Consider the following 57,671-nt stretch of genomic DNA (forward strand, 5'->3'; position numbering starts at 1 on the left):
CCGGCCCCCCGCGCGCCCGCCCTCACGGGCGCCGGCCCCCCCACCCCCCCCTCGGCCGGCGCCCCCCCCCTCCCCGCTTCGACCCGGGGGCCCCCCCCCCCACGGCGGAAGCCGCATCGGCGGGGGCCCGCTCCGGTTGGGGCCCGCGAGGCCCGGCCGGTGCTCGGCCCGGCCCTCACGCCGACGGCGATCTACCATGGCTGGGAAGGCTTCGTCTCCAAGCCCGCGCCACAGCGGCGGGGAGGTCGGCATGGCGTTCGACACGACGGGGTTCGAGCAGGCGGACAGCGGCCGGTACCTGCCGATCTCCGAGCACGGCCTGATCGGCGACCTCCGGACGACCGCCCTGGTCGGCACGAACGGCACCATCGACTGGTACTGCTGTCCGCGCTTCGATGCGCCCAGCGTGTTCGGGGCCATCCTCGACGCGGAGCGGGGCGGATCGTTCGAGCTGGCCGCGGACGTCCCGACCCGCACCCGGCAGTTCTACTTCCCCGACACGAACGTGCTGATCACACGCTTCTTCGCCGCGGACGGCGTGGCGGAGATCCAGGACTTCATGCCCGTGGCCGAGGGGTCGCCCGAGGTCGCCCGGCACCGGCTGATCCGGCGGCTCATCTGCGTCCGGGGAATCCTCCCGTTCCGGGCGCGGATCGCCCCGCGTTTCGGCTACGGCGCCGAGGCGCACACCGTGTCCCTCGAAGGCCACGTCGCGGTGTTCCGCTCCCCGTCGCTGACGCTCGCGCTGACCGCCACCGCGCCGCTGGAGACCGACGGCCTGGACGTGTGGTCGCACTTCAAGCTCCTGGAGGGCGACTCCGTCGTGTTCGCCCTCGACCAGATCGGCGACGACGTCCCGGCCCGGTCGTGTCCGCGCGCCGAGGCGGAGGAACAGTTCGAGGCGACCGTCCGGTTCTGGCGCCACTGGCTGGCCGGGTCGCGCTACCAGGGGCGGTGGCGGGAGATGGTGCACCGCTCCGCCCTGCTGCTCAAGCTGCTCACCTACGCGCCGACCGGCGCGATCGTCGCCGCACCCACCACCAGCCTGCCCGAGCAGGTCGGCGGCGAGCGCAACTGGGACTACCGGTACATGTGGGTCCGCGACGCCGCCTTCTGCGTCTACGCCATGCTGCGCCTCGGGTTCACCTCGGAGGCCGAGGCGTTCATGGGCTTCCTCTTCGAGCGCATGCGCGACACCGCCGCGAACGGCCCGTTGCAGATCATGTACGGCATCGACGGTCGCACCGAGCTGCCCGAGTACGCGCTGCCGCACCTGGAGGGCCACCTGGGCTCCGCACCCGTCCGGGTCGGCAACGCCGCCACCGGCCAGCTCCAGCTGGACATCTACGGAGCCATGATCGACTCCATCTACCTGTACGACAAGTGGGGGCAGCCGATCAGCAGCGCCGGCTGGGAGGACGTCGGCATGGTGGCGGACTGGCTCTGCGAGAACTGGGACCAGCCCGACGAGGGCATCTGGGAGACCCGCGGCGGCCGCAGGAACTACGTGTACTCGCGGCTGATGTGCTGGGTGGCGCTGGAACGCGCGATCCGGATGGCGAACCGCCGCGGCCTGCCGGCCGACCTGCCCCGCTGGCGGCAGACCCGGGACGCGATCTACCACCAGATCATGCGGCGCGGCTGGTCGAGCGAGCTGGGCGCGTTCGTCCAGTCCCTGGACGACGGCGAACTGGACGCCTCGCTGCTGATGATGCCGATGGCCAAGTTCATCTCGCCCACCGACCCCAAGTGGCTCTCCACCCTGGACGCACTCACCAAGGGCCTGGTCTCCGACTCCCTGGTCTACCGCTACAACCCGGCCACCAGCCCGGACGGCCTGAGCGGCTCCGAGGGCACCTTCTCGATCTGCTCCTTCTGGTACGTCGAGGCACTGGCCCGCGCCGGCCGCCTGGAGGAGGCCCGGCTCGCCTTCGAGAAGATGCTCACCTACGCCAACCACCTCGGGCTGTTCGCCGAGGAGATCGGCCCGACCGGCGAGCAACTCGGCAACTTCCCACAGGCCTTCACCCACCTCTCGCTGATCAGCGCGGCCTTCAACCTCGACCGCGCGCTGGGCTGAGATCGCGTCAATTCGGCTGAATCCAGCCCCTGTTCGGCTCCCGTCCGACTCCTTTCAGACTCCCGTCCGGCGGGAACGAGCAGGTCGCGGATGAGCTGAGGTGAATGGCGACATCTTGTCGGCCCACATCCGTTGACGGCCCCAGGCGGCACTGCAATGCTCATGACCAAACCTGCGCAACATCTGAGCAGTGCCATCACCCTGTCATCACGGAAAGGGCCCAACCCTTATGCGCCGTACCGCTGTTGTCATGATGACCACGCTGCTGGCCTCCGCCGCGGCACTCACCGTCCCCGCCGCCGCCGCCCAGGCCGCATCCGCCGCCGCGCGCCAGGCCGCGCCCGCCACCGCCCAGGCCGCATCCGCCGCCGCGCGCCAGGCCGCGCCCGCCACCGCCCAGGCGGAGCAGGCGAGTTCGAGTGCGGCGCTGGCCGGCGGGTGTAACGCCATCGCCGCCGGCGGCGGCCAGGTCATCGGAACCTGTTCGGGCATCAGCCCCCTGCAGATCTGGCGCGTGCAGGCGCAGTGCCAGTACTACGTCAACAACACCGGCCCGTACATGCGCATGGCGATCGGCGGAGCCGTCGTCGGGAGCGGGATGAGCACCGCCATGTGCAACTTCGGCGACACCATCATGTTCCCGCAGGTCGTCTTCCTCGGGACGGTGCCGCCGCCGGTCGCCGGGCCGCAGGGCCAGATCAGCGGCTACGCGAGCAAGTGCATCGACGTCCAGGGCGGCGAGAACAAGAACGGCACCGCGGTCCAGATCTACGACTGCAACGGCACGAACGCCCAGAAGTGGACCGTCGGCGTGGACGGGACGCTGCGCGCCCTCGGCAAGTGCATGGACGTACAGGGCGGCAACACCGCCAACCACACCATGGTCCAGCTCTACGACTGCAACGGCAGCGGCGCCCAGCAGTGGAAGGCCCAGTCCGACGGCTCGCTGCTCAACCCGCAGTCCGGCCGCTGCCTGGACGACCTGGGCTTCGCCACCAACAACGGCAACCAGCTCGGCATCTGGGACTGCAACGGCGCCGACAACCAGAAGTGGAACCTCCCGCACTGATCCCCCCGGTCCCTCGGCCCGGCCGTGATCGCCCCCCACGGCCGGCCCGACGGGCCCCTCGAATCCCACCTCCGGAGCGACGGGGTCCGGAGGCGGGATTCCCGCCGGCAGCCCGGCTACTGCCGGCCGGTGGTCCAAATAGTTTCGCCTATAGGGCAGTTGCCTATGCCGGCGACGGCGGTGGTCGAACCCCGACCTGGAGGTCGACACCTTTTCGAAGGAGAAAGAAGCACGCGTTCGATTGAGCCCGTGCGGGCACCATGACGGTTTCCGAAGACCCGGATGTCTCCCCAGAGATCACGCCATGAGCCCGGATCCGGGCCCGTGACTGACCGAGCACCAGAACCAGCGGGATAGACGGCATGCCCCAAGGTCAACCGGGCGTTCCCGTCAACCAAGGACCACGCGAACGTGGCACACGGGACGAAGGAGCAGCACCACAAAGTCCTGGCCTCCACCGACGACGGCATCCCCCTCGACTACTGGGAGGACTGGGAGCTGTCGCCCAGGCAGCAAGCCGACCAAGATCCCCCTGATGCCGGCAACCCCCGCCCGGAGGCACGAGGCCGAAAGGCCTGATTCTCCTCCTGGGCCGTCGCCCCGGAACAATCCCCACGACCGCGGGCCGATATCAGCGTCATCCGGTCAAAAGGCAAGGACCGGGAGCAATCCCCGCGAGCGCGGGGCCGACCCTCGGCTACAACTACCAGGTCACCTCGGTCAGGAGCGATCCCCGCGAGCGCGGGGCCGACACTTCCTGACCTGCGGCGATTCGTGTCAGGGACCGTCAGTAGATTCAGTTCGATTGGGCAGGCGGCGTGTGAAGGAGTTCATGGGCCCGGATCCTCTCGCTCAGGCGACAGGCGGACCTCACGCAGGAGCGGCTTGGGCAGCGCGCCGGACTTGGCCGGCGCACGATCGGGTGGATCGAGAACGGCCTCGCACCTGCGACGCTCGACCAACTCGGCGCCATCGCGCGGGCAATCGGCGTGCCACTCTGGCGTCTGGTCCGCGACGAGTAGCCCTGGCCGGCCATCGGGCCGGCCAGGGCCTTGACCTGCTGCTACTCGCCTCGAAGCGGCTCCATGACGAACCCGAGCCGCGGGGGCACAGGCTCGCCGTCGGGACGTTCGAGCAATGGCCCGAAAGCTTCGAAGTCCTGCTGCCGGTAGCACGCGACCAGGTCTGCGTACCGCGGATCGATCCACTCCATCGGATGCCTCCTACTCGTGTGCCGGCAGCGTACGCGTTCCGAGTCCGCTATTCAGCGGGCTTGGTGCAGGGCTTCTCCGGTTTCTTCATCGGCCTGATTGAACAGCTGGGCGAGTGCTGACAGCTCGCCGCTACGGTCACCAGGCTGTCGTCCGTCGGCGGCCGCCACAGTTCCTGGTCGACCTCGAAGCCCGCCTCCCGGATGGCAGCCTGGGTCTGCTCCATGATGTCCTGGTCGAAGTTGCCCGGGTCGAATCCCGGGCTGTGGTGCACGAACCGGCCCTCGCGCTCGCACAACTCGGCGTACGCCTCGGTGTGGACGAGGAACGCGTGCCAGCCCTCGTCCACGATCCTGGACGGCGCCATGGCCAGGTGGGGGCGGCGGGCGCCCACGACCACGAACGCGATGGCTTCCCGGGTGATCCGGGTGGCCATCGCGACGTTCATGCCCTCGTTGTTGGAGAGCACGGTGGAGATGACGGAGTCGAACGTTGCCGCGCTCACGAACTGGTCCGGAGCGGTCGGGGGCGGCGCCTGTGCCGGGGTGGGTTCGGGAGTGATCATGGTAGTGCTCCTCTCGGTGTGTCGAGTGGTGCAACCTCCTGGGCCGACGTCGTCGTCAGGCCCGCGAGGAGGCGGAGGGTTGATCAGGGCGTTTCGACCTGATCGCGAGGGGGATGGTTCGGGCCACCGGTGGGAGATCCGCTCGGCAGGTTGCGAACGCAGGGGCACCCCGACTGGCCGCAGAGGCATACCAGCACCCGAGCACCGCACTCGTCCCACAGGCCGCCGGGACACCCGTGGTGGGCGTTGAGTTGGCACTCGGCGCTGACGTAGCGCCCGGCCTGGGCTGTGTCCAGAGTGATGACGATGCCGGACGGGACGTCCGGTCTGGAGATCATTGCGGCTCCTCCAGTTCGGCCCAAACGACCACCGCGCCAGTTGCGTCCGTGGATCCCCATGAGGTGCAGGACTGCACGATGGCCAGGACATCAGCCCAGCGTTCGACTGATTCGTCGACAGGCGCGGGGACGCTCAGGCGCACTACTCCAGCGGTGGGGCGCGTAACGCGTACGTGGGCGCCTGTGGCCTGACCGAGCGCAGCCTTCACGGCTCCTGCGCACATGCCGATCTGCACCGATCCCCCAGTACATGTAAGGATTAGCTCTACACATACAGTAGGGCCTGGCCGCATACTCTGTCACCCACCGAGCACGGAACGTAGGAGGACATGCATGGCAGGCGACGCCGAATCCCCCTACCTCCGCATCGCAGACCACATCCGCGAACGGATCCTCACCGGCCAGCTCGCAGCCGGAGCCCAGTTGCCATCTCTCGCTGCACTGCGTGAGGAATTCGGCTACTCCCACGGCGTCGGCCAGAACGCCTACCGGCTACTCGAATCCGAGGGCCTGGTCGTCGCCCGCCATGGCCGCGGCTACTACGTCCGCAGCCAGGAACCGCCCACCGTCCTGGTACGCCGTCAACGCGTACCCTGCGGCGACGGCAGCCCGACGGAGGCCACCCTCGCCAGACAGGGTGTCGCCGGTACTTGGCGGCACGAATCTCAGCCTCGTGCCGCCGAGGCCCGCATCGCGGCCCGGCTGGAAATCCAGTCCGGCGATCCGGTGATGCACACGACCTACGTGTACCTGGCCGACGGAGACCCGGTGCAGCTCGCAGAGAGCTGGGAACCGATGGCCACCACTGGCGGCAGCTTGATCGTCCTGCCCGAGGCCGGTCCACACGCTGGTATCGGCGTCGCCGACCGCATGGCGATCATCGGTATCGACGTGGGCGTGCCCGTTGAGCGCGTGAGTGCCAGGGCTGCCACGCGACCTGAGGCTCAGACCCTCGGTGTTGCACCCGCTGTCCCGGTGATGGCAATCGAACGGACCTACTACGACCAGGCCACCGGGCGCCCAGTTGAGACCGCAGACATCGTGCTCACCTCGCGCTGGGTTGCTGAGTACGGGCGCGCCCCACGTTCCTGACCTGCATGGTCCGATGCCGGTCGCACGATGGCGGCATGGCCGGTACGCCGACGGACGGTCCTGGTGCGAGCCGGACGCGGACAGCGTGTGGCGGTGGACGCACGACACCCCGTAACGACGAAGCGCCCCCGCCCGGCCGAAGCCGAGCGGGGGCGGAGCGATCCCCGCGGGCGCGGGGCCGATAGGAGACCGGGATCGACGTCGAGGTGGCCACGGGAGCGATCCCCACGAGCGCGAGACCGATCAGGCGTCGACGGAGCTGCACCGGGCTGCCCGGGAGCGATCCCTGTGGGCGCGGGGCCGATGGCAGCGACCACGGCCGGAACGCGGAAGCCTGAGAGCGATCCCCGCGAGCGCGAGACCGATCAAGTGTCGACGGAGCTGCACCGGGCTGCCCGGGAGCGATCCCTGTGGGCGCGGGGCCGATGCTCCAGAGCTCAACTGCGCTTCACTGAACAAGGAACGATCCCCGCGAGCGCGGGGCCGACCCCTGGAAGGTGCCGGTCGACTTCCGCAGCTCGGAGCAATCCCCGCGAGCGCGGGGCCGACATGCCCGCGATCTGCTGGAAGGCGGTGCCGGCGGAGCAATCCCCGCGAGCGCGGGCCCGATCAGGCACGTCCGGATTCGTCTTCCGGTCTGGAGGAGTAATCCCCGCGTGTGCGGGGCCGACACCGCGGCCTTCGCCTTGATGGTGCCGAAGGTGGAGCAATCCCTGCGGGCGCGGGGCCGACTGGGCCGCACTGTTCCCTGGAGAGCCGGTGCTGGAGCAATCCCCGCGAGCGCGAGGCCGGTTCCTTCTCGCTCGTGCAGCTCGGGTCGGGCCCGGAGCAATCCCCCGCGAGCGCGGGGCCGATATGTAGATGACGTACGCCCTCTTCCTCTACGGGGAGCAATCCCGCGAGCGCGGGGCCGATCCCCGCCTCCCCATGGGTCGGGGTGGCGGGGGTGGGGGAGCAATCCCCGCGAGTGCGGGGTCGACACTGCGTCAAGGACGCACCCGGGGACGTACCCCGAGTAATCCCCGCGCGTGCGGGGCCGACTCCTTGTGAAGCCGCTCACCGAACCCGCTGAAGGAGCAATCCCCGCGAGTGCGGGGCCGACCGCGTCACCGACCGGACGGGCGGCCCTGTGGAAGGAGCAATCCCCGCGCGTGCGGGGCCGACGTGATTCTCGGTGGTGACGCGGACGTGGACAAGGAGCAATCCCCGCGCGTGCGGGGCCGACGTGATTCTCGGTGGTGACGCGGACGTGGACAAGGAGCAATCCCCGCGCGTGCGGGGCCGATCGCCACCAGGGCGGTGCCGGGTTCAGGGGTGCTGTCCGCTGTCCTGGAGGCCGTTCCGGTCGGTGGTGCAGGTGACGATTGCGGGGCGTTGGTAGACGGTTCGGCGAACTCGACGGTGTCGCGGCGGGCGTCGGGCAGCACCGTGGTGTGTTGCCAGTGGCGCGGGCCCGTGTGCCGGTCGAAGGCGGTTGGACACCGTCTTCGACCAGCCCTGGCAGGCTCGTGTCCACCTTGCTCGCACCCTCGACGAGACCAACTCCCGGTGGTCACCGGTGCGATGGGCTGGTCTCCTGAACCATCCCCGCGAGCGCGGGGCCGGTGATCGAGTGGGCATGTGGATCGGGCGGCCCGGGGAGCAACCCCTGCGGGCGCGGGGCCGATTTGTTGCTGCTCGTGGTGCTCGCGCTCGATCAGGAGCGATCCCCGCGAGCGCGGGGCCGATACTTCCTGACCTGCGGTGATTAGCGGCTGAGGGGCTTGATTGATTCAGTTCGATCGGTAGAAGTCCCGTCGAACAGTCGATGCGTTATTGTCATCTCTCCTTGCCCCAGGGCTGGTTGTCAGTGTCGTGGCCTGACTCCCCGAAGCGTACCCGCACGTGGAGATTGAGACGATGATTGAGGACCGCTGCCATCGGTACCTGTTCGAGGCCAGGGGCTGGCTGGGTGCGCTGTGGGGAAAGTCCGCCGGGCGGGCCTGGGGATCTGCCACGGATCAATCCCCACAAGTGTTTGGCCAACAGCGTGAGTTCGGCGATGGTGATGTGCTCCGCGGATCAATCCCCGCGAGCGCTGGGCCGACGAGACTGCGAGCAGCTGGGGCTGGGTCAGGTCGGAGCGATCCCCGCGACGCGGGGCCGACCACGCTGACGGCCACGAAGCAGAGTTCCGCCGGGAGCAATCCCCGCGTGGGCGGGGCCGACAGCGTCGCACAACTGGCCCCGGGGGACCTGCTTGAGCAATCCCCGCGAGCGCGGGGCCGATCTTCTCGGACGGGAACTCGGCGCCGACGCCGAGGAGCAATCCCCGCGGGCGCGGGGCCGGTGTGGGCGCGACCGGAACCAGGTGGTCGCCGACGGAGCAATCCCTGCGGGCGCGGGGCCGATCCGTACGGGGCGTCCGGATCGGTAAGAACCGGGGAGCAATCCCTGCGGGCGCGGGGCCGATGCTTTTTGACCTGGGGTGATTAGCCGCTGAGGGGCTTGATTGAATTAGTTTGATTGGTAGAGGCCCCGTCGAACGGCCGATTTGTTGTTGCTATCTCTCCTTGACCCAGGGCTGGTTGTCGGCGTCGTGGCCTGAGTTCTCGAAGCGTACCCGCGTGTGGAGGTTGAGGACCGTCGGCAGTGGTAGCCGTCCGAGGTTAGGGGCAGCCTGTTGCTGTCGTACAGGCTGGACACTGGGGCAGTGGCTGAGATTGTCCGGGGCCGCTGCCTGACGCTGGTGACGTGGCGGCGTCTGAATGGTCTTGCGGGGCCAGGTCTGTTCGGCTGGTTGTGCGGGATGCGCGGCTGAGGAGGTTGTCCGCTGGGCGGTGTTCTTGTGGGACAGGTGCGCGGTGGGCGCTGCCGGGCGAAGTGAAGTGGGGCGGGGCAGGTCGCCGGCTGCTACGGAGTGTTCCATGGGGAAGGTCGTAGAGCCTCAGCGCCGCCGCAGTGAGTCCTGGAAGTCGGCGCGTGGGAGCACGGTTATCAGGGGAGTTGCCACTTGCCGCGGTGGAGACCGTTCTGGTGTGTGGAGTTGGTCCTCGACGGGGTGCGGAGGATGGGCGGCCCCCACCGGCTTTGGGCGGGTGGGGGCCTGGCGGCGTCAGTGCAGCAGCACTCGCAGGCTGAGCAGCCCGCGGTGCCTCGGGTTCTCCTGCCACTGTGCGGGCTCGGCCGGGTCGGCCAGGCGTAGGGCGGGGAAGCGGCGCAGCAGTTCGGTGAACGCTACTTCGGCCTGGAGGCGGCCCAGTTGGGCGCCGAGGCAGTGGTGGATGCCGTGGCCGAATGCGAGGTGTCGGGTGGCGTCCGGGCGGGTGATGTCGAAGCGGTCGGGGTCGGTGAAGACGGCCGGGTCGCGGTTGGCGGCGAGCAGGGCGATCTGGACGAACTCGCCGGCCGGGATCGCGGTGCCCGCGATGGTCACCGGCTCGGTCGTGCGGCGCAGCGAGGCGATGCTGAACGGGCTCTCGTAGCGCAGGACTTCCTCGATCGTGCCGGAAAGCAGCGCCGGATCCGCGCGCAGCGCCGCGAGTTGCTCGGGGTGGCGGAGCAGCGCGTGGATGCCGTTGGTGATCAGGTTGACGGTGCTCTGGTGGCCGGCGATCGCGAGCAGGAACGCCATCGAGGTGATCTCGGCCTCGGTCAGCCGGTCGCCGTCCGCCTGGGCGGCGAGGAGTTCGGAGATCAGGTCGTCGCCCGGGTGGGTGCGCTTGTGGTCGACCAGGGCGCGCAGGTAGTCCGCCATGCCTTCGGCGGTCTCCACCGAGACTTCGCCGTCTGCTCCGCCGTCCGCTCCGCCGTCCGCCTCGCCGTCGTCCTCCGGGTCGGCATCGACGGCGTTGCCGCGGACTTGGAGGTTCTCCCGTTCGGCCTGCGGCGCGCCGAACAGTTCGAAGACGACCGCGAGTGGCAGCGGCAGTGCGAACTCGCTGATCAGCTCGACCGGGTCGGGCCCGTCGAGCTGGTCGAGCAGTGCGCCGACGTGGCGCTCGACCATCGGTCGTAGGGTCGCCACCTGCCGTGCGGTGTAGGCCTGTTGGACCAGCTTGCGCAGCCGGGTGTGCTCCGGGGGGTCGGAGTTGAGCATGTGCGACATCAGGTCGCGGCCCGGGCCGCCTTCGGAGTTCCCGACGTGTCGGGCGAACGCCTCGGTGACGGCCTTCTTGCTCAGCCGGGGGTCGGCGAGGGCGGCCCGGCACTCGGCGTGGCCGGTGACGACCCAGCCTTCGAGTCCGGCCGCGCCGCCGAACCGGACCTTGCGGGCGCCGCCCTCGGTGCGCCAGCGGCGGTATGCGGCGTGCGGGTCGGCGTAGAACTGGCCGTCGGCGAACTCCGGTTCGGCGGCGCTGTGTTCGGTAGCCCCGGGCTCGGAATCCCCGCGCTCGGTTTGTATGTGATCATCGTGCATGTGATCAGTGTGCACCGCGTGGCTTCAGGACGCGGATCTCGCTGACGCCGAGCAGGCCGAGCAGTGGCACCTTGGCGGTCCGCTGTTCGGGGTCGACGACCAGGCCGGCCGTACGGATCTGGTCCAGCAGCAGCTCGGCGAGCGGCATCACCATGTGCCGGCCCCAGCAGCGTTCGGAGGTGTGCCCGAACGGCAGGTAGCCGGGAGTGTTGTCCGGGTCGAGGTGGTCCCAGCGCTCCGGGCGGAACTCGTGCGGGTCCTCCCACAGGGCCGGGTCGCGGTGCGAGAGCAGCGGCAGGACGAGGACGTCGTCGCCGGCGCCGATCCGCGGGTCGATCGCGGGGTACTCGGGCGAGGCGCGGCGCAGGATGTTCCAGGACGGCGGCAGCAGGCGCAGCGACTCGAAGATGATGTTCCGGTTCGGCGTGCTGTCGTCGAACGGCGCGCCGAGCCAGAGCGCGTTCGCGACCAGGGTGGAGATGGTGAAGCAGACCGGTGCGGCGGCTCGGCGGTACATGCCGAGCGCGTACCGTCGGTCCTGGTAGTTGGCCGCCTTCGCGGTGAGCTTGCCGAGTTCGGTGAGGTCGTCGCCGGGCTTGGGCCTGCCGGGCAGTGCGGCGCCGGCGGAGATCACCAACCAGGTGAGCAGGGGCGTCAGTTCGAGGTTGCGGCTCATCAGGATCCGCAGCCGGCGCGGGTCCCGGCCGAGGATGAGGTCGCGCAGGAAGAGGTGTCCGGTGAGCGGCCACGGACCGGACAGGTCGATGTTCGGCGGCAGCGGGGCCTTCAGTGCCTCGCGCACGTCGCTGCCGATCGTCCGGGTCACCGAGGATGCCTCGGTGCGGGTGATCGAACGTCCGTGCAGCGGTTTGAAGGTGGGCCGTTCGATCTCGGTGGCGCGCCGGGCGGCGAGGATCCGGTCGGTGAGCTCGGGCCCGGCGACCCCGATTGTGTCGGGTTCGAGCCGGACGGCGTCCTTGCCCAGATGGTCCCTGAGCAGGGCCTCAAGTCGGGGGGAGAGCACGGTGGTTCGCGAACGGGCGGAGGCGGGGGAGAGTGCCATGTGATGTCTCCGAGACTTTGCCGGGACCGGTCTCCGCCCCCGCCCCGGGCCCGATCTCCCGGCGGAGGCCGCGAGGGGGGGCAGGGGCGGGGGCGGATCAGCTGTTCAGGTACCGGAGGTACCGATCAGCCGGCTTAGTACCAGATGTACCAAGCGCTGGCCTTCAGGCTCTTCTTGGCGAAGGACGCGTCACGGATGGCGAACAGGATCTTCATCTTTGGGTCTCCCTTTCGTTACCAGGTGGCTGAGCGAATGTAAGGCCACTCTGCAGTCGCCCTACAGACGTAGACACGCGGCCGGGTCTCCATCGGGTTCACCTTTGGGGGGAGTTCTTGTCGAGGGAGTTGGGGAGGTGGGGGGTTTGCTGGCGGATTTCCTGATTCGCCCCCCGGCGGGCGATGGACGGTGTCAGTCGCGGGAGCAGTCCGCGCACCGCCGCGGGCGCAGCCCGTCGAGGATGATGCCCAGGTAGCGGCGCCAGTCGGTGACCCCGGCCTGTACGACGTGGCAGAGGCCGATGTAGAGCGGTGACACGTCCGAGACGGTCAGGTCCTCTCGCACCGAGCCCTCGGCCTGGGCGCGTTTGAGCACCTTGTCGGTGAGCTCGTTGAGTTCGGCGATCGCCGCCGCGTCGAACGTGCTGCCGCCGATCATCGCGGTGACCGTCTCCGCGTAGCCCCGGTCCTGTTCCTGCATGATTCCGCAGAACTCCAGGGAGCGGGCGAGGCCGTGCCAGGGGTTGGGGTCGGGGAGCACCTCGTTCCTGAGGAAGTCCAGGGTCTGCTGGAACCGGTGTTCCACGATCGCTTCCGCCAGCGATTCCTTGGTGGGGAAGTGGCGGTACACCGTCCCGACGCCCACCCCGGCCCTGCGGGCGATGTCGCCCATCTGGGCGTCCCGGCCGGACTCGGAGAAGGCGGCTCGGGCGGCGTCGAGCACCTTGAGCCGGTTGCGGGCGGCGTCGGAGCGCAGCTTGCCGCCGGTGGGTGTGCTGGAGCGGGAAGGGGGAGGGGAAGGGGTGTTTGACAAGGGGAACCGCGCCTCCGTATCGTCACCATCCGGAACCGTGAGTCCGATTCCGGTTACCACTTTAACCCACAGGAGCGTATCCCTCCCATGGCCATGCCTCCCACTTCCTCCTTATCGACCTCGACCTCGACCCCCTCCCCGGATCCGCTCCGCTGGAAGGCGCTCGTCGTCCTGGCCGTCGCCCAGTTGACGGTGGTGCTCGACGCCTCGATCGTGAACGTCGCGCTGCCCTCGATCCAGCGGGACCTGCACTTCGCCGACTCCGACGTCCAGTGGATCGTCAACGCCTACGCACTCGCCTTCGGCGGCTTCCTGCTGCTCGGCGGCCGGACCGCCGATCTGCTCGGACGGCGGCGGGTGTTCATGACCGGGCTCGGCCTGTTCGCCGCCACGTCACTGCTCGGCGGTCTCGCCCCGACCGCGGGCCTGCTGATCGCCGCGCGGGTCGGGCAGGGCCTCGGCGCCGCGATCATCGCGCCGGCCGCCCTGTCCATCGTCACCACGACCTTCACCGAAGGCGCCGAACGCAACAAGGCCCTCGGCATCTGGGGCGCGCTCGCCGGAGCGGGCGGGGCCATCGGCGTGCTGCTCGGCGGTGTGCTCACCCAGTGGGCGGGCTGGGAGTGGGTGATGTTCGTCAACGTGCCGATCTGCGTCGTCGCCGCCGTCCTCACACCGAGGTTCGTCCGGGAGAGCCGCGGCCACGAACGCACGGGCATCGACTTCGCCGGCGCCGCACTGGTCACCGGCGGTCTCAGCGTGCTGGTCTACGCGCTCGTGGACGCCGAGCGGGCGGGCTGGGGCTCGGCCAGGACCATCGGGCTGCTGGGCCTCGCGGCCGTCCTGCTGCTGGTCTTCGCCCTGGTCGAACTGCGCCTCGTCAAGCACCCGGTGATGCCGTTGCGGATCTTCCGCAACCGCAACCTCTCCAGCGCCAACGCGGTGTCCCTGCTGGTGGGCGCCGCGCTGCTGTCGATGTTCTTCTTCATCTCCCTCTACCTCCAGCAGGTGCTCGGCTTCTCCGCACTGGAGGCCGGACTGTCCTACCTGCCCTTCTCGGTGGCGAGCATCGTCGCCGCCGGCGCCGCCTCCCAGCTGGTGACCAAGGTCGGGCCCAGGCCCGTCCTCGCCTGCGGGCTGGCGCTCACCGCGGTGGGCCTCCTGCTGTTCACCCGCATCCCCGCCAACGGCACGTTCGCCGGGGACGTGCTCCTGCCCTCGGTGGTCGCGGCACTCGGACTCGGCTTCTCGTTCGTGCCCGTGACCATCGTCGCCGTCTCCGGTGTGACACCGCAGGAGTCGGGCCTCGCCTCCGGACTCATCAACACCACCCAGCAGATCGGCGGCGCGCTCGGGCTCGCCGTGCTCTCCTCGGTGGCCAACGCCCGGATCAGGGAGCTCCTTGAGGGCAAGCAGGCCGGTGGCCCGGCCATGGCCGACGCGATGACGGAGGGCTTCCGGCTCGCGTTCGCCGTCGGGGCGGGCTTCGCCGTGCTCGGCGTGCTGATCACCCTGCTGGCCGTACCCAGGGGCGAACGGCCCGCACACGACGACCTTCCGGTCACGCCGGTCTGACGAACGGCGACGTCCGGACGCGCGAAGGCGCTCACCCTGCCTCCACGGCCATGGGGTGAGCGCCCTGCGGACTTCCCGTAGCCGGGGACAACTCCTCAGCCGTGAAGAAGGTCATCGAAAGGCTGTAGGCCTAAGGCCTGTTCGTCGATCCTTCACCCCGATGGGCAGCAATCCGGCCTGCGACCTCGGTCAACCGGGACACTCGGACGATGTAGCTGACGGTAAGCCTGCTGATCAGATTCCAGCCCTCGGTGGAGGATCGCACTGCCTCATTTCGCGGGCCAAGAGCTGTTCGGCAATGTGCGCTCGGCCAGCCCAGCCACCTTGATCGACCGGCGTGTGGCGGAGGTGGCAAGTAGCTGAGGCCAGCGGGAGATCAGGGGCCGGTGACCCACTGGCCGACGCGCGTCGGCTCGGGCTGGAGGATGATTCCGGTTGCAGCTGCGACCTGGGCGGTGAGGTCAGCGAGCGCCCGGACGAACGCTGCCGCTGTGGCCTCTCCTTGAGCGGTGACCGTGAGGGTCCGGCGTTCCGAGCAGCGCACGCCGTCGGCGACGGCTTGGCCGGGCCGGCAGCCGACATGCTCCAGGAGCCACCCGGCGCTGGCTCGGAGGCCGCCATCGCTGTCCTGGTGGACCGGGCAGCCGCGGTCGGACCAGCGCGTGGCCTGGGCGGTGGTGATTCGAGGGTTGAGGAAGACGGATCCGACCTGCCGGGAGTCCTGGTCGCTCGGGTCGAGGAGGAGGCCGCGCCGACGGCGGTTGGCGAGTACGGCCGCGGTGACCTCCGGAACGGTCGGGCGCGCGCCGACGGGCACGCCGAGCTCGTCCGCGAGCGGCTGGTAGGTGATCGGGGCCGCCGGCGTGTGGGTCAGGTGGAGCGAGGCGGCGAGGATGGTCCAGCGGCCGGGGGTTCGCTTGAAGCGGCTGCTGCGGTAGCGCAGGCGGCAGGACTGGGCCGGGAAGGTCCGCAGGCAGCCCATGCCCCAGTCCCAGACCGTGACGCTGTGGAGGGAGTCTGCGATCTGCTGGCCGTATGCGCCGGCGTTCTGGACCGGCGCGGCGCCGACGGTGCCTGGGATCCCGGCCAGGCACTCGATGCCGGCAAGCCGTTCGGCAGCGGCCCAATGGACGAGGTCGGTGAGCGGGTGGCCGGCCTGGACGGTGACGGCCACCGTGGTGTCGTCGAGCTTCTTGGCGGTGATGCCGCGGGTGTTCATGACCACGACGGTGCCGGGGTGGCCGGCATCCGCCGCGATCACGTTGCTGCCGTGCCCCAGGACGACGGGACCGTTCTGCTCCTGGGCGCTGATCGCACGGGCGGCGTCGAGCCAGTCCGCGGGGTCGGACAGGTTGAGCACGGCGCCGGCGGGCCCGCCGAGCCGGAGGGTGGTCAGCGACGCGAGCGTGGCCTGGGGCACGGCAGGGTCCTCTCAGTCGGCGGCGACGGCCTTGAGCGCGAGGTTGCGGAGCGGGGCGAGCCGGGTGCGGTTGTTCTGGTGGTGGTAGACGGCGTTGGTGCAGATGGCCAGGTAGCGGCCGGTGTCCGGGGCGAGGTAGAGGCTGGTGCCGGTGAAGCCGTGGTGGTAGGCGACCCGGCCGCCGTCGGCGAGGATCCAGGCCAGGCCGCGGTGGAGCCCGGGCTCGATCTCGGCCTTCGGTTCCATGCTGGTGCGGAGCCAGGCACCCAGTCCGTGGCTGGAGGTGTATGCGGTGAGGAGCCGGTCGGCGAAGGTGGCCAGGTCGGCCGGGGTGGTGAAGACGCCGGCGTGGCCGGCGACGCCGCCGAGCAGAGTGGCGTTGTCGTCGTGCGGGATGCCCCACAGCCGCGGGCCGCCGGGGAGGCGCTGCTCGGTCGGGGCGACGTCGGCGGAGCGGCTGACGGGTCCGTAGGTGGTGTGGGTCATGCCGAGGGACTGCCAGAGGTCGGCGGCGAGCTCGTCCAGGCGGCGGCCGTGGAGGTGGGCGAGCGCGAGGCCGAGGAGGATGAACCCGCGGTTGATGTACCGGTGGCCGGCGCCGGGTTCGGCGATCAGCGGTTCGCCGCAGATCAGCTCCGCGAGGGGTTCGGTGCGGCCCCGGTACTGGTCGAGACGGGTCTCGGGCCGCAGGCCGGAGGTGTGCGCGAGGATCTGCCCGACCGTGACGTTCGCGCCGGGCACCTGGTCCGGCAGGTCGGGCAGCAGGTCCCGCACCGTGGTGTCGGTGGTGATGCCATCGGTGAGCCCGATCAGCGGCCAGGTGGCCAGTACCTTGGTCAGCGACGCGGCGTCGTAGAGCGTGCCCGGGCCGGGCCCGGCGTTCCCGCACTCGGGCGCGATGACGCCGGAGGAGACGAACGCGGGCCGGCCGTTCCGGGCGCCGTGGGCGAGGACGCCGCCGGGCAGGGCGCCGTCGTCGACCAGCAGGTCGAGGCACTGCTGCAGCTCGGCGACGGTGTCGGGGCTCAACGGCTTGGTGCTGGTCACGGCATCTCCCGGTCGATCGTCAGGCTGGCACCGAGCGCGGCGAGTTTGGGCAGCAGGTCGCCGTAGCCGCGCCGGAGGTGGTACATGCCCCGGATCGTAGAGGTGCCCTCGGCCGCCAGCGCGGCGAGCACGAGCGCGGTCGCGGCCCGGATGTCCTCGCCCGCCACGTCAGCGGCGGCGAGCCCGGAGGGCCCCTCGACGGTGATCAGCTGGCCCTCCGCGTTGACGACCGCGCCGAACTTGCGCAGCGCGGCGAGGTGGGTGTCGCGTCGGCTGTAGATCCGCTCCTCGATCCGGGACGTTCCGGCGGCCTGGGTGAGGACCGCGGTCAGCTGGGGCTGGACGTCGGTCGGGTAACCCGGGTGGGGGCCGGTGGCCATCTCCGTCGCATGCAGTCCGGCCGGTACGGTGACCGTCGTTCCGCCGCGCTCGGGGGTCAGGAGGATCCCGGTGTCGGCGAAGACCGAGACCAGGCCTGGCGGGAAGCCGCAGGGCGGGAAGGCGTCGAGGTGGACGGTGCCGCCGGTGATCGCGGCGGCGAGCGCCAGTGTGGCGGCCTCCAGCCGGTCGGACGGGACCGGGAAGACGCCGCCGGCGATGTGGTCGGTGCCGGTGACGTGCAGGGCGTCCGCGCCTTGCCAGGTGATGCCGACACCGGAGCGGGCGAGCAACTCCGCGGTGACGGTGACCTCGGGCTCGATGCTCGGCCCGAGGATGGACGACGTGCCGGGCGTGCGGGCGGCCAGCAGCATCGCGGTGACCGTCGCGCCCAGGCTCGGGCCCCACTTCTTGGTGCTGACGTTGGTGATGAACGGAAGGCGCTTCGTTCCGGTGAAGCGGGCGCGCACGCGGCCCCGGTTGACCTCGACGTCGGCGCCGGCGGCCTCCATGGCGGCCAGGTGCAGGTCGATGTACCGGGCGCAGAAGGCGTCGCCGCCGGGCAGTGGGAAGGTGACCTTGCCGGAGCGGGCCAGCAGGGCGGCGGCGATGACCGCGGTGGTCCGGATGCACCGTCCGAGGTCGTCGGGGATGACCGGGAAGTAGGAGTCGGCGGGCCGGGTCTCGAACTCGCCCTCGGCGATGGTGGCTCGGGTGCCGGTGCGGTGAAGGATCTCCGCGCATACACCGGTGTCGAGGATCGCGGGGGCGCCGGTGAGGGTGAGCGGCTGGTCGGCGAGGATCGCGGCAGCGTACAGGTGCAGGGCGATGTTCTTGCTGCCCTGGACGGTCGTCGTACCGTGCAGCGGGTGGCCGCCGGTGATCCGGAGGGTGAGCCGGTCGGGGGTCGTGGTGGCGGTCATGGTCACCTTCCCTGGCTTCCGGCGGGGAAGAATCCGCCGATCTGGGTGCGGGGGTAGAGCGTGGAGTGGGCGCCGATGAGGGTGGCGGGCTGGAGCACGGTGCCGGCGGGGACGATCACTCCGTCGCCGATGACCGCGCCGAACTTGGTCTGGCCGGTGGCGACGCGGTGGCCGTCGAGACGGGCGCAGACCTCCTCGGTGGCCGGCTCGACGACCGGGCCGCTGGTGACGCGCAGGCCGGTGGTGGACACGAACGCGCCGATGTTGACCCCCAGGCCGAGGACGGAGTCGCCGACGAAGCTGGTGTGCTTCATGAAGACCCCGCCGGTGAGCAGCGAGCGGGTGACCTCGGCGCCCCAGCCGATCCGGCAGCCGGGACCGATGACGGTGTGGTCCCGGACCCGGGCTCCGGAGTCGATCACCGAGCCGGGGCAGACCAGTACCGGGCCGGTGACGACCGCGCCCTCGGCGATGACGGCGCCGGCCGCCACGGTCACCTCGCCGCGGACGACGGCACCGGGCTCGATGACCCCGGCTCCCTCCGGTAGCTCGATGTCCAACCGTCCGGCCAGCAGGTCGACGATGGCCTTCTTGAGCCCGAAGACGGTCGGACAGCAGCTCAGCAGCCGCGCGACGACGGGGTCGGCGACCTGCTCGGTGTCGATGTAGTACTCGGGGGTGGTGCGGTAGTCGATGCGCGCCAACGCGGCACTCATCGTGGGAGCTTCGGGTAGCCGGTGCATGGCCGGGGCTCCTCTCGGGCGAGCGAGTGGAAGGAGGGGCGGTGATGAGCCAGATGCCTACTGAATGGGCAGGTCCGGGGCAGCGGCGACCGCGGCCTCGGGCCGGGCGTCGACCTGCTGCTGGACGGCGAACCCCAGCAGGACGAGCACGGGCAGGTGCAGGGCAGCCCAGGAGGCGGCCAGGAAGGTGCCGAGCCGGTCACGGTCCTGCGGGGCGGCGAGCCGGGGACCGGCGGAGAACGGCGAGGTGCTGGACGTCGGCATGTGAGAGCCTCCGCAGCGAAGGGACGGGTTGGCTGTCCCAGTGAACTGCCGGCTCGTTGCCGTGATCCGTAGTCGGACTACGGGCCGTAGTCCGACTACGGGTCAGATGCCCTGTACGCCTGCGCGGGCGGCGAAGTCGCGAACGCCCGGAAGCCGGCGGTCGTACCGCAGAAGGCCTACGGCGAGGTCGCGGACGGCGCCCCGACGGATCTCCTGCGGGGCCGCCTCCTCGGCGGCGAGCAGTGCCCGGTAGCAGTTCTCGTGCTTGCCCCACTGGTCGAACGCGCGGGCCACGTCCGTGAAGAATCTGGCCTGCCGCTCGGCCGTCGGCAGCGCGCTCGGGTCGATCGTCCTGGCCAGCTCGATCGCCCGGCCGGCGTCTCCGAGCTCGTAGTGGACCGATAGCTCGTGCAGGGCGACACCCTGGATGCCGTCCACCAGGCCGGAGGCCCGGCCTGCGGCCGCGGCGCTGTCTGCGGCCTCCCGGATGAGGGCGTGCGCGTAGGACCGGTCTCCGGACTTGGCCGCGGTGTACGCGGCGGTGGCGTACAGGTCTCCGCGCGTGGCCAGACGGGCGGCCTCGGCCACCGAGGTGTCGGCGAGCAGGTCTTCGGCGGCTACCACCACGATGTCGGTCGCCCGAGCCAGGCTGCCCTGGCGGCGCCACGAGCTGGAGACCATCCGCTGGGCTTCCGCGGTGATCAGCGGATCGCCGCCCAGACGGGCGGCCGTCAGGGCGCGGTCCGAGGTCACGGCCACCAGGTTGTTGTCACCGATCTTGATGGTCAACCTGGTGGCGATGTTGTAGAACTGGGCGACGTTTCGGGCACGTTCCTCCGCCGTACCGACCATGTCGGCAGCCGCGAGCCGTCCGGGCAGTGCCTGCGCGAGCGTGTCGTACCGGGCCGCCTTGAACTCCTGGCGCGAGGACACGAGAGAAGTGGCGACGGACTTCAGGGTCGGCTCGCGACGGGGAGCCGGGGCCCTGCCCGGCCCGTACAGCAGCAGGTCCTCCAGGCCGGACAACGGCGACACCGCCTCTGCGTGCGCGACCTGCTGACCCGTGGCCGGGGTGACGAAGGCGGCAACCGCCAGGGACAGGAACGGGCGGCGTCGCACATCGTCCTCCTCGGCACCGGAAGTCGTCGCCAGCGTAGCCGAGCTGACATGACGTCGCGGTGATCTCGGCTTCGTGGCCGCGGGCTGCGGCAAGGCCATCAGCCTGTCGATCTCAACGCCCAGGGTCGAGGCCATCCGCCGTAGGAGCTGCACGTCCTGGACCTGCTGGACGTCCCGCTCGACCTGCGACATCCAGTCCTCGCTGCGGTTGAGCTCCGTCGCCAGGCGCAGCTGCGTCCAGCCCATCTCTGCGCGATGCAGCGAGACGAACCTACCGAACGTGATGCTGCCGTCGGTCACCGTTCCCGCCGGTACTCGTAGTCGGGACCCGCGGGTTGTTCCCGCGGCAGAGGAACCGGGGGCTCCTGGCGGAGCCCATGTGCTGGTGCCGAGCGAGGGAGGCATGCGAAGGCTCCTGTCATGTCGGTGAATCCGTCATGAACAAGGTCGAGCCGTCGCAAGTCCAGAACTCACACAACTCTGTGTCAGTTCGTCGTCACATCCCGATCCAGGAGGCGAAGTTGGACATCGACTCCGGGAGCCGCCGCTGCGCTCGGAGTAGGCCGGCCATCGTCTCGCGCACGGTGGGGCTGTGGCGGGACTGCTGTGGGGCGAGGCGGCGTGCGTCGAGGAGGCGGCGGAAGGCGGCGTCGCCCTTGCCGGTCCACAGGAGGGCTCGGGCGATTTCGGCGTGGTGGTGCGCGGCGCGGCTGGCCGGCCAGGACGCGGGGATCTCGATGCTCCGCGCGACCTGCAAGGCCTCGTGGTAGAGCGCTTGATCGATCAGGCAGCTTGCCCGATGGGCCGCGACGTTGGTCGGACCGAACGACAACCAGAAGACCCCCGGCACCTCACCTGTTCGCCCCGCGATCCTCTCGGCCGTGGCGAGGTTCCCGTCGACCGCCTCCGTGTCGCTACTCCGGGCGGCAAGGACCGCGATTCCGAGGTGCACCTGGCCGGTCACGGCATCCCGCTCGACGCCGGGATCGGCCTGCTCGGCCGCCTGGCGGGCAAGCTCAGCAATGCGGATGCCCGTCCGGTACTGGCCGGCGCGCAGGTAGGCCAGCGCCCGGCTGTACTGCCTGATCGCCGCGGTCACGGCGTCGGACGCCCGCTCCGCCGCCCATCCCATGCGGTCGAGGGAGATCGACCCGAGGTCCTGGAACCCGAGCTTGCTCGCGAGGTCGTAGCCGGAGCGGTACTGCATGGCGAGGGCCTGCCAGAGACGTCGATCACCGCTACTGTGCGCCGCGGTCGTGGTCTCGGTGATCAGGCCGGGCAGTTCTGTCGCCGCGCTCCGCAGATCCGACGCCCGGATCAGGCGGCAGACCAGGTCGGTGTGGTCGACGAGTTCCTCGGTCGGACGCGGTGCCACGTCCGGGTCGGCTCCGAGGTCGAAGATGTCGAGGGATTCCCGGATCGGCTGGATCAGCCCGTCGAGCTGGTCGCGCCGCAACTCCTCGATGTACGGGCGTCCTTCGAGATCGGCCGGGGGCACGGTCAGTGCCCTGGCGATGGAGGCGAGGACAGCCGGGCCGGCCTGCCGCTTGCCCTGCTCGATCTGAGCCATGTGGGACGCCGAGATCCGCGCCTTCAGGGCGAGTTCGGTCTGGGTCATGTGTCGGAGCTTGCGGGTCTGCTTGATCCGCTTGCCTACGGTGTCAGGCGTGAAGTCGGTCATGGCGCGTTCCTTGAGGAGTTCGGCCCGGTGGTCCGACGGTAGCGCCAAGCAGTCAGGCGCATCATCGAATTCGGCAGGGTTTGCCGCCGGCCATCCCCACGGGGTTCGATGACTGCCATGTCCACCACGCGCCCGGTCCTGTACCTCTTCGGCTCCGCCGCCCCGCCGGTCCTGAACATGGCGCAGGTTGTGCGCCACGCCCAGTTCAGGGGGTGGGAGGTCGCGCTCGGGCTCACCCCGACCGCGGCGAGCTGGCTCCAGGACGAGCTTCCCATGCTGAACCGCCTGACCGGCCACCCGGTGAAGTCCACGTACCGTCGGCCGGGCGAGCCGGACGTGCTTCCGCCCGCCGACGCGGTTCTGTTCGCTCCCGCGACGATGAACAGCATCAACAGCCTGGCGCTCGGCCTCACGACCTCCTGGGTCATAGGGTCCGCGGCCGAGGCGATCGGCAAGGGAATCCCGCTGTCGGTGATGCCGTGTACGAACACGGCGCTCACCGGGCACCCTCAGTTCCCCCGGAGCGTTGCCACCCTGCGTGACTCCGGCGTCCGAGTGCTGCTCGGCGAAGGAGGCTTCGTCCCGAACGATCCGGGCCAGGGGAGACCGGAGGCTTACCCGTGGGAGGCCGCACTCGGGGCTGCCGAGGAGTCCATCGGGCGGTGACACCCGGCTGCGGAGCCCGGCCGCCGTGACCGCTGGGGCCGTTGGCCAGAGATTTCTCCCGGCCAACGGCCTTCCGACTCGCGTCGGGACGACAGGGCTTGGACCAACGCGTCCCTCGCCTGCGGCGGTGCCTCAGTAGGACAGCCCCGGGCAGTACACCCCCTGCTGCGGCGCCGTGTACGAGCCGCGTGCCACCAGCGTCTCCAGTCGCTCCAGGGTGATGCCCCGGGTGTGGAACGCCCAGCTCAGGGTCTCGGGCAGCAGTCGGCCCGGGATGCGCAGCCGGGGCGGCGGGCCGTCGGGGACGGCCCGGCGCATCAGCTCGCCGGCGCCCGTGTACAGCGCCCGTGCCGCAGCCTCCGAGACCGCCGTCAGATGGCCCAGGTCGGACAGGCCCGTGGTGTAGCCGGCGAGCGCACCGCTCGACCGGTCCAGGACCACGTACGGCTGCGACCAGCCGAAGGCCCGCTTGGCCGCCATGTGGATCTCGCCGTCCCGTGCATGGCCGTTGACCGAGCGGTACAGCTCCTGGCACGCGGGTACGTCGTCCTCGGTCATCGCGCGCACCGTGAAGCCGGCCATGTTCGCCGGGGTGGGCGGTGCGTACCCGGCGACCAGGGACAGCTGCTCGTGCGGGACGAAGCCGAGCGAGGAGTAGAGCCGGTACGCGCCCAGGTTGTTGGTCACCTGGACGGCCCGGACCGAGCCGCGGTCGTGCCGGGCGGCCGCGCCGATCACCTCGTCCATCAGCAGCCGGCCCACACCGCCGCCCTGCGCGCCGGGCGCGACACTGAGCGGGCCGAAGGCGGCGACGGACTCGCCCAGGACCAGGAAGTTGGAGCCCGTCACGGAGTCCGCGCCGTCGACCGCCACGTAGGCGAGGCAGCCCGGGGCCGCGAGCCGGTCCCGGAACATCTCCGTCACCTCGTCCACCGACGACCACTCCGGGGCGAGGCCGAACGAGGCGTTGAGGGTGTTGAAGGCCTCGAAGCAGATGGCCGCCATCGCCGGAAGGTCCTCCCAGGCCGCCTCCCGGACCCGGAAGGCCTGCGTACCGGTGTCGACGAGGCCGCCCCCGGCGCCGGCGCCCGGTTCGGGGAAGTAGCCGACGCGGACGAAGAACCCGACGTACTTCTCGAAGAGTTCACGCGTCATCGGCGGGCAGTCGACGCCGGTACCGGTCAGCAGCTCGCGGGTCTGCGAGGTGTCGACGGACAGGTAGTGGTTGCGCCCGCTGTAGATGGTCGATTCGAACGCGTCGATCATCGGGACCATCGCGTTGTCGCGGTCGGCGCGGATGCGCCGCACCCAGGCGTCCCAGCGGAGTTCGTCCAGCCGGTAGCCGAGGGAGCGGAGGGATTCCGTCATCGCGGAGAACGGGAGGTGCGTCCCGTTGGCGAGGTGGTGGTTGCGGCCCGCCGCCCGGTCGTCGCGGGACAGCCGCAGGATCGCCGCGCTGACGTGGTCGACCGGCACCAGGTGGAAGATGCCGGCGGGATCCTGCGGGACGGCACCGGCCTGCACGATGCCCTTCATGCTCAGCCAGACGAAGTCGTGGGTCTGGCAGAAGCCGCGCTCCGAGTCGCCGGAGATCTCGTCCACCCGGTAGACCGAGACCGGCAGGCCCCGCCCCCTGGCGAGTTCGATGATCTGCTCCGCCACCAGCTTCGTCTGCCGGTAGCCGGACGACAGCGCCTCGGCGGGGCCCGGCGGGTCGGTCACCTGGAGCGCCTGCCCGGGGACCGCCTCCGCGGCGAACACGCCGGTGGACGAGACGTGGTGGACGGGCACGGTGCGGTGCCGTGCGGCCAGGCGCAGGATCTCCGCGGTGCCCGTGACGTTCGCGTCCTTCAACGCCGAGTACGGGTAGAGGCCGTTGACGGTCGCGGCGGCGTGGTAGACGCTGTCCACGCTGCGGGCGAGGGCGTCGAAGCGTTCGGGGGCCAGCCCCAGCAGCGGCCGGGCGAGATCGCCGACGACCACGGACAACCGGTCCGGGTCGATGGCGTCCCAGAACTCGTACCACTCAAGGTTCTTGCGCAGCCGCGCCCACGCGTCCGCCTCGTCGGCCCCGCGGACCAGGCAGTGCACGGTCGCACGGGTCGTCCGCAGCAGGTCGCGCAGCAGGTACGCGCCCAGGAACCCGGTCGCACCAGTGAGGAGCACCTCCTGCGGGTCGTCCGCGACCCGGATCACCTCGTCGGCGGGGGAGATGTCCGCCGCCAGGACGACCTCGGAGGCGAAGTCCACCGCGTCCTCGTCGACGCCCGGCGTGGCGGACACCGCGGCCAGCACCTTCGCGAGCAGGTGGTCGGCGAGCACCGCCGGGGTCGGGTGCTCGAAGACGAGCGTCGGGCGCAGGCTCACCCCGCAGAAGTCGCTGAACTGGTTGCGCATCTCGACGGCCATGAGGGAGTCGACGCCGAGTTCGAGGAACGGCACGTCGGGGTCGATGGCGTCCGCGCTGTCGTGGCCGAGCACCGCCGCGACCCGCGTGGCGATCCGGTCGATCATGTGGAGGAGCTGCTTCTCCTCGTCCAGGCCGGCGAGCACGCCGGCCAGGCGGGCGGCGACCTCCGGGCGCTCACCCGGCTTGAGCACCCGCCCGGACGGGGCCGCCTCCTCGGCTGCGGCCTCCGCCTCCGCCTCGGCCTCGGCGATCGCGGTCGGTGCCGAGGCGGGGGCGGGGCCGGCGAGTGCGGGCAGCCAGTAACGCTTGCGCTGGAAGGCGTAGGTCGGCAGCGTGACGTGGCGGGCGCCGGTGCCGTCGAAGAACGCCGCCCAGTCGACCGGGACACCGGCGGTGTGGAGCGCGGCGGCGACTGCGACGGCGGTCGCCGCGCCGGGCCGGTCGCGCCGGGAGACCGGCAGCGCGCGGTGGTCGTTCGGCCGGCCACCCCCATCGGCGTCGTCACCCCCATCACCTCCGTCGGCGTCGGCGTCGTCGGCGATCTGGCGCACCAGGGCCGTCAGGGACGCGTCCGGGCCCAGTTCGACGAAGGTGTCGGTGCCCCGCTCCCGCAGGGTCCGCACCGCGGCGGCGAACCGGACGGCCGAGCGCAGCTGCCCGGTCCAGTACGCGGGTGTCAGCAGTTCCGCACCGGCGAGGGCGCCGGTGACCGTGGAGACGATCGGCAGGTCCGGCGCACGGTAGGTGACGGTCCGGGCCACGGCCTCGAACTCCTCCAGCACCGCGTCCATCCGGGGCGAGTGGAAAGCGTGACTGACCATCAGACGCTTGGTCCTGCCGCCTAGTTCGGCCACTAGCTGGGCGACCTCCGCCGCGGCGTCCTCGTCGCCCGAGACCACGACGGACCGGGGCGCGTTCACGGCGGCGATCCCCAGCCGGGACTCCCGGCCGGCGAGCAGCGGCAGGACCTCGTCCTCCGTGGCCTCCAGCGCGATCATGGCGCCGCCTTCGGGCAGCGCCTGCATCAGCTCGCCCCGGGCGGTGACCAGCCGGGCCGCGTCCGCCAGCGAGAACACCCCGGCGACGTGCGCGGCGGCCAGTTCGCCGAGGGAGTGGCCGGCGAGCGCGTCGGGACGCACACCCCAGGACCGCAGCAGCGCGAACTGCGCGACCTCCAGTGCGAACAGGGCGGGTTGGGTGATACCGGTGCGATGGATGCGCCCGTCGTCCGCCGCGTCGCCGGCGGCGGCGATGAGCAACTGCCGTACCTGTGGCGCCAGATGGTCGCACACCGCGTCCAGCGCTTCGGCGAACACCGGGAACGCCTCGTACAGTTCACGGGCCATGCCCGCCCACTGGGAGCCCTGGCCGGTGAAGAGGAACGCCGTGGTCCGGGCGGCACCGGCGTGATCGGTGGTCAGTCCGGCCGCGGGCTCGCCCTCCGCGAGCGCGCCGAGTGCGCGCAGCAGACCCTCCGCGCCGTTCGCCCCGCGACCGAGGTCCGCGACGACGGCGGCCCGGTGTTCGAGCCCGGCCCGGGACAGTGCCAGGGTGAGCCCCACGTCCACGGCATTCCGGTCGGGCTCCGCACGCAGGAACGACTCCAGCCGGCGGGCCTGGTCGCGCAGCGCGGCCGGGGACTTCGCGGACAGTAGCCACGGTACGGCGCTGAGCGCCCGGACCGGGGCCGGGGTCCCCTCGGCCGAGACCGGGGCCGGGGCCCCCTCGGGCGAGACCGGGTCCGGGGCCTCCTCCGGCGCGGGGGAGTGCGGCGCCTCCTCCAGGACGACATGGGCGTTGGTGCCGCTGATGGCGAAGGAGGACACCCCGGCGCGCCGGGGCCGTCCGTCGGCGGCCGTCCACGGCCGCGCCTCGTCGAGCAGCCGTACGTTCCCCGACGACCAGTCGACGTGCGGCGACGGACGGTCCACGTGCAGGGTCGCCGGGAGGACGGCGTGCCGCATCGCCTCCACCAGCTTGATGACACCGGCCATGCCCGCGGCGGCCTGGGTGTGGGCGATGTTGGACTTGACCGAGCCGAGCCACAGCGGCCGTTGAGGGTCCCGGCCGCGCCCGTACGCGGCGAGGATCGCCTCGGCCTCGATCGGGTCGCCGAGCATGGTCCCCGTGCCGTGGGCCTCGACCAGGTCGACCTCGTGCGCGGCCACCCGGGCGTTGGCGAGCGCCCGGCGGATCACCCGCTGCTGCGCCCGGCCGTTGGGCGCGGTGAGCCCGTTGGACGCGCCGTCCTGGTTCACGGCGCTGCCCCGGATCACGGCGAGCACCCGGTGGCCCGCCCGCTGCGCGTCGGAGAGCCGTTCGAGCAGCAGCACCCCCGCGCCCTCGCCGAAGGCGGTGCCGTCCGCCGCGCCGGCGAAGGCCTTCACCCGGCCGTCCGGGGCGAGGCCCCGGTGCCTGCTGAAGGTGATCATGTCGTCCGGGGTGGACATCACCGTGACCCCGCCCGCGAGCGCGAGCCGCGACTCACCGGAGCGCAGGGAGCCGCAGGCCAGGTGGAGGGCGACCAGGGACGCGGAGCAGGCCGTGTCGACGGTGACGGCGGGGCCGTGCAGACCGAGGGTGTAGGCCACCCGGCCGGACATCACGCTGCCCGAGGTGGCGAAGCCGAGATGGCCCTCGTACTCGGACCCGGGCGCGGCGAGTGTGCTGTACGTCTGTCCCTTGGTGCCGACGAAGACGCCGGTCTCCGAGCCGGCCAGGCCGGTCGGGTCGAGGCCCGCCCGTTCGAAGGCCTCCCAGGCGATCTCCAGCATCAGCCGCTGCTGCGGGTCCATCGCGGTCGCCTCGCGCGGGGCTATGCCGAAGAATCCGGCGTCGAACGCGGACGGGTCGGTCAGGAAGCCGCCGCGCGAGACGTAGCTGGTGCCGGGGTGGTCGGGGTCGGGGTCGAACAGGGTGTCGAGTGCCCAGCCCCGGTCGGCGGGGAAGTCCGAGGTGGTGTCCCGGCCTGCGGCGACGAGGTCCCACAGCTGCTCGGGTGACTCCACCCCGCCGGGGAAGCGGCAGGCCATGCCGATGATGGCGATCGGCTCGGCGCCGTCCGGGCCGGGCCCCGCGGGGGCCGTACGCCCGTCCGGGAACGCTTCGGCGGCCGTGGAGCTGTCCGATGGCCCCGTCAGCTCGGCGACCAGCCGGTCCGCGAACGCGGCGGGCGTCGGGTGGTCGAACACCGCCGTCGCCGGGAGCCGCAGCCCGACCAGCGCGCACAGCCGCCGCCCGACCGCCACGACGGCGAGGGAGCCGAGGCCGAGGTCCACGAACGGCCGTGTGGGCGCGACCCGTTCGGCTTCGACGCCGAGCGTGAGCGCCACCTCGGCGCGGACCAGGTCCAGCACCGTCCGGGCCCGCTCGGCCGCCGTGAGCGCCGCGAGCCGGCCCGCCCACTCGCCCTGGTCGGGCTCGGCCCCGAGGCTCCCGTGCTCCCCGGGCCCGCCGGTGGACGCCGTACCGAGCAACCGGGGGTCCGCGTCCGCCAGCAGGTGCCGGGTGACCTTGCCGGACGCGGTGCGCGGAACGTGCTCGACGGCGTACACCTTCTCCGGCACCTTGAAGAAGGACAGCCGCGTCCGGCAGTGCTCGAACAGCGCCTGGACGTCGACGCCTTCGGGACCGGGCACCACGTACGCGACGGGCACCTCGCCGAGCACCTCGTGGGGCTCCCCGCCCACCGCCGCGTCGGCCACGCCCGGCGCCGTACGCACCACGTCCTCGATCTCCACGGGGTGGATGTTCTCGCCGCCCCGGATGATCAGCTCCTTGAGACGGCCGGTCAGGGTCACCTGCCCGAGGGCGTCCCGGCGGGCCAGGTCGCCCGTGCGGTACCAGCCGTCCCGCAGCACCTGCGCCGTGGCGTCGGGCTGCCCGTGGTAGCCCAGCATCAGGTTGGGGCCGCTGACCCAGACCTCGCCCTGCTCGCCGTCGGGCACCTCGGCACCGGAACCGTCGTCCACCAGTCGGATGGCCACCCCCGGGACGGGCGGCCCGGCCGCCCCGGCGACCCGGTCGCCCGTCGGCCGGTTCGAGGTGATCGCGCCGGTCTCGGTCGATCCGTACTGGTCCACCAGCGGGACCCCGAACGCCTCCTCGAAACGGCTGCCGAGGGAGGCGCCGCTGGCCGAACCGGCGACGAACCCGAGCCGCAGCGACGGCAGCCGGGTGTGCTCCTGGCGGGCACGGTCCAGCAGGTAGTGGTACGTCGTCGGCACCCCGGCGAGGAAGGTCACCCCGTCCTCGCGCAGGGCGTCCAGCACCTCGGAAGGGGCGAAGCCGCTCATCAGCCGGGCGCCGGCGCCCACGGCCACGACCGCCATGACGCACAGGTTCTGGCCCAGGCCGTGGAACAGCGGCATCGGCCACAGCAGTCGGTCGTCCTGCGTCATCCCGAGCACGCCCACGTGGCAGGACTCCACCAGCCACAGCGAGCTGCGCAGGGAGTAGAGCACCCCCTTGGGGCGGCCGGTGGTGCCCGAGGTGTAGAGCATCCAGGCCGGAGCGTCGAGCGGGCTCTCCTCGGGCGCCGGCCCGTCGTACGGGGTGGCCGCGAGCGTCTCGTACGCGGTGATGTCGTACCCGGTGATGTCCGAGGTGGTGCCGTACCCGGTGGTGTCGGAAGCAGTGGCGCCGGGGGAGTCGCCGGTGAGCACGATCGAGGGCCGGGACGGGCCGGAGGCGGCCACCGCGCGCAGCAGCACGTCGAGCCGCGCCGGGTCGCACAGCACCACCGACGCCCCGGAGTCCCGCAGGAAGTGGACCAGTTCGGCCTCGGACGCCTGCGGATTCAGCGGCACGGTGATGCCGCCCGCCCGGATGACGGCGAGGCAGCTCTCCACCATCTCGACGCTGTTGCCCATGAGGACGGCGGCGCGGCCGCCGTTCTCCAGTCCCAGCGCGGCGAGCCGGCCGGCGAGCCGAGAGGTCCGCAGATCCAGTTCCCGGTAGCCGACGCCCCGCCGGGCGTCGGCGAAGGCCACCTTGTCCCCGATCCGGGCGGCGTGTCCGCCGAGCAGTTCGGACAGCGGACGGATCAGCGAAGGGGTCGTGTCAGGAGCCATGTCATCGCACCTCTCGGCTCTGTGTTCAGCGCTTGGTAGACGGTTGCGGTCGTGCCGTCAGCGGACGGCCAGCACGGTCCTGGTCGGGCAGGAGAACTCCAGGGAGCCGTCCGGCCCCGCGAGCACCCGCAGCGCCTCGCGCGCCTCGTCGGTCGCTTCGGCCACCCGCTCCGCGGGCACCAGGTCCCACTGCACGCGGGTGGTCACGGTCCTGGTCCACGCCAGGTAGTCGTCGATGGTCTCGAAGCGGGAGTCCGCCGGGACGTGGCGGATCCGTACATCGCTGAAGCCGGCGGTGAGGAAGGCGGCGGCCGTGGACTCCTCACCGGCCAGCGGGCCGCCGAGGCCCAGGACCACCTGCCACGGGTCGTCCACACCCTCGGGGAGGTACTTGGCGAGCACCCCGGAGAGGATCTCGGCGGACTCCCAGCCGGCGGCCAGCCTGCCGTTCTCGGTGGGGAAGGTGGTCGCGGCGAACCTGCCGCCGGGGCGCAGCGCCGCGGCGGCGCAGGACAGGGCCTTCTCCGCCTCGGGCAGCAGGAACAGGACCATCCCGGCGCTCGCCGCGTCGAACGGCTCGGCGAAGGCGAAGTCCTGGGCGTTGCCCAGCTCCGCGCGGGCCCGGCCGGCGACCCCGCGGGCCGTGATGTCGGCCGTGCAGGCGTCGACCATGCCCTGGGCCTGGTCGATGCCGAGCACGAAGCCCTCCGGGCCCACCGCGTGGGCGATCGGGAACAGGCAGGCGCCGCGCCCGCAGCCGATGTCGAGCACCCGCTCGCCCGGCGAGAGCTCCAGGGTGTCGGCGATCATCTTCCCCAGCGGGTGGAAGATCATCTGACCTGCGGAATCGTACTGCTCGGCGGCCTTGTCGTAAGCGTCCCTCACCAGTGAGGTGATGCGGAGGTCCTCGGTCATGACGCGCTCTCTTCCTGTTGTTCCGGGGTCGGCGGATTGTCGGATGTCACCGGCCGCACGATGCAGCCGAGACGGAATTCGGCACAATGCGTTTCGTCCGCGACGCGCCACCACAGCTGGTCCGGGGTGGGCAGCATTTCGGACACGACGACTTCCCCTCCGGGAAGTCGCGCGATATCGATCACCGACAGCGGATCGGCGAAATCGACGTACAGCGGCTTTGGTTCGGCCGGATGCTTCACGTAGACGTGGCGTGGAATTCCCTGGGCGGCCCGCAGCCGCTGCACGGACAACCACTGGGCGACGGTGTCCGCGGCCTTCTCCGGAGCTCTTTCCGGAATGCTCAGCCGCCAGCGGGCACGCTGGACCACGACACCGTCCACCACGATCCTGGGGGTGTACGCGCCGAGGTCGACCGGCACCGGGACCAGCGCGGGCCTGGACACCGCGCGGTGCAGCGTCGACGACAGGTCGCCGGGGTAGAGCAGCCGCCGCCGGCCGCCCACCACCACCGCGTCGGCCGAAGCGGGCACGACGGCGTCCGCGATCGGCACCACGTCGGCCCGGTCCTTGCCCGAGAGGCCGCTCAGTTCGATGGCGGCACCGGGGAGTTCGGGGGTCACATGGGCGCTGCGCCGGCGCGAGACGATGGTCGCGGCGGTCCCGGGCGGCAAGGCTCGCGCCACTCGCTCGGTGAAGCCGCCCCACAGCCCGTCCGGGTCGCTGTGCAGCGGACGCTCCAGCCCCCCGAAGATCGAGCTGCAGTCGTCGTGCAGCTCCGAGAGCACCCAGTCGGCGGTGGCCGGGTCGGGGCCCGCCACCATCAGGTCGGGGCTCGGCAGGCACGCGTCGTCGGGGCCGTACGTCACGGTGTCCCACAGCGGCGCCAGCGCCTCGGCCAGTTCGCTGCCGCTCAGCTCCACGACCGGGGGGCGGCCGTCGGCCGTTCCCGCGGCCTCCACGGCCCGCCCGACCAGTCGGCGCAGCACCGCGTCCAGCCCGTCGCGGCGCGGTGAACGAGCGGGTATCTCCCGTGCGGCCAGTGCGGCGAGCGGCACCGGGGCGCCCCCCAGTTCGGCGCGCAGGGCGTCGCGGGCGTCCTCCCTGGCCAGCAGCGCCGCGAGGAACACCAGCGGGAACACCGCCTCGGTGACCTCCCGGATGCGCTCCACGACCGGCGCCCCGAAGCCGACCCGCTCGCTCAGTGGACTCGACCTGTCCTCGTGGAACAGCTCGCGGTCGGCGTAGTGCCGTCCGCTGTCCTGCGAGACCCGCCCGCCGTCCGCCGCGCGGGCCGCCCGCACGGCGAGGAGGTGCGCCGCCCGCTCGGGCCAGGGCGCCCGCGCGTACGTGTCGCGGACCTCCGCCAGGTTCACCGCCGTGTCCGTGGGGTGCTCGGCCGCGAGCCTGGTCAGCGCGTGCAGTTCGGTCGCTGGCAGCCGCCAGGGGGAGACGACCAGCGCCGGCCCGAGTGCCTTCACCAGCCCGGCGGCGTACGCGTCGTCCGCCCCCGCCCGATGCGGCGGCGGCACGGGACCGGCGGCGCTGACGAGCGAGTCGAGCCGGCTCCCCGGCGCCGCGGCGGCGGCACTCCACAGCGCCAGCGCGGGCCCCGCGACCTTGAACCTGCGCCCGTCCACGGCCCGTTCCAGCACCGGGGACGAGCCGGGCCGGCGGAACAGCGGACTGGGCCACACGCGCTGCCGCGTCAACGGCACCTCGCGGGCGGCCTGCTCCCGCAGCTCCTCCACCAGCCAGGCGCTCGCCTCCACCACGACCCTCTCGCGGCCGGGCGCGCCGACCAGCAGGGTCTCCTCCTGCTCCGGCACCAGACGGCCGAACAGCACCGGGCCGAAGAACGAGACGGTCTCGCACTTGGTGGCGAACCGGCGTAGATAGCGGTGCAGGGTGTCGACCCGGCGACGCAGGCTCTGCGGCAGGGCGCCGCCCTCGTCCCGCGCCTGCGCCCAGCCCGGGTGCGTCAGCGGCCGCGTCTCCAGGGCGGTGTGGTGGAACGAGGGGTTCGACACGAACACGGCGTGCCCGAAGTCGTCGCGGCCGGCGGCCCGTGCGGTGTGCAGCCGGGCCCGCAGCAGGGCCGCCTCCAGTTCGGCTCCGGCCGCGGCCAGCCGTTCGTCGAGCGCGGCGACCAGGGCGTTCCAGCGGGGCGCCCAGTCCGGCGCGCCGGTCGCCGCGAGGACCGCTGCGCACCGCTCGTCCAGGGGCGCGCCGTCGTCCACCAGCCGGCGGCAGCTCTGGAGGGCCCGCAGCGACCGCTGGCGCGGTTCGACCGTCCGTACGGCCTTGCGCAGCCCCGGCCACAGCGCGTCCAGGAAGTGCGCACGTTCGGCGGCGACCGCCTGCTCCGCCGCGAGCACCCCGGCGGCGGTGCCGAGCAGTTCCTCGGACGCGAGCCCGTCCAGGAGCCCGGAGGGGAAGCCGGTCGCGCGCAGCAGCGACCAGGGCATCATCTCGACCGAGAGTTCCCCGTCACCCGCCCGCACGTTCCAGGTCAGTGACGCTGTCAGTGGATCTTTCAGCGAATCTGTCAGTGAATCTGTCGGTGACGCCATGTCAATTCTCCAGACTGGTCTCGCTTTTCGTCGGAGACTCCGGTAGGAAGGAAAAGGCCAGGGAATTGTCCGGCCATCCGGCCGACGGAGATCCCGGTCATGCGGAGGGGAAAGAGAAGATGCGAATCTCGTCTCGGATCATGCGCGGTTGTCGCGAAAGCGTCGAACGCGCCGAACACGAACTGATCGCGCTGTCCAGGAGTATTCACGCCGAGCCGGAGACCGCGTTCAAGGAGCACCGCAGCGCCGCCAAGGTGAGCGGCCTGCTGCGGGACGAGGGATTCGAGGTGGTGCCCGGCGCCGGCGGCCTGGACACCGCGTTCACCGCCCGCTACGGCAGCGGCCCGCTCACGGTCGGGCTGTGCGCGGAGTACGACGCGCTGCCGGGCCTCGGCCACGCCTGCGGCCACAACATCATCGCCGCCTCGTCGGTGGGCGCGGCCCTGGCGCTGAGGGACGTGGCCGACGACCTCGGCATCACCGTCATGGTGCTGGGCACCCCGGCCGAGGAGGAGGGCGGCGGCAAGATCGCCATGCTGGAGGCCGGCGTCTTCGACGAGGTGTCGATGGCGATGCTCGTCCACCCGGCCCCCGAGGACAACTGCGCTCCCCGCCCCCTCGCCCTGGTCGAGCTCGAAGTCCGCTACACCGGACGGGAGTCGCACTCCGCACTCGCCCCGCACCTGGGCGTCAACGCCGCCGACGCCCTGACCGTGGCGGAGGTCGCCGTCGGCGTGGGCCGCCAGCACTTCGAGCCGCGGCAGCAGGTGCACGGCATCGTGACCCGGGGCGGCGAGGTGCCCAACGTGGTCCCCGCGCACACCAGCGCCCTGTACAACCTGCGGGCCGGCGACATGGAGTCCCTGGGGCGCCTCGAAGCACGCGTCAGGGCCTGCTTCGAGGGCGGCGCCGTCGCCACCGGCTGCACCCACGAGGTCCGCTCGACACCCGCGTACGCCGAACTGGCCCACGATCCGTTCCTGGTGGCGGCCTACCGGGCGGCGGCGACCGAACTGGGCCGCCCCCTGGTGTCCCCGGAGGAGGAGCGCGCGATGCCCACCGGCAGCACCGACATGGGCAACGTCAGCCGGGTCCTGCCCAGCGTGCACCCCAGCATCGGCATCGACAGCGGCGGCGCGGTCAACCACCAGCCGGAGTTCGCCCGGGCCTGCGTGGCCCCGGCCGCCGACCGGGCGCTGCTCCAGGCGTCCGTCGCACTGGCCTGGACGGCGGTGCAGGCCGCCGAGGACGACCAGGCCCGGGAGCGGCTGCTCACGGCCCACGCGGCTCGTCGCGACGCGGGCCGCACTGCTCGTCGGGACGCGGGCCGCACGGCCGGCTGACCGCCGCCGGCCGGGCCTGCCCGGCCGGGCAGGCCCGGACGCCCCGGCCGCGGCGGTGCTGCGGCCGGGGCCGCCCGGTGCCCCCGCGGGTGCGGGGCGTGCGGGGGTCACGGAAGCCGCACCACCGTCTCGCCCTCGGCGGTGTCGATGTGCACCGCCGAGATGCGGGGGCCGGCCGCGGGGTCGACCAGGACGTCGAGCGCGGCGAGTCCGGGCCACCGGTCCGCCCAAGCCCGCTCCGGCTCCCGCGCCGGGCCCGTCTCAAGGCGCCGCAGCGCCTTCGGGCACACCCGGTGCCCAGCGGCCTTGAGATCGCCCGGCACCCGTGCCGCGCGCGCCTGCGGGTCGCTGTAGCTCAGGAAGAACGGCAGCACCCGGCTGCGCCACGACAGGTCGAACGCCGCCTCCGCCCACGGCACGCTCCCTCCGTCGGCCCGGACGGACTCGCCGCGGAAGAGGTCCGGATCCGCTCCGGTGACCGTCTCCACCGCGCGTGCGGTGGACTCGATGTCGTCGGTCAGCGCCGCCCAGTTGAGGAAGTCCGGCCCGTCCGCCGTCCGTTCCAGGAACAGCCGGCCGAAGTCCTCGCCCGCCAGCCGCCGTTCGTCGTGGGTGACGAGCAGCTCCAGGTACTGCACGTCGGGCGTGTCGAAGGGCACCACCCAGCTCGCCGTGCCGTCCGGGTTGGGGCTGCCGTCGGTGATGCCGAACCCGTACTCGTCCCACAGCAGTTCGCGCAGCGGCTCGATGGTCCGCGCGCCGAGGATCACATGGTCGATGCGCATCAGGAGGCACCGCCCAGGGCGTGCGAGGGGCACATGCTGTACGGCAGGGCCTCCCAGTCGTCGCCGACCAGGCCGGCCGCCATGCCCTTGCCGGTGGCGCGCGCCGAGAGCAGCCCGTGCCCGGCGTGGCCGGCCGACAGGAAGATCCGCTCGTGGCCGGGCAGCGCGCCCGCCAGCGGCCGTCCGGTGCCGGACACCGGGCGCAGTCCGGCGCGGAGCTCCACGGGCACCGAGTCCGCGAGCCCCGGCATGACGGTCGTGGCGAACCGCAGCAGGTTGGCGATGCCCTGGGTGGTCACGTGCTCGGCGAAGCCCGTGTCCTCCTCCGTCGCACCGACGATCACGTCGTCACCGACCCCGGGCGCGAGGTAGTAGGCGGAGGACAGGATGCAGTTCAGCTCCTCGTCGGTCCGCAGCACGGCCATCTGCCCGCGCTGCGGCCGGACTCCGGTCGCCTCGGCCAGGCCCTTGCCCGAGCTCCAGGCGCCGGCGGTGATCACCACCCGGTCCGCGCGGAGCGTCCCGTCCGAGGTCACCACCGAGACGGCCGCGCCCTCCTCGCGCACCTCCCGGACCGTGACGCCCTGTTGCCAGTCGACGCCCCGGGCCAGGCACCGGCGCCGTACGGCGTCCAGGTAGCGGCGGCCGTCGATCATCAGCCCGTCCGGGTCGAGGAGGTAGCGCCTACTGGTCGGCAGCTTGAGCCCGGGCGCGGCCTGCGCGAGGGCGTCGCCCTCCACCCAGTCGCCGACGCCGAGCCCGCTCAGCACGTCGCCGTGGGCCTCGACGTCCGTCTCGCGCAGGGCGCGCAGGATGGGCCTGGCCACGCTGAACGCGCCGTACTCCGGTTCCAGCCGGGCGACGTCGGCGTCCAGGTCCCGCTTGGCGGTGCGCAGCCAGTCGTAGAACTCCCGGTCGGTGAGGTAGCGCAGCGAGGGGACCGCCACCCCCGCCGCGCGGTTGGTCGAGTGCCCGGGTTCGGCGCCGGAGTCGAGGACCCGGACGGACGCCCCGCTGTCGCTCAACTCCTCGGCGAGGCAGGCGCCGACGATCCCTCCGCCGATGAGCGTGAAGTCAGGGGGTGATGACGGTGACGACGGCATGTCCTGCACCTTCCATTTCGGCCGCGCCGGCGAGTACCAGCGAGCGGGTGGTCACGTCGCTGTCGCTGTGGACAGCCATGGGTGGGCCGGCCAGGCCGCGGGCCTGGCGCAGCAGATGGACGGGTTTGCCCCGCAGGGCGAGGCGGAACCAGCCGCCGGGCCGGTTCGCGACCCTGGCCAGGCACTGGAGCCGGACGGTGCCGTCGCCGTGGTAGCGCTGGAGGCCTTCCACGCACCAGACGAGTTCCACCGCGTCCGGGGGCACCTCGGCCAGGGGCCCGCCGAGTTCGAGCCGGGCCAGCGGCGGCGGGCCGAACCCGCCGGTGTCGTGGTCCCACACGGCCCGGCCGAGCGCGATGCCCTCGGCGAGCGGGGGCGGCGGGCAGATCCGGCCGCCGTCGACCAGGACGGTGGGCAGCGCCGGGTCGCCCCGGTCGTCCAGCCCCGACCCGGGCGGCGCCGACCCGTCCAGCGCCGACCCGGGCGGCGCCGACGGCAGGTCGGTCAGGGTCAGCTGCGGCAGGATGCGCCGCCCCGCCAGCCGGGCGGCGGTCGCGCGACCCCCGCGCGAGGTCAGCGAGAAGGCCGCACCGGCCACCAGCACCGACGCCGCGGACGGCCGCAGCAGCAGCGGCCGCTCGCGCCAGTCGTCCGGCGGGTCGGCCGGTACGAACGGCTCCGAGAGCGCCCCGAGTTCGTCCCAGGGCAGCGCCTCCACGAGCCCGGCCGGATCCCCCGGGCCGCTGGTGCCGAGCAGTACGGGACCGCCGGGGGTCTCGACGCGGGCCAGCAACTCGGCCCGCCGGGACACCGGCAGGCCGTCGCCGTCACGCCACTCGTGGATCTGCGCCACCGCGCTCTGGAGCCCGGCGACGGCCGACGCCGTCCGTTCGGCCGCCTCGGTGAGCAGCAGCCCGGTCTCCTTGCCCGCGTCCTGGTCCGCCGATCCGGCGACCCGCCGGGAGCCGGTGACCCGGCCCGTCGCGTCCCGTTCGAGGCGCAGGGTGTCGAGCGAGACGGTCAGCCGCGGCGCGCCGCGGGTGGGCGTGACGATTCCGGAGGCACGGATCCTGGTCTCAGCCACGGGCCACCGCCCGCAGCCCGACGAGCCCGGCCGGCAGCCGGAACCCGGCGTTCGCGAACGACACCGGCACCGGGTACTGCCCCAGCTTCCCGCAGCCCCCGGTGGCCCGCAGGTAGGCGGCGACCCGGTGCTCGTAGGGCCGCAGACCCGCGAGCACCCGCGCTCCGTCACCGGTCACCGTCAGCGGGCCCAGCCGGGCGGTGCTGCCGTCGACGCGGTGCAGCAAGGAGAACGGGGCGTGGAAGACGAAGGCGCCCGAGGCGATGTTCATCATGTCCAGCCGCAGCCCGTACGGGGCGATCCAGTCGCCCGAGGGCGGCTCCGGCTCGGCCGCGGGCTCGATCAGGGCCACGGTGTGGGTCATCCGGGGGATCGCCGGGTGCCGGTAGCTCTGTTTGCGCCCATGGCCCGTGCCGGGGCCGCCGCCGAGCAGGGCGGCGAGCGCCCGGTCGGTCATCGGCGGCCCCACCGTGCCCCGGTCGATCAGCCGCAGGGTGCGGCACGGGGTGCCCTCGTCGTCGAACGGACTGCGGTAGCCCGGCCCGTCGTGCGCACCGCCGTCGAGCACCGACAGCCACGCGGGTGCGACCGGCCGCCCGGCGCGCGCCCCGAGGTAGCTCGTTCCGGACGCGACCACGTCGGCCTCCATCGGGTGTCCGACGATCTCGTGGAAGAACGCCCCGGCGAGGCCGGGCAGCAGCACGAGGTCGGCGCCGTCCGGGAGTTCGGCGGCGAGCGGCAGTGCGAGGCGTTCGCGCACCGCCTCGGCCGTCCGCACGGCCGCGTCCCGCAGCCCGCCCGGGTCGGAGCCCGCAGGAGCGCACAGCAGCGACCGGGAGTGGACGGTGCCGTCGTCACCGGTCAGCCTGGTCTCCAGGGTCGTGACGATCCGCTCGGTGGTGGCGACGCGGTCCGCGCCGCCGGCGGCGACGTGCTGCTGGGCCACCCCCAGGGTCAGCTCCGCGCCGGTCTCGGCGGCGATCCCGGCGAGCTCGGCGCGCAGCTCGGGGGTCAGCTCGAACAGCGGCCGTTCCTGCACCTCGCGCAGCGCGTCGGCGGCCTCCGGGGCCGCCCCGGCGGCGCCCGAGGCCAGTAGGTCGTCGCCGTCGGCGAAGCGGTGCTCGGTGAAGCCCCGGTCGAGGTGCCGTTCGACGCTCATTCCGCGCACCGAGGTCCGCTCGGTGGAGACGGTGCCGTCCGGGAGCACGTCGGCCCGCATCCGCAGCGAGTGCTCGGCGAAGAGCGTGGTGTGCGTCATCGCGTGCTGCTCCCTTCGCTGTTGGTGCCGCTGTCGGTGCCGCAGCTGCCGATGATCTGCATCCGCAGCTCGCTGGTGTAGCGCCGGCCCTCGCCGTCGCGCAGCCACAGCTCGTCCGGCCCCGGCGCCATCCGCTCCACGCCCAACTGCTCGGCGCCGCGCGCCACATGGCTGATCAGGTCCGCCGCGAGCGGTGAGGCCAGGTCGATTAGGTACGGCTTGCGCTCATGGGCGCTGCGGCAGAAGACGAACCGCGTTCCGGTGTCCCGGGCCAGCCTGCGCAGCGCGAGGAACCGCGCTTCGGGTTCCGGTGCCGCGAGCGCCGCGGTGGGCACCTGCCACCGGGACCGCTGCAGGACGACCGATCCCAGGGCCACTTCGGGCTGTGCGTCCTCGGTGGTGAAGGTGGGGTGGAGCACCTGCGGATGCGAAAGGGCGGCGATCGGGGCGTACTTGACGAAGTCGCTCAGCGGGACGTACGCGCTGACCGCCTTGCCGTCCGGATCGTGCAGGGTGACGTCGTGCGGCCCGATGCGGACGGTGAGGTCCTCCGGCTTCAGCAGCTCCGGCTGGTCGTGGTCGGTCCAGGTCAGCGGGCGCATCGCGACCTCACGGCCGGGGAAGCGGTAGTAGCCCTTGTTGCGGCGCCCGAAGTCGAGGCCGACGACCGTGCCGTCCTGCGCGGCCGTCCAGGCGGCAGCGTCCGCGCCGAGCCGGTCCGGATCCGGGTGCATCGTGCCCAGCCAGCTGCGCACCAGCAGGTGGTGGTGGGCGCGGGAGAGGACGAGCGGGGCGTCCGCGCCGAGCCCGGCGGCGTCCGGCGCCGCGGGGCACAGGTCGATGACCGCGTACCGGTCGCCGTCCAGCGCCCCGGCCTCCTCGGTCAGCCGCTCGACCTCGGCCCGCCAGTCGGCGCCGGGGTAGACGGGTGCGTGGGCCGCCTGGAAGGTGCTGGTCGAGTCGGACCGGCTCGCGGCCGCTCGGGTCGCGTACGCGAGGAGGTCCAACTCCGTGGCCGGTGCCCCGGCTGGGCTCGTTTCTCCTGCGGTCCCGTCCGTGAAGGCGTCGCGCACTGCGGCCGCCGCGGCGCGCTGGGCGGCCTGCCCGTGCGCGGTGCACACCTCCAGCACGGGGGCGAGCTGCCGCTCCCAGTCGCCGACCAGCCCGGCTCCGAGGGTCAGCGCGAAGGGCGACGCGCACTCCTCGAAGAACACGGCGCGGTCGGCGTACGCCGCACCGGCGCCCCGCCTGGCCGGCCTGCCGGTGAACTCGGTGAACCGCTCCTCCAGGGCGGCGACGGCGGCCGCCTTGCGGTCCAGCGGCGCCTGCGCCAACTCTCCGATGAGGGAGGCGAGTTCGGCCACCCGGTCGAGCCACAGCTCGCGGGCCGGTGAGGCGGGCAGCGCGGAGAGCTGGTCCCGCAGCGTCGCGAGGGGCTCCAGGTCGTAGTCGCCGCCGCCGAGGCCGATGGTGACGGCTTCCTCGGCCACCAGCCGCATCAGCGTCCTGGCCACGTCGCGGGCCGGCTGCCCGGCGGCGCGCACCACGTCGCGGAACACCGTTCCGTCCGCGGCCACGAGCGGCAGCAGCGGCTCCCGCGCCGCGTCACCCCGTCCGGTGGAGTGGAACGCGAGATGCGGAAGGACCCTGGGGTCCCGGGCGATCGCCGTGGCCAGCGCACGCGCCGCCCAGTGCGAGAAGAACACCCGGCGGACGCGGGGCACGTCGTCGCGCAGCACGGCACCCTCGCCCTCGCCCACCGTGCCGTACGCCATGGGCCCGAAGAAGCTCACCGTCTCGTTCTTCGCGCAGAACCGCTGCACGTACGTGAACATCTGCCGGCGCACCCGGCGCCAGCGCGAGGTCAGCGGGCCTTCGTACGCCAGCAGCGGGAGCAGCATGTTGCGGTACGCGTCCGGGTTGGACAGGAACACGGCCTCGGAGACCCCCGGATCCGCCAGCAGGTCCCGCAGCCGCTTTCCGGCCTCGTCGTCGGCCTGCCGGCAGGCGAGCGCGTAGCGTTCCCAGGCGTCGGCCCAGGCGCTCACCGCCCGGCTCCACTGCGGCCCGCCGGACGACGCCGGCAGCTGCCGCGCCCGTCCGCGCAGCACGTCGGAGCGCAGCGACTCGGCGCGGGGCCCGCTGAACTGCGTCTCCACCAACTCCAGGACGGTCCGTTCGCGGTCGAGCAGCTCGTCCGCGAGTTCCAGCAGGGAGTGGGGCGCGCCCAGCTCCTCCAGCCAGTCGAACGGCATTCCCGCATGGCGCAGGATGAACTCCCGCCCGATGCGCCACTGTCGGCTCACTGGCTCCTCCGCATCACACCGGCCTGGACCAGCCGGTCGGTCAGTTTCCTTCGGGCACCGTCGCTGATCCGGTCCAGGACGGCGGTGTCGCCGGACGAGAGCCGCTCCACGACCGGCGTCAGCTTCGGATGCAGCCGGAACGCGCTGCCCGTCCGCAGGTTCACCACGAATGAACCCGGGCCCTGGCCGTCCGGGCCGGGCCCCTCCCCGGCGACGGCGGCGGCCGACGGCTCCCACACCGTCGTCCCGTCCGGTGCGGCGAGCACGCAGCAGGCGAACCGGCCGGGGAACAGGTCGGCCACGGCGCCGAGTTCGGCGTTGAGTGCGCCGATCGCCGCGGTGCGCGCCGTTTCGTCGAGTGTCCCGGGCCCGCTGAACCGGTCCCAGCGGGGCAGGTCGTTGCCCGGGGTCGTGTGCCGGATCAGCGGCACGCCGCCCCAGGCCTGCGGTGCCGCGCCGCCCCGGGCCGTCGGCAGCCGGAACGGGCTGAGCCCCGCGAGCCGGGGCCCCGGCCCGGACAGCAGGCTCCGCGCCGTGCCGGCCGTCTCCTCGGCACTCACCCCGGGCGCCCCGACGAGCAGTTCGACCCGGAGCAGGGCCCCGTCCACCGCGTCCAGGACGGTCCGCAGATCGGTACGGCGGCCGTCCGCCCCCGTCACCTCGGCCCAGGACTCCAGCCGTGCCACGGTCAGCGCCGCGCCCCGGCACTCGCGCCACGCCTCGGCGGGCAGCGCCGCCGCCTCGTCCGGGGCCAGCCAGCCCGCCCAGGGGGCGCCGGCCGGCCAGTCGGCCGCGCGGCGGACCCAGCGGACCGGCGTGCCGTCCCCCGACCACTCCTTGCCCAGCCGCCAGGCCGGCGCCCAGTCGTCGAAGCCCGCTGCCGCCGAGAACGGGGCGAGCGCGCGCAGCGCCTCCCGGTGCGCGGTGGCGAAACGCCCGCACAGCACGACCCGTGCGGGGCCGAGCGCCTCCAGGAGCACTGCGGCCGCCGGGAGTTGCTGGTCGGTCTCGATCACCAGGTGCACCCGCCCGTCCGGGGCCGCCGCACGCGTCCACCGCGCCTCGGGCCCCAGCAGCTCGGTCCGCTGCGCGGCCAGCACCACATCGGCCCCGCACTCGGTGGTGCCGCCGACGAGTTCCACGTCGTCCGCGGCCAGCCGCAGGGCCGGATCGGCCTCGCCCGCCAGCCGTAGCGCCATGCCCATGGCCCGCAGCCGGCCCGCGGCCTGGCCGCCCCGCGCGGTGACCAGTGCGGCGGCCCGCGCGAACAGCGCCCTGGTCCGGTTCTCCGTGGGGTCGGCCCCGCCGCGCCTGCCGAGGTCGTAGTCGTCGGCCAGCGCGGCGAGTGCCCCGGTGTCCGCGAGGCGTGCGACGAAGTGCGCGTTCACGTCGATCAGTTGGTCGTCCGGCCCGAGCTCCGGTTCCAGACTCGGATCGAACAGGGGAGGGAGCACCACCCGGCGCGTCACCGCTCACCACCGCCCCGCAGATACACACAGCGCAGCTCGGAGGCGAAGCGCAGCTCCCCGTCCCGCAGCCAGGCGTCCTCGGGTGCGGGCAGCGTCTCGGACAGCAGGAGCTGTTCCGCCGTGCCCGCCAGCCGGGCCATGCCCTTGAGGAGTTCGGGGCTCGCGGTGTCCACGTACACCGGTTTGCGTTCGGCCGGTGACTTCGCGAAGAAGCGGTCGGGCAGGCCCCGTTCCCGGAGCAGCCGGGCCGTGGCGAGCAGCCGCTCGGCGTCGCGCTGGCTGCCGTGCGCCTCCAGCAGCGCCGCGCTCGGCAGCGCCCAACGGCGCCGCGAGAACACCACGTTGCCCCAGCGCAGCCGCGGCACGTGCGGCAGGTCCGGCAGCACCGGGCGGCGGATCCGGGGCAGTGCCAGCGCGGTGTGCACGGCGGTGTCGAGCTCGCCGTTGTGGAACAGCAGGCTCCGGCCGGGGTGGGTGTCGCCGCGCAGGACGACCCGTTCGCCGTCGCTCTCCAGCCACAGCTGGTCCAGGCCGATCCGCTCCCGGTCCGGGCCGGCGATGCCGCCCAGTTCGAGCACCACCCCGGGGAACTCCAGCGGCGGCAGCCCGGTCGTACGACGGGAGATCACATTGACGGCCACCTGGTCGCCCAGGGCCCTGCGCACCCCGGCGTCCCGCTCGGCGAGCAGCGCCGCGGCGTCCGGATGGAACTGCAGCGCCCACGGGGTGAGCAGCGCCGCGTCGTGGATGTCGCCGAGTATGAGCGGGGTCACCCCCGGCTGGTATCCGGCCAGGTCGGGAGCCGCGATCAGGACGTCGATGGAGCACAGCACCGGGGCGGCGGGCGGTGGCGGTGCGGCTAGGTCCTGTCCGGTCGATCTTGGTGGATCAGCCCGCGGCGTTGGGCGCCCGGCTGGGCGTGCGCCCGGATCGTCCTCGTACTGGGCCGTACTTGGGCGATTCGGGCGTGCGTCCAGGCGGGATGCCCGGCGTCGCGGGCCCGCCAAGATCGGCCGGACAGGGCCTAGCAGCCCCGCCACGTCGAGTTCGGCCCGGTCCGCGCCTTCGGCCCCGATTACTCGGCTCAGTTCGGCGCCGAGCTCTCCGCCCGGCTCGATGGCGAGGTCCGCGCACTCCCGCAGCGCCCGCAGCAGCGGGATGCGTCCCGCTCCCAGCCGGGCCGCGACCGCCCGGTTGGTGCGTACGCGGGTCGCCTCGGCCTCGTGGGCCAGCAGGTCGAGCACCGGCGCGACGGCGTCGCACATGTCGCGGGCCAGCGGTCCGCGGACCTCCAGCCGGGCCGTGCCGACGGCGGCCTCGTGGATGATGACCCGGTCGTTGTAGAAGCGGCCGCGTTCCGCCGAGCGGTCGGCGACGGGCAGCAGCGCCTCCAGTTCGGCCTGGACGGTCAGCTTCTGCTCGGGCGGCGCCGACGGGTAGCCGTCGAGCAGTTCGAGCACCTTCACCAGCAGGGCCCGCACCCCGGCCGCGCGGGCGGCCGTCTCGGTGTCCGAGGCGTCGATGCGTTCCAGGGTCCAGCGTAGCGGGTCGACCACGGTCGCCGGCGGGCACAGGGTGTGCGTCAGCGTCCCCTTCGCCACGGCGGCCGCGAACGCCTCCACCGCCTCCAGGGCGCCGGCACCGCACCCGGACGCGATCCGGGCCACCGTCCGTACGCCGTCGGCCTCCCGCAGCAGCGCCGCGCCGACGCCCGTGCCGCGGGGCGGCCCCGTCATCGTCTTGCGCACCGGCGCCAGCCGCTCGGCCAGCGCCGGATCGCCCAGCAGCAGGCCTTGCACGGCGTCGTTGACCCGGGCCGCGGTGTGCGCCTGGCGGACCGGGATCGCGGTGTGGCCCTCCCAGTCCAGCGCCGTGGCGGCGTCGGAGCCGGGGCTGAGCCTGCCGTAGTTGATGGGCCCGAAGAAGCTCATCGTCTCGCTCTTGGACGCCAGCCGCTGTGCGTAGGAGGCGAGTTGGCGCCGGATCCGGCCGCCGGCCGCACCCCGTGCGAGATCGCGGTGGACGGCGGGCGACGAGCAGACGATGGCGTCGTTGACCCGCGGATCGGTGCGGACGGCGGCGAGCGCCTCGTCGACCGCCGCCGTGTCGGCCTCGACGGTGGCGGCGAGCCGCTCCCGCACCGCGCTCACCTGCTCCGCCGCGGCGTTCCACTCGGCCAGCCAGTCGGCAGGCAGGTTGTCCGACGCGGGCAGCGGCCGCAGACCGCGCAACTTGGCCTGCTGGCCCCGGGACAGCCGGCCCGCCGGGTGCAGCCGTGACGCCACGTCGGCCGACCGGGCCTCCAGGGCGAACAGCTCCTCGATGAGCAGACGGGTCCGTTCACAGGCCAGTCGCTCGACCATCTGCCAGGGGAACCCGGCGCTGCGCAGGACGACCGTGGGCAGCAGCTCCCAGCCGTGCCGCCGCGCCGTCGATTCCTGTGGCGACAGGTCGGCTTGGTCGGATCGGTCGGATCGGTGGGTCATGACGACGCTCGCTTCATGGCGATCCGGAACTCCGAGGTCACGGGGGCCCCGCCGTGGCGCAGCCACAGCGCGTCCGGGGCCGGCCTCATCTCGGCCAGCGACACCGTCGCGCTGTCACCGGCCAGCACCATCGCCACCAGTGCGTCGACGGCCAGCGGACTGTCCAGGTCGATCCCGACCGGTTTCGGCTCGTGCGCGAGGGAGGCGAAGCAGAACCGGGGCACTCCGTGCCGGGCCCGCAGCGACTGGACGGCGAGGAAGGCGGCGGCGGGGTCGCGTGCCGCGTCGACCCCGAGGTCGGCACGGTCGAACCACCAGCGGGCCCGCTGCACGAGCAGGTCGCCGACCACGATCCTCGGCGCGAAGTCCCCGATCCGCACCAGCGGCAGCCCCACCCCGGGTGCGGCGAAGGCCCGCAGGTGCACATGGTCGTCCTCGCCGGCGTACAGGGTCAGTTCACCGTCCGGGGTGCGCAGCCGGGGCGTGCCGTCCACCAGGGCGACGGTCAGATCGGTCAGCGGCACGGTCCGCTCCCGGTCGTCGGTGGCCACCGAGGTGATCTCGATGAAGCGGCCCGGGAACCAGTCGGCCACCAGGCCCTTGTGGCGCCTGCGGCGGATCACCGTGGCCAGCCGCTCGGGGCCGCCCCACGGTTCGAGACCCGCCTCGAAGTCGCTCAGCATCCGGTCCTGTTCGTCGCTGAACAGCCCCTGTGAACCCCAGGCGAAGACGTACGGGTGAAGCTCGCCCAGCACCAGCAGCTCGCCGCCGTCCTCCCGGTTCTCCAGCATCAGATCCGGGCTGACGAAACGGGGCCGGCCGGGCTCGGGCGCGAACCCCGCGAGCTCGGCGGGGGAGAGCCGGGCCTCCTGGCCCTGCACGGCGGACTCCACCAGCGCCGCGTAGTCCCGCTTGAACCCGATCAGCGGCCCGGCGAGCCGGTCCAGACCGCCCGCCTCGACGGAGGCGCGCATCCGGCGGATCAGCTCGTCGTACGGCATGGCGCCGCCGCCCGCCTCACGCAGGATCCCCGCGCACAGCTCGGCCGCCGCGTGCTGCTGGAGCTCGCCGTAGCGGGCGGCCACGTCCAGCACCGGGCTGAGCTCGGACTCCCAGCGCCCGGCCACGTCGCCACCGACCACCACCGGGCTCTGGTCGCCCTTGGCGTCCAGGGACACCACCAGCCGGTCCGCGTACATCCGGCCGCCGGCGCGACGTGCGTCGACCTCGGTGAGCCGGGTGAAGCACTCCTCGACGCGCTCGAGCGCGACCGCCCGGGCACGGTGGCCGTCGGCCGCCGCGTAGGCGTCGCCCAGGTCGCGCAGTTCCCGCAGCCGTGCCGGCCAGGCGGTGTCCTGCGCGTAGCGGTCGGCCCAGGAGACCAGCCAGTCCAGCGGCCGTGCCGCGGTGGACGGCGGCTCGGGCCAGAGCCGGACGGCCCCCGCCTGCCGCAGCCGGTCCAGGACCCGGCGCGTCTGCGCGAGGTCGAGTCCTGCCAGCGCCGCCAGTTCGGCGGGGGAACGCCGCCCGTCGACGGCCTCGGCGAGCTGCCACCGCACCCCGGACAGGGTGATCCGGCGGCCGTCGGCGGACTGGATCGTCCCCGACCCCGGTGCCCCGCCTGGTGTCCCGCCCGGCACCTCGCCCGGTGTCCGGCGGCAGGACGGTATCCAGGCCACCGGCGGGCGGTCCCGCACCTGCGGGTCCGTGCCGATGAGCTTGGCCAGCTCGCACACGGCCCAGAACGCGGTCTGCGCCTCCAGGAGGTGGTAGCCGCAGGCCGTCTCGGGGCCGAGGACGGTGCCCTCGGCGCCACGGTCGACCCGGCCGTGCACCAGCGGACCGAAGAAGCTGGTCGTCTCGTTCTTCGCGCCGAGCCGCTGGCCGTACAGGTAGACGCGGCGGTAGAAGGACCGGTCCTTGGCGCGGTTGCGGCCTGTCGTACTGTCCTGCTGCTGCCAGCCGTCGACCCAGCGCACCGCCTCGGTGTGGAAGGACGGCGACAGCTGGAGCAGTGCGTCGCACACCCGCTCGTCGCGGAGCACGTCGCGGACCCGCTCCGGCCGCCGCAGCACCTCCTCACCCAGGGCGGTGGTCAGCCGCTCGCCCGCCTGCTGCTGAGCGGAGTGCGCCGCGCGGTAGCCGTCGACCGCCGATGCCACCGCCGATGCCACCGTCGATGCCACGTCGCCGCCGCGCGGGTCGTGCTCCACCGGCAGCCGGCGGCCCACCCGGCCGCGCAGCTTCGACAGTTCGCGCAGTCCGGCCCGGTCCCGCTCGCGGTCGGCGCCGGTGACGACCTTGGCGATCGCCTCCTGGAGCCGGGCGCGGCTCTGCTCGAACCGCGCCACCGCCTCCCGGTACTCCGCGGCCGCGGCACCCGCCGGCCCGTCACCGAGAGCGGTCAGCAGGCCGATGCCGAAGCCCGCCCTGCGCAGCAGCAGCCGATCGTAGAGCTGCCACCTGGCCCGCTGTCCCGTCTCCCCCTGGGTCGCATGGTCCGTCATGGCCTCAGTCCTGAAAGTTGATCAGGTCGAACGGGCGGTTGAGCTTGGTCCGCGGCTTGGGCAGCAGCCCTTGCAGGTCACCGCCGTCGGCGACGGCCTTGGCGAGGGCGTCCGCCGCACCGGGACGGGTGAGGCTCAGCGGCGCCATGGCCGCCACCGACCCGGCCGCGGTCACGGAGCCGGTCGTCATCACCCGACCCGCCTGGGCCAGCGCGATGCGGTACGGGTCGCCCAGCAGCCGCGCCGCGGCCTCGGCGCGCTCGTACTGCTCGGCGCCCGTCCTCGCGTCACCGCCGGAGGCGTGCAGCATGCCCAGTTCGAGGCGCACTTCGGTCTCGTGGAAGCGGTCACCCAGCTCGGCCGCGTTCACCAGCGTGGTGTCCAGGTCCGCCAGGGCGGCGTCCCGCTCGCCGACGAGCAGCCGCAGCCCGGCGCTGCGGTACGCGTGGTGCTTGCGGAAGCCCGCGTTCGACGAGCCGGCGGCCTGCTTGAACTTCTCCCAGGTCGCCAGGGCCGAGGCGTGCTTGCCCGCCTTCTCCTGGAGCACGCTGATGTTCGAGTACAGGTTGATCCGCAGATGCGCGGCACTGGCGTCGGTCAGACCCGCCATGCAGGCCAGCGCCTGCTTCTCGTGCTCGAAGGCCGCCCCCAGACGCCGCTCCGCGAACAGGGTCAGCCCGCGCAGGTTGTGCAGCCAGCCGCGCTCGCGGCGTACGCTCTCGGGCTCGCCCGGACGTTCCCCGACGACCTCGAAGCCCTGCTCGACCTCGGCGACCGCCTCCGCCAGCCGGTTCTTGCGCTTGGACAGGGTGAGCGCGGAGTACAGGTGCGACTGGGCACGCAGCTCCGGGGACAGGCCGGCGGCGTCCTCCCGGATGGCCCGGAAGCAGGCGAGGGCCGTGTCCTGGTCCCCGCGGAAGCCCGCCTGGATGCCGAGCACCTTGAGCAGGAAACCGCGTACGTCGGCGGTGCCGCGCAGGATCGCCGTCTCGAACTCGATGGCGTGGACGAGCTCCTCCTCGCGCTCCGCCTCGGCGAGCAGCCCGGGTACGCCCGACTCGGGGATGCCGGCGAGCAGCCCGATCGCCTCCTCGGCGACGACCGCCATGCCCTCCCAGTTCGTGGAGAAGAACGCCCGGCGGCAGTAGGCCAGTGCGGCGGCCACCCGGTCCACGGCGGAGCCCTCGGAGTCCCTCGCCCGCAGGAACAGTTCGCCCTCCTCGGACACCGGCTCGAAGCCGGCGTCGGGAGCCGTACCCAGGTCCACGGCCAGGTCGCCCTCGGTGACCGGCAGCCCCATGCGGCGCAGACAGCGCACCCGCTCCCCGCGGTAGTCGGCGTACCGGCCGACCGGCTCACGCACGGACGTCGGCGCGTCCAGCAGCAGTTCGGCGCCCTCGACGAGCTGCGCGTGCTCGAAGGCCCGCATGAAACCGCGCAGCGAGGACAGGTCGGTGCCGCCCATCCCACTGAGCAGCAGGGGCCTGCCCAACTGAGCGGTGCCCGTGCACAGGGCGGTCGCGGCCACCGTCAGCACGCGGTAGACCTGCTCGCTCTCCCGGTGCAGCCGCCGCTCGGACGGCGCGAGCGCGATCTCCTCCAGCGGCGCGGTGCCGGGCGCGGTCTCGGCGGGGAAGAGCTCCGCCCATTCGGACGGGTGCCCGGCCGCGAGCCCGGTGAAGTCGGCGCCCTCGGCGCGCAGGGCGTCGATGCCCGCCCGCAGCCCGCTGTACGAGGCGGCCGGGCCGGTGTTCACGTCGACCAGGACGGAGGCGGTGGATGCGCGGCTCACCTCGGCCGCCCGCGTCACCATCGCGAGGGCTCGGTGGTGGCGAGGGCGAGCGGCGCGATCTTGTTCTCGACCTCGTCGAGGTCGAAGTCGACGTCGTCCAGCTCGTCCAGCGCGTCCAGTTCGGTGTCCTCGGCGGTTTCGGCCCCGGCGGTTTCCGCTTGGGGGGCTTCCGTCCCCTCGGCGGTCTCCTCGGGCTCTGTGGACTTCGCGGTGGACTTCGCGGTGTCTTCCATGGCGCGCTCCATTCGGAATCACGGTCGGACGTGGGAATGCGGATGCGAAGGATCCGGCGTCAGGGCAGCCGGAACCAAAGGCGTGGGCGGGAATCGTGACGGCGGACGTACGGGGGGCGTACGGGGGGCGGCCGCGGTCAGCGGCAGGCCCCGGGCGCTCAGCCGACCGGCGTGCGCATCCGGGCGAACTCGACCACTTGCCGTCCGACGGTGGCCAGTTGCGCGGTGAGATGCGGGTCGCCGGTGCTGTCGCCGGCGCTGTCGTCGGACGCCAGGGTGACGCTCTCCGTGTTGATGGCCACTCCCAGGGGAGTGGGCCAGCCCCTCAGGGCGTGCACGACGGAGCGCAGCCCCGCCAGCGTCGAAGCGGCCTGCGCCCCGCGCGCGGTGACGACACAGCCGACGGCGCGGCCGTGCAGATAGGGACGCGCGTCCTCGCGCAGGTCCTCCAGGTAGTCGAGGGCGTTCTTCACCAGACCGGAGACGCCCCCGTGGTAGGCGGGCGTGCCGATCACCAGGCCGTCGGCGAGGGCGACGGCCTCGACCAGCCGCCGGGCCGCCGGGGTGCGCAGTGACTCCCCCGGTGTGTAGAGCGGCAGTTGGAGTTCCTCGGCACCCAGCAGCAGGGTCCGGGCCCCCGCCGAAGCGGAGGCCGCGAGTACCGCCCGGACCGCCCGTTCCGTCGAGGAACCGGAGCGGACGGTGCCCCCGATGCCGACGATCAGGGGCCCGGCATCGGCTGGGGCACCAACACCGGGATTCTCCACCGAAAGAACGGAACCCTGGTTCGTCTCCAGCACGGTTACCCCAATCTCCTTGACCGGTCGCGGTTTTCGGAGTCTAGACAGGGCGGTTATGCGCTGGTTATGAGCTGGTTATGCGTGGGTTATGCATTGGTTACGCGTGGGCCGGAAGTCTGGTCCACCGTCCGGGCGGACGCGTCCTGGGTGCGCAGAACCCGCTCCAGAAGTCGCTGGGTGTCAGGGCTGACATCGATGTCCAGACCATCCGACATCCGGGCCCGGCACAGCTTGTACCAGGACCTGGCCTGCCCTAACTGGCCCAGGTCGCCGTGAACTTGGATCAGAGTCCGGTAGACGTCCTCCTGGTACGGATCGATGTCCAGCGTGCGGCGGCACATGTCGATGACCTTCGGCAACTCGCCCCGGTCCAGTGCCTCCTGGAGGAGGAAGTCCGCCGCTCCCAGCGCGAGGGACCGCACCCAGTCCCGCTGCTCCCTGGCCCAGTCGGCGGTCTCACCGGGCAGGAAGTCCCCGGTGTGAAGATCGAGCGCCCTGCGGTAGTACTCCGCGGCCGCGTGCGGATCACTTCGGGCCGCCGCCCGGTGCCCTTCGTTGCACAGCCGCTCCAACTCCTCGAAGTCCAGCCAGGCGTCGTGGAGTTTGAGGGAGTACCCGTACTCGCTGCAGACGATCTCCGCGGCCGGCTGCTCCTCCGCGGCCTGCTGCCCGCTGAGTATCTGGTGCACCGCGTGCTTGGCGACCTTGAGCGAGCTGGAGCCCGCCGCCCGGGTGCGGTCGGGCCACAGCGCGGCGTGCAGTTCGTCGCGGTCGACCGTGCGGCCCCGGTTGATGAGGAGGTAAAGGAACAGTGTGCGCGCCTTGCCGGCCCGCCAGCGTCTGACCGGGAGTCCCCCCAAGTCCAGTGAAAAGCCGCCGAGGCAGCGTACGACGGCAAGCGTGGAAATCTCGGTCATGTGGAAACCCTCCTTCTTCGTGGGGGTGACAGGATGCGAACGCGCTGGCGCGGTCGGTGGGTTCAGGCCTGTGGGGGAGGCAACCCGGTCGACCGGTGGTACGACCGGGGTGAGGGCCGGTCGTCTTATCTGTGTTGACGTACGGGAACGGCGTGGCCGTTCGGAGAATGCCGGTCAGACGGACGGCGGGAAGCGGAGTCTCCGGTTCTGTCCGGCTCGCATCCGTGTCCCGGCCTCGACTGTGACGCGACGGCTCGGCGATCGCCTCCGCCCGGGTCGGTGGTCGACCCCGGAAGCCCTCGTCTCACCAGAAGATGCTGATGGTGCACTCGCTCATGGCGAGCCGTCGCGGCATCCTGGAGGGGCCCTCATGCAACTCGGCCTGTTTTCCCCGAACTTCGGCGCACTTTCCGGCCTCGTCGATCGGCGACTTCACGAAGTCGATTCCGAGAAGGCGCCGCCCATCACCACACCCGGGTCGGTGTACGCACGATCGGTGTGCTGATTCCGCTGACACGTCCCACCCCATGACGGCGGCGGCGGAGGCCCGGGCCGGTGTGACGAGCGTGAGCCCGACGGTCGCCCCAGCGGCGGCGACCAGGGTCCCAAGTGGCTTGCGCGGCATGATGTACGTTCTCCAGAGTTGCCTGCCAGGCACCGTCCGGCCGCCCGAGTCAGGAAGATCAGTAATGACTCTGGCTTCTGGGAATAAACAAGCAATGAACAGCAGATACGGCCCCGTCGCCCGCCTGCTTCGGCTCTCCGGGTAGACGAACTACGACGCCCGAAAGTTGAATCAAATCCACCTACCGTTCGTCCCCGCAGGATCACTCAGCGCCAGGCACCGCCCGTCACACTTCCGCGCCGCACCCAGAGGATGAAACCTCGCCAGAGTCCACCCCGGCACCCGCATGCCGAAGCGGCCCACACCCGCCCGACATGCCTCCGGCACCGCCCACCCCACCGCCGGTGGCACGTCCCCAACCGGACGGCGCTGGTGGGGCGGGCGTACGCGTTCGGCGTCCTCGTGGCGGACGTGTGGCCGCCGGCGCCTGCCCGCCGCACGCGACGGCCGTCAACCGGCCCGGCGCAGGTGTCGGGGCCCGGCCGGGCGCGGTTTCGGACAGCGTCGGCGGCGCCGACAGCACGGACCGCTCTCGCCGATCGCGGTCAACGGCAGGACCATCACGACTACCGCGGACGGCTGTTCGTCCACCTCCCCGGCGGCCGGCGTCTCGCGACGGCTCCCGTCCGGCTGGTCGAGCCCGCTGCCGGGAACGGCTCGCGCGGCACGGAGAAACCATTCCAATCGCGAGGTCCCCAGGCCGAGCGCCTCCGCGAGCTGCTGGACGGAGCGGCGCTGTGGTCGGCGCACCCGGCCCCGCTCGATGTCGCTGATCGTCCTCACACTGACCTGGGAACGCCGGGCGAGTTCCTCATGCGTGAATCCCACTTCACGACGAAGCGTCCTCAGCATGCCCCCGAATGCCGAATCCCCTTGTTGTGCCTTCGACACGTCACCCCCAGAATCTTGGCGCGTGGGAGCGCTCCCACACCCATCGGGAGCGTAGCAGCACCTCATGCCCAGGTCAGCCGCGACACGCGGCAGTGGCTCATACCGGAACAACGGAACGTGACGGCCATTCAGTTCGAAGCCGTCCGAGGCCGTCAGGCCGAGGCGCGGACCGTCAGTTCGGTCGGAAGGATCACCTGGCGACGCGGCCGCCCGGGTTCGGCGATCTCCTCGAGCAGCAGCTGAACCATCAACCGCCCCATCGCCTCGGTCGGTTGGCGAACACTGGTGAGGGGCGGCTCGGTGCTACGGGCGATGACGGAGTCGTCGAAGCCGACGACGGCCACGTCTCCCGGCACGCGCCGCCCGGCCTCGCGCAGTGCCCGGAACGCGCCCACGGCCATCAGGTCGGAGGCGCAGAACACGGCATCGAGGGTGGGCATTTCGGCCAGGAGCTCGCACATCGCCGCGTAGCCGCCCGCCTCGGTGAAGTCGCCGTGGGCGACGAGCGCGTCCTCCGGGGCGAGGCCGGCCTCCGTGAGCGCCTCCCGGTACCCCGCCAGGCGTGCCCCGGCCGCCTCCATGGCGAGCGGCCCCGTGATGGTGGCCACTCTGGTGCGGCCGCGCCCGACCAGGTGCCGGACGGCCGCCCGGGCCCCGCCGGCGTTGTCGGCGTGGACGTAGCTCAGCGATTCGCGCTCGGACCGGCGACCGCCCAGTACGGCCGGCATCCCGAGCTGTTCGAGCAGGTCGGGCAACAGGTCGTCCTGGCGCACCGAGACCAGGAGCACCCCGTCGACCCGGCGCGCGGTGAGGTAGCGCGTCAGACGCTCGCGCTCGTCCTCGTTGCGGACCAGGGTCAGCAGCAACTGAAGGTCGGTCGACGCGAGTTCGTCGGAGATCCCGGTGATGACGTCCGCGAAGTACGGCTCCGACCTCAGTCGCGCCAGGCTCTCCGGGACGACCAGGGCGACGACGTCGGTGCGCGAGGTCACGAGGGACCGTGCCGCCTGGTTGGGTACGTAGCCGAGCTCGGCGACGGCGTGCTCCACGGCCTCCCTCGCCCTGGCGCTCACCTTGGGCGAACCGTTGATGACCCGGGACACCGTTCCCCGGCTGACTCCCGCGCGGGCGGCCACGTCCTCCACCGTCGGTCGCGCGGCAGACCGGGCGCTTCCGGGGCCCGGCCTGTCAGTTCGGGTCATGATCACACTCCGGTGTGGCTCACTCTCGGGAGTGGCCATCCTACACGGCGTGAGAGCGCTCCCACCGGCGCTTCCACGGGCGCTTCCACGGGCGCTCCCACGGGCCCGGCCCGTCGGCCGGTCGGGAGGGTGTCCGACCGGCCGACGGAACCGGCGGTCACAGGGGCATGCCCTGCCAGCCGCCGAGGTTGGTGGGCGTCGTGCCCGTGCGGTAGTAGACGCGGCCGTCCGTGCCGATGGCGAACACGTACAGGACACCGCCGCCGTCGACGAGCGCGGTCGGGTAGTCGAGGACGGTGCCGCCGAGGTCCTGCCAGGTGCCGTAGCCGGCGTTCGGGGCGGTCTGGGCGGTGGTGCTCACGCCGCCGCCGCCGTTGCGCTCGAACAGGACGACCCGCCCGCCGAGGTTGGCCATCGCCGGCTCGCCCACTCCTGCGTGGCCGCCGAGGTTGCCCGGGGACTGGCTCCACGGTCCGCCGGGCTGGGTCTGGTAGCTGACGAGCATCGCGCCGGTGCCGGCCTCGCGGTAGGCGAGTTCGATGCGGCCGTCCTGGTCGAGCGCGGCCTTGGGCGGGCTGGCCGGCCGGGAGTTCGGGATCGGGCCCGGGCCGTTGATGGCGTCGTTCGGAGCGGTCTGCCACCAGTTGACGACCCCGTCGCGGGTGCTGGCGAAGACCTCGATCCTCCCGACGCCGTTGCGGATCGCGGTGACCGGGTCCTGGATGTCGGTGCCGTGCAGGTCATCCCAGGTGGTCGTCCAGGCGCCGTTCGGGCTGGTCTGCCGGATGCTGCTGAGGCCGCCGCCGCCGTTCTTGACGAAGAGCTCCAGCCGGCCGTCCTGGGAGGCGACCACCGCGGGCACGCCGACCTGGCCCGCGTTGTCGAGCCCGGCGTTGGGGTTGCCGAGGTCGGCCCAGCTGTCCCGCCACACGCCGTTGGGCGTGGTCTGCGGGACGGAGACGATGTGGTGGTCGGTGAGGCGGCGGGCGAAGACCTCCATCCGGCCGTCGGCGTTGGTGCCGACGGCGATGCCCGGCGCCAGCCGCCCGCCAGGGTCGGCGAACCGTGCCGGGCCGCCCCAACTGCCGTCCCCCTGGCGCCAGTACGTGTAGAGGGAGCCCGCCCGGACGACGAAGACCTGCGGCCGGCCGTCCTGGTTGAGTCCGGCCCAGGAGGTGCCCCGCGACCAGCGGTAGTACATCCGGGAGAACCAGGCGGTTTCGTAGTTCCCCGAGTGGTCGTGGCCGGCGTACTCGGAGACGAACACGCCCTTGGCGCCGACCGTCGCCGGGTCGAGGTTCACCGGGCAGTCGCTGATGTTGTAGTCCCGGTAGTTCACCTGGATCAGCGAGCCGCCGTACTGGCTCGCCGCCACGCCCGCGAACTTCGCGGCGGAGATGTGGTCCGAGTGGTCGTCCTTGTAGCGGGTGTCCGGGAGTTCGTCCTGGGCCCGGAGCACGGTCGGCTGGTACGTCACCATGATCTGCCGCAGCACCTCGACGACGTCCGCCGCCGTGTAGGTCGACGGCCCGGACAGCGGGCTGTCCTTCGGGACGACCGTGGTGTCGGCGCCGCCGTTCAACACGTTGGCGAGCCCGGCGTCGTGCAGGTTGAGGAAGATCAGGTGCACCGGCCGGTCCTTGAGCATGTAACGCTCGACCTGCTTGCCCGCGACCGTCCACGCCTCGACCGTCCAGTGCCCGATCTCGTCGGTCGCCGGGTCGTTGTCGCCGACCCCGGTCATCCGGGAGTAGGCGTTGACGGCGCCCATCTGGCGGTTCCAGGTGCGCAGTGGGTCGCCGGCGGGGTCCCAGCAGCCGCCCACGCACGGGTCACCGGTGATGTTCCCGGCGGTGACGAACACCGTGACGGACGGGGTGCCGTTGCCGAGGGCGTTGGACAGGTCCGGGTTCATGAACAGGATGTCGTCGTCCTCGTGGGCGACGACCTGCATGAACAGAGGCCCGGAGCCGGCGGCCATACGTGCGGCCGTACCCGTACCCGTACCCGTGGCCGCGGAGGCGCGGGTCGCGGTCCCCTTGGCCAGGACGGGTGCGGCGAGGGCGGTCAGCGCGAGGGAGGTGAGGAGTTGCCGTCGTCCGATTGCCATGTGATTTCCCCTCATTCGAGATTCGAGGTCGGCAGGTGATCACGCCAGGAGGAGATTGGCGGATTGTAGGGCGGGAAGTGCCCGAGACGGTATATCGCAAATCCCGTCAGGCGCGACAGTCAACTGACGTGCAATCAAGCCAATCCGTCTTTTTCTCGCCGATCTTGCCTGTACAGCGCGGTTTCTGCTGGAACTTCCCCATGGTTTCCGCCTGATGTTCCTCCTGGCGAAATCCGGACCGGCGGTGATTGCATGGTGGATGGCGAGCGGGCTCCGAGATTTCTCGGCCATTCTCGGACCTCCTCCTTCGGGAAACGGATCGCCACCATTTCTTCGTCACCCGAGCCATGCGGGAATGGTTTTCCGTACCCGGCGAAAGGACTCCTGTGCACGTCACCCACCGCCCACTGCGGGGCCGCCCGTCCGCCATGACGGCAGCCGCCGTCGTCCTCGGCGCGTTCGCCGCCCTGCCGCCCGCGGCCCCGGCGAACGCGGCCGTCGGCTGCGGGCCGGTCCCCGCCGCGCTCCCGTCAGCCCCGGGCGTGCCGCGCCCCGAGTCCTCGGCCTGGACGGGGAGTTGGGGTACCGCCATGAGCCTGGCAGGACCGTCGGCATCCTCGGGCGTGACGGGGCGGCAGACCCTGCGCATGGTCGTCCACACCAGCATCGGCGGCAGCTCCGCCCGGATCCACCTGGTGAACACCTTCAGCCCGGACCCGGTGACCATCGGGCACGTCACCGTCGCGGCCCAGGACAGGACTTCCGCCCGGAACGGGAATCCGGCCACGGCGGCGGCCACGCCGGCCACCCTGACGTTCGGCGGTTCGGGCCGGACCGTCATCCCACCCGGCGGCGAGGTCTACAGCGACCCCGTCGCCTTCCCGGTCACCGCAGACGAGAACCTGCTGGTCAGCCTCTGGCTGCCCGACGGGGTCACCACCGCGCCCTACCACCCGTACACGCTCACCACCTCCTACACCTCCGCCCCCGGCGACGGTGCCGACCGCACCCAGGACACGGGCGGCGCCAACCTCTCCACCCCGTACGCCTACTGGGCCTTCCTCGGCGGCCTGGACGTCACGGCCGCCGGCAGCGACGGGACGGTGGTCGCCCTCGGCGACTCGCAGG

The 57,671-nt window shown here is 72.4% G+C and carries 39 protein-coding genes and 1 CRISPR repeat array (1 of these 40 cut by a window edge); of the genes, 9 read left to right on the forward strand and 30 right to left on the reverse strand.

Features of this window, described 5'->3' with window-relative positions; genetic code table 11:
- Positions 1-250 precede the first annotated feature (250 nt).
- From ACFVHI_RS13220 to ACFVHI_RS13235, 4 genes are all read left to right on the forward strand, one after another.
- Positions 251-2,080 (forward strand): glycoside hydrolase family 15 protein, encoded by a 1,830-nt coding sequence (locus ACFVHI_RS13220; RefSeq protein ID WP_063346311.1) that lies wholly within the window; start codon positions 251-253, stop codon positions 2,078-2,080.
- 250 nt (positions 2,081-2,330) lie between these two features.
- Entirely contained in the window at positions 2,331-3,149 is an 819-nt protein-coding gene (locus ACFVHI_RS13225; protein WP_380338680.1) for a ricin-type beta-trefoil lectin domain protein, read from the forward strand.
- 411 nt (positions 3,150-3,560) lie between these two features.
- Positions 3,561-3,728 (forward strand): hypothetical protein, encoded by a 168-nt coding sequence (locus ACFVHI_RS13230; RefSeq protein ID WP_380338683.1) that lies wholly within the window; start codon positions 3,561-3,563, stop codon positions 3,726-3,728.
- Between the two features lie 263 nt (positions 3,729-3,991).
- Positions 3,992-4,171 carry a helix-turn-helix domain-containing protein gene (locus ACFVHI_RS13235; RefSeq protein WP_079136183.1) on the forward strand — a complete coding sequence of 60 codons (180 nt, stop codon included), beginning with the start codon at positions 3,992-3,994 and terminating at the stop codon, positions 4,169-4,171.
- A 238-nt stretch (positions 4,172-4,409) separates the two neighbouring features.
- Here ACFVHI_RS13235 and ACFVHI_RS13240 read toward each other — a convergent pair whose 3' ends face one another.
- Positions 4,410-4,925, reverse strand: coding sequence for a hypothetical protein (locus tag ACFVHI_RS13240; protein ID WP_063346310.1), 516 nt, complete (start codon positions 4,923-4,925; stop codon positions 4,410-4,412).
- A gap of 671 nt (positions 4,926-5,596) precedes the next feature.
- Here ACFVHI_RS13240 and ACFVHI_RS13245 point away from each other — a divergent pair.
- Positions 5,597-6,355: a GntR family transcriptional regulator gene (locus ACFVHI_RS13245; protein WP_380338686.1), complete on the forward strand. Its 759-nt coding sequence runs from the start codon at positions 5,597-5,599 to the stop codon at positions 6,353-6,355.
- 154 nt (positions 6,356-6,509) lie between these two features.
- Positions 6,510-7,640: direct repeats of the CRISPR family, unit length 31 nt; unit sequence AAGGAGCAATCCCCGCGCGTGCGGGGCCGAC.
- Between the two features lie 1,809 nt (positions 7,641-9,449).
- Here the strand turns inward: ACFVHI_RS13245 and ACFVHI_RS13250 are convergent.
- The 4 genes from ACFVHI_RS13250 to ACFVHI_RS13265 all read right to left on the reverse strand — a co-directional run bounded on the left by ACFVHI_RS13250 (position 9,450) and on the right by ACFVHI_RS13265 (position 12,846).
- Positions 9,450-10,754 carry a cytochrome P450 gene (locus ACFVHI_RS13250; RefSeq protein WP_380338688.1) on the reverse strand — a complete coding sequence of 435 codons (1,305 nt, stop codon included), beginning with the start codon at positions 10,752-10,754 and terminating at the stop codon, positions 9,450-9,452.
- 4 nt (positions 10,755-10,758) lie between these two features.
- Positions 10,759-11,817, reverse strand: a complete 1,059-nt coding sequence (locus ACFVHI_RS13255) for a cytochrome P450 (protein ID WP_063346307.1) — start codon at positions 11,815-11,817, stop codon at positions 10,759-10,761.
- Between the two features lie 134 nt (positions 11,818-11,951).
- The gene (locus tag ACFVHI_RS13260; RefSeq protein ID WP_224285092.1) at positions 11,952-12,032 is read right to left on the reverse strand and encodes a tryptorubin family RiPP precursor; all 81 of its coding nucleotides are present in this window, start codon (positions 12,030-12,032) and stop codon (positions 11,952-11,954) included.
- 193 nt (positions 12,033-12,225) lie between these two features.
- On the reverse strand, positions 12,226-12,846 hold the full coding sequence (locus ACFVHI_RS13265; protein WP_380338690.1) for a TetR/AcrR family transcriptional regulator: 621 nt from the start codon (positions 12,844-12,846) through the stop codon (positions 12,226-12,228).
- A gap of 87 nt (positions 12,847-12,933) precedes the next feature.
- Between ACFVHI_RS13265 and ACFVHI_RS13270 the strand changes: the two genes are divergently transcribed.
- Positions 12,934-14,421, forward strand: a complete 1,488-nt coding sequence (locus tag ACFVHI_RS13270; RefSeq protein WP_208869046.1) for an MFS transporter — start codon at positions 12,934-12,936, stop codon at positions 14,419-14,421.
- 376 nt (positions 14,422-14,797) lie between these two features.
- Here the strand turns inward: ACFVHI_RS13270 and ACFVHI_RS13275 are convergent, their stop codons facing one another.
- The 7 genes from ACFVHI_RS13275 to ACFVHI_RS13305 all read right to left on the reverse strand — a co-directional run bounded on the left by ACFVHI_RS13275 (position 14,798) and on the right by ACFVHI_RS13305 (position 21,996).
- Complete coding sequence (locus tag ACFVHI_RS13275) at positions 14,798-15,841, reverse strand: UDP-N-acetylmuramate dehydrogenase (RefSeq protein ID WP_079135385.1); 1,044 nt, start codon at positions 15,839-15,841, stop codon at positions 14,798-14,800.
- Positions 15,842-15,853: 12 nt separating this feature from the next.
- On the reverse strand, positions 15,854-16,888 hold the full coding sequence (locus tag ACFVHI_RS13280; RefSeq protein ID WP_380338694.1) for a serine hydrolase domain-containing protein: 1,035 nt from the start codon (positions 16,886-16,888) through the stop codon (positions 15,854-15,856).
- Positions 16,885-18,189, reverse strand: coding sequence for a UDP-N-acetylglucosamine 1-carboxyvinyltransferase (locus ACFVHI_RS13285; RefSeq protein ID WP_380338697.1), 1,305 nt, complete (start codon positions 18,187-18,189; stop codon positions 16,885-16,887). The genes ACFVHI_RS13280 and ACFVHI_RS13285 overlap by 4 nt, the downstream gene beginning before the upstream one ends.
- A 2-nt stretch (positions 18,190-18,191) precedes the next feature.
- Entirely contained in the window at positions 18,192-18,905 is a 714-nt protein-coding gene (locus ACFVHI_RS13290) for a hypothetical protein (protein ID WP_159398338.1), read from the reverse strand.
- Between the two features lie 84 nt (positions 18,906-18,989).
- Positions 18,990-19,196 (reverse strand): hypothetical protein, encoded by a 207-nt coding sequence (locus ACFVHI_RS13295; RefSeq protein WP_063346302.1) that lies wholly within the window; start codon positions 19,194-19,196, stop codon positions 18,990-18,992.
- A 102-nt stretch (positions 19,197-19,298) separates the two neighbouring features.
- Positions 19,299-20,720 carry a helix-turn-helix domain-containing protein gene (locus ACFVHI_RS13300; protein ID WP_079135384.1) on the reverse strand — a complete coding sequence of 474 codons (1,422 nt, stop codon included), beginning with the start codon at positions 20,718-20,720 and terminating at the stop codon, positions 19,299-19,301.
- Between the two features lie 91 nt (positions 20,721-20,811).
- On the reverse strand, positions 20,812-21,996 hold the full coding sequence (locus ACFVHI_RS13305) for a helix-turn-helix domain-containing protein (protein WP_380338701.1): 1,185 nt from the start codon (positions 21,994-21,996) through the stop codon (positions 20,812-20,814).
- 117 nt (positions 21,997-22,113) lie between these two features.
- Here ACFVHI_RS13305 and ACFVHI_RS13310 point away from each other — a divergent pair, with 117 nt between their 5' ends.
- Positions 22,114-22,662: a flavoprotein gene (locus ACFVHI_RS13310; protein ID WP_380338703.1), complete on the forward strand. Its 549-nt coding sequence runs from the start codon at positions 22,114-22,116 to the stop codon at positions 22,660-22,662.
- 132 nt (positions 22,663-22,794) lie between these two features.
- On the opposite strand, the gene ACFVHI_RS13315 is transcribed toward ACFVHI_RS13310, so the two are convergent.
- Genes ACFVHI_RS13315 through ACFVHI_RS13325 form a run of 3 tightly spaced genes read right to left on the reverse strand, consistent with a single transcriptional unit; the run spans position 22,795 to position 33,530 of the window.
- Positions 22,795-30,144: a thioester reductase domain-containing protein gene (locus tag ACFVHI_RS13315; protein WP_380338706.1), complete on the reverse strand. Its 7,350-nt coding sequence runs from the start codon at positions 30,142-30,144 to the stop codon at positions 22,795-22,797.
- A gap of 57 nt (positions 30,145-30,201) precedes the next feature.
- Complete coding sequence (locus ACFVHI_RS13320) at positions 30,202-31,059, reverse strand: class I SAM-dependent methyltransferase (protein ID WP_380338709.1); 858 nt, start codon at positions 31,057-31,059, stop codon at positions 30,202-30,204.
- Complete coding sequence (locus ACFVHI_RS13325) at positions 31,056-33,530, reverse strand: lantibiotic dehydratase (RefSeq protein WP_380338711.1); 2,475 nt, start codon at positions 33,528-33,530, stop codon at positions 31,056-31,058. The genes ACFVHI_RS13320 and ACFVHI_RS13325 overlap by 4 nt, the downstream gene beginning before the upstream one ends.
- Before the next feature lie 221 nt (positions 33,531-33,751).
- Between ACFVHI_RS13325 and ACFVHI_RS13330 the strand changes: the two genes are divergently transcribed.
- A complete protein-coding gene (locus ACFVHI_RS13330) occupies positions 33,752-34,975 on the forward strand; it encodes a M20 family metallopeptidase (protein ID WP_380338714.1) in 1,224 nt (407 codons plus the stop codon).
- A 107-nt stretch (positions 34,976-35,082) separates the two neighbouring features.
- On the opposite strand, the gene ACFVHI_RS13335 is transcribed toward ACFVHI_RS13330, so the two are convergent.
- The 15 genes from ACFVHI_RS13335 to ACFVHI_RS13405 all read right to left on the reverse strand — a co-directional run bounded on the left by ACFVHI_RS13335 (position 35,083) and on the right by ACFVHI_RS13405 (position 56,543).
- A complete protein-coding gene (locus ACFVHI_RS13335) occupies positions 35,083-35,760 on the reverse strand; it encodes a VOC family protein (protein ID WP_063346295.1) in 678 nt (225 codons plus the stop codon).
- Positions 35,760-36,863, reverse strand: a complete 1,104-nt coding sequence (locus ACFVHI_RS13340) for an FAD-binding oxidoreductase (protein ID WP_063346294.1) — start codon at positions 36,861-36,863, stop codon at positions 35,760-35,762. The genes ACFVHI_RS13335 and ACFVHI_RS13340 overlap by 1 nt, the downstream gene beginning before the upstream one ends.
- Positions 36,835-37,947 (reverse strand): hypothetical protein, encoded by a 1,113-nt coding sequence (locus ACFVHI_RS13345; RefSeq protein WP_380338718.1) that lies wholly within the window; start codon positions 37,945-37,947, stop codon positions 36,835-36,837. The genes ACFVHI_RS13340 and ACFVHI_RS13345 overlap by 29 nt, the downstream gene beginning before the upstream one ends.
- Positions 37,940-39,205: a metallopeptidase TldD-related protein gene (locus ACFVHI_RS13350; RefSeq protein WP_380338721.1), complete on the reverse strand. Its 1,266-nt coding sequence runs from the start codon at positions 39,203-39,205 to the stop codon at positions 37,940-37,942. The genes ACFVHI_RS13345 and ACFVHI_RS13350 overlap by 8 nt, the downstream gene beginning before the upstream one ends.
- Positions 39,202-41,511 (reverse strand): lantibiotic dehydratase, encoded by a 2,310-nt coding sequence (locus tag ACFVHI_RS13355; RefSeq protein ID WP_380338724.1) that lies wholly within the window; start codon positions 41,509-41,511, stop codon positions 39,202-39,204. The genes ACFVHI_RS13350 and ACFVHI_RS13355 overlap by 4 nt, the downstream gene beginning before the upstream one ends.
- Positions 41,508-42,968 (reverse strand): hypothetical protein, encoded by a 1,461-nt coding sequence (locus ACFVHI_RS13360; RefSeq protein WP_380338727.1) that lies wholly within the window; start codon positions 42,966-42,968, stop codon positions 41,508-41,510. The genes ACFVHI_RS13355 and ACFVHI_RS13360 overlap by 4 nt, the downstream gene beginning before the upstream one ends.
- Before the next feature lie 8 nt (positions 42,969-42,976).
- A complete protein-coding gene (locus ACFVHI_RS13365) occupies positions 42,977-45,466 on the reverse strand; it encodes a lantibiotic dehydratase (protein ID WP_380338729.1) in 2,490 nt (829 codons plus the stop codon).
- Positions 45,463-47,973, reverse strand: a complete 2,511-nt coding sequence (locus ACFVHI_RS13370; protein ID WP_380338732.1) for a lantibiotic dehydratase — start codon at positions 47,971-47,973, stop codon at positions 45,463-45,465. Before ACFVHI_RS13370 ends, ACFVHI_RS13365 begins: the two co-directional genes overlap by 4 nt.
- A 4-nt stretch (positions 47,974-47,977) precedes the next feature.
- Entirely contained in the window at positions 47,978-49,765 is a 1,788-nt protein-coding gene (locus ACFVHI_RS13375) for a hypothetical protein (RefSeq protein ID WP_380338735.1), read from the reverse strand.
- A 14-nt stretch (positions 49,766-49,779) separates the two neighbouring features.
- Positions 49,780-49,998: an ammosamide/lymphostin RiPP family protein gene (locus tag ACFVHI_RS13380; RefSeq protein WP_380338738.1), complete on the reverse strand. Its 219-nt coding sequence runs from the start codon at positions 49,996-49,998 to the stop codon at positions 49,780-49,782.
- A gap of 158 nt (positions 49,999-50,156) precedes the next feature.
- Entirely contained in the window at positions 50,157-50,798 is a 642-nt protein-coding gene (locus ACFVHI_RS13385; RefSeq protein WP_380338740.1) for an NADPH-dependent FMN reductase, read from the reverse strand.
- Positions 50,799-50,884: 86 nt separating this feature from the next.
- A complete protein-coding gene (locus ACFVHI_RS13390) occupies positions 50,885-51,715 on the reverse strand; it encodes a BTAD domain-containing putative transcriptional regulator (RefSeq protein WP_380338743.1) in 831 nt (276 codons plus the stop codon).
- Positions 51,716-52,790: 1,075 nt separating this feature from the next.
- Positions 52,791-53,297: a helix-turn-helix domain-containing protein gene (locus ACFVHI_RS13395; protein ID WP_380338746.1), complete on the reverse strand. Its 507-nt coding sequence runs from the start codon at positions 53,295-53,297 to the stop codon at positions 52,791-52,793.
- 86 nt (positions 53,298-53,383) lie between these two features.
- Entirely contained in the window at positions 53,384-54,433 is a 1,050-nt protein-coding gene (locus ACFVHI_RS13400) for a LacI family DNA-binding transcriptional regulator (RefSeq protein WP_063346285.1), read from the reverse strand.
- 157 nt (positions 54,434-54,590) lie between these two features.
- Positions 54,591-56,543 (reverse strand): PIG-L family deacetylase, encoded by a 1,953-nt coding sequence (locus ACFVHI_RS13405; protein WP_380338750.1) that lies wholly within the window; start codon positions 56,541-56,543, stop codon positions 54,591-54,593.
- Between the two features lie 386 nt (positions 56,544-56,929).
- On the opposite strand from ACFVHI_RS13405, the gene ACFVHI_RS13410 reads away from it, so the two are divergent.
- Positions 56,930-57,671: the start of an SGNH/GDSL hydrolase family protein gene (locus tag ACFVHI_RS13410; protein ID WP_380338752.1), read on the forward strand. Its footprint extends 1,046 nt past the window's final position; the window shows 742 of its 1,788 coding nt (coding positions 1-742); the start codon lies at positions 56,930-56,932; the stop codon falls past the right edge of the window.

It is taken from the genome of Kitasatospora sp. NPDC127121 (genome assembly GCF_042677305.1).
In the GTDB taxonomy this organism is placed as follows: Bacteria; Actinomycetota; Actinomycetes; order Streptomycetales; family Streptomycetaceae; genus Kitasatospora.

Coding starts and splice junctions, on each gene's coding strand:
- ACFVHI_RS13220 (WP_063346311.1), top strand. CDS start 251: ATGGCGTTCGACACGACGGGGTTCGAGCAGGCGGACAGCGGCCGGTAC.
- ACFVHI_RS13225 (WP_380338680.1), top strand. CDS start 2,331: ATGATGACCACGCTGCTGGCCTCCGCCGCGGCACTCACCGTCCCCGCC.
- ACFVHI_RS13240 (WP_063346310.1), bottom strand. CDS start 4,925: ATGATCACTCCCGAACCCACCCCGGCACAGGCGCCGCCCCCGACCGCT.
- ACFVHI_RS13245 (WP_380338686.1), top strand. CDS start 5,597: ATGGCAGGCGACGCCGAATCCCCCTACCTCCGCATCGCAGACCACATC.
- ACFVHI_RS13250 (WP_380338688.1), bottom strand. CDS start 10,754: ATGCACGATGATCACATACAAACCGAGCGCGGGGATTCCGAGCCCGGG.
- ACFVHI_RS13255 (WP_063346307.1), bottom strand. CDS start 11,817: ATGGCACTCTCCCCCGCCTCCGCCCGTTCGCGAACCACCGTGCTCTCC.
- ACFVHI_RS13260 (WP_224285092.1), bottom strand. CDS start 12,032: ATGAAGATCCTGTTCGCCATCCGTGACGCGTCCTTCGCCAAGAAGAGC.
- ACFVHI_RS13270 (WP_208869046.1), top strand. CDS start 12,934: ATGGCCATGCCTCCCACTTCCTCCTTATCGACCTCGACCTCGACCCCC.
- ACFVHI_RS13285 (WP_380338697.1), bottom strand. CDS start 18,189: ATGACCGCCACCACGACCCCCGACCGGCTCACCCTCCGGATCACCGGC.
- ACFVHI_RS13290 (WP_159398338.1), bottom strand. CDS start 18,905: ATGAGTGCCGCGTTGGCGCGCATCGACTACCGCACCACCCCCGAGTAC.
- ACFVHI_RS13295 (WP_063346302.1), bottom strand. CDS start 19,196: ATGCCGACGTCCAGCACCTCGCCGTTCTCCGCCGGTCCCCGGCTCGCC.
- ACFVHI_RS13300 (WP_079135384.1), bottom strand. CDS start 20,720: ATGCCTCCCTCGCTCGGCACCAGCACATGGGCTCCGCCAGGAGCCCCC.
- ACFVHI_RS13305 (WP_380338701.1), bottom strand. CDS start 21,996: ATGACCGACTTCACGCCTGACACCGTAGGCAAGCGGATCAAGCAGACC.
- ACFVHI_RS13310 (WP_380338703.1), top strand. CDS start 22,114: ATGTCCACCACGCGCCCGGTCCTGTACCTCTTCGGCTCCGCCGCCCCG.
- ACFVHI_RS13315 (WP_380338706.1), bottom strand. CDS start 30,144: ATGGCTCCTGACACGACCCCTTCGCTGATCCGTCCGCTGTCCGAACTG.
- ACFVHI_RS13320 (WP_380338709.1), bottom strand. CDS start 31,059: ATGACCGAGGACCTCCGCATCACCTCACTGGTGAGGGACGCTTACGAC.
- ACFVHI_RS13325 (WP_380338711.1), bottom strand. CDS start 33,530: ATGATGCCCTGGTCGCTGCTGCGCGCGACCGGCTTCCCCTCCGGGCTC.
- ACFVHI_RS13330 (WP_380338714.1), top strand. CDS start 33,752: ATGCGAATCTCGTCTCGGATCATGCGCGGTTGTCGCGAAAGCGTCGAA.
- ACFVHI_RS13335 (WP_063346295.1), bottom strand. CDS start 35,760: ATGCGCATCGACCATGTGATCCTCGGCGCGCGGACCATCGAGCCGCTG.
- ACFVHI_RS13340 (WP_063346294.1), bottom strand. CDS start 36,863: ATGCCGTCGTCACCGTCATCACCCCCTGACTTCACGCTCATCGGCGGA.
- ACFVHI_RS13350 (WP_380338721.1), bottom strand. CDS start 39,205: ATGACGCACACCACGCTCTTCGCCGAGCACTCGCTGCGGATGCGGGCC.
- ACFVHI_RS13365 (WP_380338729.1), bottom strand. CDS start 45,466: ATGACCCACCGATCCGACCGATCCGACCAAGCCGACCTGTCGCCACAG.
- ACFVHI_RS13370 (WP_380338732.1), bottom strand. CDS start 47,973: ATGACGGACCATGCGACCCAGGGGGAGACGGGACAGCGGGCCAGGTGG.
- ACFVHI_RS13380 (WP_380338738.1), bottom strand. CDS start 49,998: ATGGAAGACACCGCGAAGTCCACCGCGAAGTCCACAGAGCCCGAGGAG.
- ACFVHI_RS13390 (WP_380338743.1), bottom strand. CDS start 51,715: ATGACCGAGATTTCCACGCTTGCCGTCGTACGCTGCCTCGGCGGCTTT.
- ACFVHI_RS13395 (WP_380338746.1), bottom strand. CDS start 53,297: ATGAGGTGCTGCTACGCTCCCGATGGGTGTGGGAGCGCTCCCACGCGC.
- ACFVHI_RS13400 (WP_063346285.1), bottom strand. CDS start 54,433: ATGACCCGAACTGACAGGCCGGGCCCCGGAAGCGCCCGGTCTGCCGCG.
- ACFVHI_RS13405 (WP_380338750.1), bottom strand. CDS start 56,543: ATGGCAATCGGACGACGGCAACTCCTCACCTCCCTCGCGCTGACCGCC.